Genomic DNA, 57,671 nt, shown 5'->3' with positions numbered 1-57,671 from the left:
AAATATTGGTCTTGTGAATAAAATTATAGGTTATTTAAATGAAGAGGTAGATGAAAACATAAACAAAGAATTGATCACCTTTGTGAAAGATCGAAAAGGTCATGATAGACGTTATGCTATTGATCCAACGAAGATTGAAAAAGAGCTTCAATGGAAACCGAAGTATCATTTCGAAACTGGAATTATAAAAACAATTGATTGGTATTTAGATAACTCTGAATGGCTTAATAATATTTTAGATGATGAATATAAAAAATACTATCAAAAAAATTATGGGAAATTAAATTAATATATCATTTAGCAGCCCTATTCAGCAGTTTGGATGGGGAATTTTACTTTTTTAATGATGGGAAATGCAAATGAGATGGGGTTATGATGATTAAATATGGATATTAAAAAACTATTTAAAAGAATATTTAAGTCAACTATAGATAAACATAAAGTAGAAATTCAAATAAAAGAAAATACTCTCTTTTTTTCTGTTAATAATTTAGGATTTTTTCCTGCTGACAAGTATATTATCCTGAAAAATAGAGATACTGGTAGATTTTTGAAAAGTAAAATTAAAAATAGAATAGCTATTTTTAATCTGAAGGATATAGCTGAATTTGGTGCACATGATACTTTTGATGTATATATTAGTCTTAGAATACACAGTAAATATATAAGGAAAAGAACCCCTTTTAGTATGGGTAATCAAGGTCTTAAAACATATTCGGAAGATTTGAATTTAAAAGCTAAAAGTTTTAAGACAAAAAATGGTTATTTATCTTTCGATTTCAAAAAGAATAGTTTTTCACAGAATATAAACACTTTAAAAAGTGTCGGTTCAAATTTCTATATCGAAGGTGAAGTAACTCAATTTTCAAATGATTATCAAGTAAATCAATTAGAACTAATAGCTGTAAGAAGAGATAATAAAAAATCATTCGGTTACTCAATTAATTTTTCACATGAAGGGAATAAGTATAATTTTAAACAAATTATTATGATAGATAAATTAAAACAAGATTTAGACCTCAATAGTAGGTGGGATTTGTTTTTACAAATCAGAGATAATAATCGGAGAATTTGTTATAAAGAGCTAATAGATATGACAGGCTATACTGATTTTTCAAAAGAAGAAGATAGATATTTATTAGAAAATGACTTCAAAGATAAGTATAAACTCATTGTTTATGTAACTATGGGAAAGGAAAGTTTGGCATTTTGGTTTACCGATAATGAGCAATATTTGAAAACTTACAATATCGCTAGAGGAAAAACGGTTTTTAATAATGTTTGTGAGCAACAGCCATTGAATCAAAAAATGGTATTCTTTGAGAGCTTTTTAGGGAAGAGTTATTCAGGAAATCCCAAATATATTTATGAATACTTGATAGAAAATGGATATGATAAAGAGTATCAGTTTGTGTGGTCCTATCAAGGAGAATCTGAGATACCAGGAAATCCTATTATAGTAAATAGAGAAGAAGAAGATTATTATAGGTATCTGGCTCTCTCTAAGTACTGGGTTAGTAACATTATTTTTCCTGTCCATCGAAAGAGGGAAGGTAATGTGTATATCCAGACATGGCATGGAACACCCTTAAAACGATTGGGATACGATATAGAAGTAGATGGGCCAGAAAAAATGGCTAGAGAAAATTTTTATTTAGAATCTCGTAATTGGGACTACTTATTAGCAGCAAACGAATACTCTAAAGATATCTTCCAGCGGGCTTTTAAATTCGAGAAAGAAATACTATTAAATGGTTATCCATCTAATGATATTTTTTATAAGAATAATAAGCAAGAAAGAATTGAATCGATCAAAACAAGATTAAACATCCCAAAAAATAAACAAGTAATATTGTATGCACCAACATGGAGAGACAATGAATTGAGCGGATCTTGGAATCATTCTTTTGAATTGAAATTCGATTTAGAACAGTTCCAAAGAGAATTTGGTGATGATTATATACTAATCTTACGTATGCATCATTTAATCTCTGATAATTTAGTTCTTAGTTCAAGTAAACATTCATCAATTTTTGATTTATCTAAATATGATGATATTCAAGAGTTGTATTTAATTTCGGATATTTTGATTACTGATTATTCTTCTGTATTTTTTGAATATGCAAATAGTAAAAAGCCAATTTTGTTCTATGCATATGATTATCAACTTTATAAAGAAGAAATTAGAGGTTTTTACTTAGATATGTACAAGGAATTACCTGGTCCTGTGTTAGAGGATCAGCAACAGTTGTTCGATGCTATAAGAAATATTCATCACATTAAAGACGAATACAGCGAAAAATATAATGAATTTTACCAAAAATACTGCGATCTTGAAAAGGGAGATTCAGCCAAATTAGTTAGCGAAACTGTGTTTGGAAATCAATAATTGGAGGTAACAATGAAAAATGTATTAGTGTTCCCATGTGGTTCAGAGATTGGTTTAGAAATTCACAATTCACTTAAGTTTTCTAAGGATTTTGAGCTGATAGGTGCTTCCAGTGTCTCTGACCATGGTAAATATGTATATAAAAATTATATAGAGAATGTCCCGGAAATACATGATGAAGACTTTATTGACAAATTGAATCATTTAATAGATGAAAATAAAATTGATTTTATTATACCAGCTCATGATAGTGTTGTGTTGAAATTAGCACAAAATCAAAAACGCATAAATGCAATAGTTGTAACATCTGATCAATTGACATGTGAGGTTGCTAGATCTAAAAAGAAAACATATGAATTTTTTAAAAAGCAGCCTTTTGTACCAAAAATGTACAAAACAATAGAGGAAGTTGAATTTTTCCCTGTCTTTTTAAAGCCTGATGTTGGACAAGGATCAAAAGGAATAGCTCTTGCAAGAGATAAAAAAGAGTTAGAATTCTATAAAAATAACAATTCTGATTTATTAATACTAGAATATCTTCCAGGTAAAGAATACACGATAGATTGCTTTACGAATAAAAATGGAGAACTTAAATACGCTGGCAGACGAGAAAGAAAACGAATTAAGAGTGGTATAAGCGTGAATTCCGCTACGTTGCAAATGGATGAGCAGACAAAACAAATTGCTGATGAGATTAACAAACATCTTCAATTTAGAGGAGCGTGGTTTTTTCAAATTAAAGAAGATGTGAACGGAGATTACAAATTGTTAGAAGTGGCTCCACGTATTGCAGGAACCATGGCTCTATATCGTAATAAAGGTGTTAATTTCCCATTACTTAGTTTATATGACCGGATGGATTTTAATATAAAAATAGAAGATAACGGTGTGAATCTCGAGGTAGATCGAGCACTAATCAACCGTTTTACTATTGCTTACTCTTATCAAAGAGTGTATGTAGATTTTGATGATACGATAACGTATAAAGACAAAGTTAATCCACTTTTAATGTTATTTTTATATCAATGCTTCAATAGTAATAAAGAAATTATTTTAATTACAAAGCATATTCATAATATCAAAGAAACTCTAGAAAAACTTCGAATTAATGCGAACCTTTTTAATCGTATCATTCATTTAGAAAAAGAAGATATAAAATCAAAATATATAGATAACCAAACACCGTCTATATTTATTGATGATTCTTTTAGTGAAAGAGATCAAATTAAAGCTGCTGGCATTCCAGTATTTGATGTAGATTCAATAGAATCTTTAATTGATTGGAGAAGTTAGATGGGAGAACAACTTAAATTTCCAAAACCAATACATGTTACAAAACCAAAGCTTCCTAAATTTGAGGAGTATACTGATAAAATAAAAGATATTTGGGAGAATAACTGGTTAACAAATGACGGTCCTTTACATGAAGAATTTAAAACTAATCTTAAAGATTACTTAGGAGCTTCAGAAGTTGAACTATTCACTAATGGTCATTTAGCTTTAGAACTAGCCCTGAAAACATTAGAAGTAAAAGGGGAAATTATTACTACTCCTTTTACTTTTGCTTCTACGATTCACGCAATAAAAAATACTGGTTTCCGACCAGTTTTTTGTGATATTGAATCAAATACATTTAACATTGATGTTAAACAAATTGAACAGCTCATTACAGAAAAAACAAGAGCAATTGTTGCGGTACATGTGTTTGGGAATCCTTGTGATGTAGTTGAATTAGATAGAATCTCAAGAGATTATGGGATACCTCTTATTTATGATGCTGCACATGCATTCGGAGTAAAGGTGGATGGAAACTATATTGGAGAATATGGTGATGTTTCTATGTTTAGTATGCATGCCACAAAAGTTTTCCATTCTATAGAAGGTGGAGTACTGTGTTATAAACGAAAAGACTTAACTAAACTACTCAAAGCTTTAAAGAATTTTGGTATTACTTCTAGTGAAACAGTTGATTACATTGGGATTAATGCAAAAATGAATGAATTTCAAGCTGCTATGGGTTTGGTTAATCTTAAAGAAATTGATCAAGATATCTTAAAGAGAAAAGAAGTTTATCATCTTTATGAAAAACATCTTTCTGAAATACCAGGAATTAACTTAGTTCGAATTAATAGAAATGTCCAGCATAACTATTCTTATTTTCCAATTTTATTAGAAAATTTAAATATGAGAGACTACTTAAATGAAGTATTAAAAGAATACAACTTATTTACTAGAAAATATTTCTATCCACTATGTAATGATTTTGGATGTTACTCATTTAATTCAAATGAAACACCAGTAGCAGTATATGTGAGTGATCGTATTTTGGCATTACCAATGTATTCTGAATTAACCTCTGATGAAGTAAAGCAAATTTGTACCATTATTAAAATTGTTTTAGAGGATTATCATGTTCAAGACAATAATAGAATGACGAATGAAGTGGGTGAGCTATCGAATGAGCCAGTATAAACTAAGTGTAGTAGTGTTGGTTTATAATACAGAAAACTATTTGAAGGAGTGTCTTGACTCACTAGTCAATCAATCGATGCCTGACTTGCAGATTATCGCAGTGAATGATGAAAGTCCCGATAATAGTGGGGAAATTTTAAATGAATATGAAAAGAAATACCCTAATATAACGGTAATTCATCAAAAAAATAGTGGTGGAGCCAATGCAGGAAATCATGGATTAAAATATGCAACTGGGGAATTCATAACTTTGATGGATTCAGACGATATATTGCCACTAGATGCGTATGAAAAGTTATATTTAGAAGCCAAAAGAAGTGAAGCAGATATTGTAATAGGCAGGCCTAATATATTAATAAATGGTGTTCAAAAAGAAATTATCTATAAAAAAGAGAGAGAAGTATGGCAATCAAACAGATTAATTGAACATGTGAAGGATTACCCTGACATTTTTTATGATGGTTTCTATTGGAATAAAATTTTCCGTAGAGATTTGATCTTTGAACACCAATGTTTTATGCCCCCAGGTATGCTATATGCTGATCGGCCGATGGTTCATAAGGCATTCCTATATGCAAATAAGATAGCTATTATCACAGATGTTGTGTATCTTTGGAGAAAAAGAGGAGAAGAAGCAACTCAGAAATCAATAACCCAACTAAACGGAGATTTGCGTAATTTCCAAGATCGAATAGAATCTCTTGCATATCAAATAAACTATTTTGAAGCTTATGGAGATAAGGAGCTTGAAAATGAGTTTTTAAAAAGAAATATTGAACGATTATTCTTTCCTATTAAAAATATCGTATTAGACAAAAAATTTAGACATGTTTTTTATAAAGAAATTAAGCCTATTTTACAAAAAGTTGACCATATTTTTAATAATGATTTGGGGATTACAAGTAACCTTTATATTTACTTTATTTTGAATGATTTGCATGAAGAATTGATTTATTATTTGGCTGGAAATCCAAAAGGAAACGTAATAAAAGATAATGGGAAATTCTACTGGTCTCTTCCCTTTTTTAGAAATAAAACACTTAACATACCAGATGAATTATTTGAGATAAAAGTGTTAAAAGAAGAATTTATAAAAATAAACAAAATAGGCATTGAAGATGGAAAGGTCATATTCAAAGGTATAGATATTCCAAAGTCATTCGATGGCGCAAGTGTTTATATTTCATTTGAATCTAGGCATAAATTAACCGAAAAGACTGTAATTAGTGCGTTTTTAGATCATACAGGTAAATTAAACGCAGCACTTTCATTGAAAGATTTTAATCAAGTTGCAACTTACGATATTTACATTATTGTAAAAATAGATAATAAGGAAGATAAATTCAGAATCTCTAACAAAATGTCTAGTAACAAACTCAATAACCTTAAAGATTCAAATTTCAACCTATTTTACACAAGTAACGGAAAGTTATCTATTGAGAATATTGATCTGAAGATAGAACAGTTGATTTTAAATGAAGTTGGTATTTTTATATTAACAGAACAGCCAATCATAGAATCAGATGCATTTTATTTGAAGAATCGAATAACACAAGAAAAGATCTTCATGGAAAGGGTCTCAAGCACGGAGTTCAAGATTAAGTGGGAACATTTTTTTGAAAGTTTTAAAATATATGATTTATTTTATTGTTCTCAGGAGCGTCATTTTAGAATGAGAAAAAGTTTATTTACAGAAAAATTAAATCAAATGTATAGATTAGAGACTTTTCAGATAGAGTTTTACGAAACGGATAAAGGAAATATTTCTTTAAAAAGTTCGACTTTCTTAACTCGTTTATTGTCAAAGCTCAAGAGATGAATCTAGCTAGGGGGCAGTAACTGCCTCCTTTTTTAATTTCTTGACTATACCCATTTTGGCGACAAGTGAAATATTTCTCAACATCTGTTACAATTATGAGCGGTGCTTTTAAAAAAAGTAATTCCAAAAACTTATATCTAAGGAAGATTCGAATGAACGCAATGTTGACGATACTAAAGGAGCAAATTAGCTCATTTCCGCTGATTATGCGGCTTGCTGTTTATGAAACTAAATCAAAATATCAGATGAATTATTTAGGTGTTTTATGGCAGTTTTTAAATCCATTGATTCAAATGCTGGCTTACTGGTTTGTTTTTGGTCTGGGAATCCGCGGAGGACAGCCCATTGTTATTGGGGGAATGGAAGTTCCTTTTATCATTTGGATGCTTGCGGGATTAATCCCTTGGTTCTTCATTAGTCCAACGATTCTTGATGGATCAAACAGTGTGTTTAAACGCATTAATATGGTATCGAAAATGAACTTTCCGATTAGTGCGCTGCCGTCTGTAGTGATTATGTCCAACTTGTTCAGTTACTTTGTCATGATGGGAGTCTATCTGATTGTGCTGATTTCCTATGGCATATACCCTGATGCGCACTGGCTGCAATATATATACTATCTTATTTGTATGATCGCGTTTATGTTTTCGTTTAGTTTGTTTAATTCCACGATTAGCGTACTCGTGAGGGACTATCAATTTCTTTTACAATCCGTGACACGTTTGCTTTTCTTTTTGCTGCCGATTTTTTGGAATATCTCAGAGAAGCTCACTGGAGACAAAGGATGGATCGGGGATATACTAAAATTGAATCCTCTTTTCTACATTATTGATGGTTTTAGAAATAGCTTGTTAAAGGGAGAATGGTTCTTCCATGATGTGAAATATACGCTTTATTTTTGGCTGATCACGCTACTTCTTTTAACAGTCGGTTCATTGCTTCATATGAAATTTAGGGATAAATTTGTCGATTTTCTTTAAAAAGTAAGGAGATTATACGATGAAACTAAAGGTTTCGTTTCGAAACGTATCCAAGCAATATGTCTTATATAAAAAGCAGTCGGACAAGATCAAAGGACTGTTTTTACCCAATAAAAATGAAAAAGGTTTCTTTGCTGTTCGTGATGTATCCTTTGATGTATATGAAGGTGAGACAATTGGTTTTGTAGGGATCAACGGATCTGGAAAATCGACAATGTCAAACCTTCTAGCAAAAATTATTCCACCCACAAGTGGTGAAATTGATATGGATGGCCAGCCTTCGTTAATTGCCATTGCGGCAGGGCTGAACAATCAGTTGAGCGGGAAAGACAACATTCGTCTTAAGTGCTTGATGATGGGGCTAACGAATAAAGAGATAGATGAGCTTTATGAAAAAATCGTAGAGTTTGCGGATATCGGTGATTTTATTGATCAACCCGTGAAGAGCTATTCAAGCGGGATGAAATCACGTCTTGGCTTCGCCATTTCAGCGCATATCGATCCAGATATCTTGATTATTGATGAAGCGTTGTCTGTTGGTGACCAAACCTTCTATCAAAAATGCGTGGATCGTATCACAGAATTCAAAGAACAAGGGAAGACAATCTTTTTTGTCAGCCATTCCATTAGTCAAATTCAAAAAATCTGTGATCGAGTCGCTTGGATGCATTATGGTGAGCTTCGTATGTTTGATGATACGAAGAAAGTTGTAAAAGAGTATAAGGAGTTTGTTGACTGGTTTAACAAGCTTTCCAAAAAAGAGAAACAAAAATACCAAATGGAACACAAAGAAGGTAGAAAAGGCGTACAAAAGATGGAAAAAGTGACTCGTTATAAAGAAAGTGGGAAACGACGTTCATTTTTTGGGCCAGCCTTTCAAGTGACGATAATAGCTGTTTTAACCATTTTACTTGCCTTATCGATGTTTTCAGATCGGCCGCTTCGTACACTGGCCACGTTTGGTGCAATTCCGTCTAATAAGACAGAAGCACCTCAATCAAAGAACCCGCTAACGAAGGGGGCTCCTGATATGAAAAAGGTGGATCAACAGACGATTGTTACAGCAGATCCACTTACGGTGTACAAAGATCAAGCTATGAAAAAGAAGGCAGATGTCACTTTGCCATTTGGTCAAGAGGTACAAGCAGTCGCTGAAAATAAACAAACCGTTCAAATCAAAACAGCATCAGAGACGTATTTTGTCAAACCTGATGGGCTTCAACATGCTGAGGAATTAAAGGCTTTATCCATTGGACCTGGACAGTTCAACTCGTATGTATCGCCCGCATCTGCTGGCTCGTATGAGTATTTACTTTCTTTCCTTGGAAAAGAAGAATCTGTGTTGAAGCAAAAAATGCAAACGCTGAGCTCGATCAAAAGTGAACAAGGTGCTACTATTGAGCGGCTGACCACTGAGAAAACCGATTATGTGATTGAAAATGGACAGGCGAATACGTTGGTATTCCGTGAGGTCATGCCAATCTCGCCATCTACACTTGGTCTCACAGAACAGAACGTTTGGTTGAATGAGAAACAAACGAAATTCGCAGTGAAGGGCGAAAAGAACTTGTTTATCATTGATAATGAACAGCATACACTGACGATCTCAGTGATCAAATAAAAAGCTGCCGATTTCGGCAGCTTTTTTTAATTCACTTCTTCTTTTTCGAGAAGCTGTTTCATAAATGGAATGAGTTTCTTTTTCAGATCCTCATCTTGAAGGGCAAATTCAAGCGTTGTCTCGATGAAGCCTTGCTTCTCACCGACATCGTATCGTTTTCCTTCAAAATCATAGGCGAATACTCGCTGGATGTCATTCAGCTTCTGGATGGCATCTGTCAGCTGAATTTCCCCACCTGCACCAATCTCTTGCTGTTCGAGGTACATGAAGATCTCTGGCGTGAAAATGTAGCGTCCTAAAATGGCTAGATTCGATGGTGCTGTTCCTTGCGGCGGCTTTTCAACAAAGTTTTTCACTTGGTAACGGCGTCCTTCTTGTGTAAGAGGATCGATAATCCCGTAGCGATGCGTATCGTGATCTGCTACTTGCTGAACACCAATGACAGATGATAGAGTTTTTTCGTATTCATCCATCAGCTGGCGGAGCCCAGGTGTTTCGGCTTGAACAATGTCATCACCTAATAAAACAGCAAAAGGCTCATCACCGATAAAGTTTCTTGCACACCAAACAGCATGACCAAGACCTTTTGGTTCTTTTTGACGAATGTAGTGGATATCAGCAATGTTAGAAGATTTCCTTACTTTTTCTAACAGCTCCTTTTTCCCTTTTTCCTCTAGGTTACGCTCAAGTTCTGGAGCAAAATCAAAATGATCTTCAATTGCTCTTTTTCCTTTTCCAGTGACGATAATAATGTCTTCGATTCCTGATTCAACAGCTTCTTCAATAATATATTGAATGGTTGGTTTATCAACGATTGGGAGCATCTCTTTAGGCATGGCTTTTGTTGCAGGGAGGAAACGTGTCCCGAGACCTGCAGCTGGTATAATGGCTTTCCGTACTTTTTTCAATGTATTTTGCACCGTCCTTAAATACTGATGTGAAAATTAAGAGAATACCACTAAATTCTACCTTACTTTTAAAAGTAAGCAAATAATTTTATGATGTTTAAAGTAATTTTAATAGAAAAAAGTAAATATAAACAGTCAGTTCTGTGAAAATTTTATTAATTTTAGAATGGTTAGTTTATCATTCGAAGAGATCTTTAGTACAATAAAAACAATATGTATTGATGAAAAGAGGCATAAAAGTGAAAAAACTAAATGTAATGACTATTTTCGGTACTAGACCTGAAGCGATCAAAATGGCACCACTTGTCCTTGAATTAAATAAACATCCACAGATAAATTCAATTGTTACTGTGACAGCCCAACACAGAGAAATGCTTGATCAAGTTCTTGAGGCTTTTTCAATTACGCCAGATCATGATTTAAACATCATGAAACAGCGCCAGACATTATCTGAAATTACATCAAATGCACTGTTAAAGCTAGATCAATTATTCCAAGAAGAAAAACCTGATATTGTCCTGGTCCATGGGGATACAACAACGACCTTTGCAGGAAGCTTGGCAGCATTTTATCACCAAATTTCAGTCGGTCACGTCGAAGCAGGATTGAGAACACACAATAAATATTCGCCGTTCCCAGAGGAATTGAATCGTCAAATGACAGGTACTATTGCCGATATTCATTTCTCTCCTACAGAGGAAGCGAAGCAGAATCTTTTAATTGAAAATAAAAAAGAAGAGACCATTTTTGTGACAGGTAATACAGCAATTGACGCCCTGCAAACAACAGTTACTGAGCATTATCAGCACCCTATTTTAGAAAGAATAGGAACGGATAAAATGGTCTTGTTAACGGCACATCGCAGAGAGAATCTCGGCCAGCCAATGAAAAACATGTTTAGAGCTATTAGACGTGTTGTAGAAGAATTTGAAGATGTTCAGGTTGTTTATCCTGTTCATTTAAACCCTGCCGTACGTGATGCGGCTCAGACAGAATTTAGCGGTCTAGACCGTGTACACTTAATTGAACCGCTTGAAGTCGTTGATTTCCATAACTTTGCTGCCGCTTCACATTTTATTTTAACGGATTCTGGCGGTGTACAAGAAGAGGCACCTTCTCTAGGGAAGCCAGTATTAGTGCTCCGTGATACAACAGAACGTCCAGAAGGCGTGAAAGCTGGTACACTTAAGCTTGCAGGTACGGATGAAGAGACCATTTACAAGATGGCAAAAGAGCTGCTAGTAGATCAGAAGGAATATGACAGCATGTCGAAGGCGTCTAATCCTTATGGTGACGGACAAGCATCGAAACGAATTGTCCAAGAGCTTCTTCATCGATTTGGATTAAGTGAAGAAAAACCTGTCCCATTCAAATCATAAAAAAGAAGACTACAGTTATGTAGTCTTTTCAGATTGTTGACAAAGGGCTAAAATGATCTTGATTTTAGCCCTTTGTCTTCTTTTTTACTGCTCCAAACTGTCCTTCAATTCCTTCTTCACTTTAGCCAGACTGCTATCATCAAGCTGATAATAATAGATATTATTGATGCGAGCTCCCGTTCCTTTCAGCTCGTGCTGCTTCACATGCTGTCTTGCGTCACGGTAGTCATTCATCATCGTCCACATATCATCAAATGACATGTTGGTCTTCATATTGTTTTCCACGACTTTGAACATATCGCCGAACTTTGTAATAGATGAGATGTTTGCCCCTTTAGCAATGATCCCTTCAATGACTTGGCGCTGCCTTTGTTGACGTCCGAAGTCACCCTTTGGATCTTGCTTTCTCATTCTTGTGTAGGCAAGGGCTTGATCGCCATTTAAATTAATTTCTCCTGTGCCAAATGAGTGGCCATCATAGCTGAAAGCAAATGTGCTGTTCACTGTAATGCCGCCAAGTGTATCGACAACATCCTTAAAGCTTTCCATATTGACTTTCACGAAGTAATCAACAGGTACATCAAGCAATTCCTCTACAGTATCAGCTGCCATTTGTGTGCCGCCGAATGCATAGGAGTGGTTGATTTTATCCATTGTGCCTTTTCCGACAATTTTCGTATACGTATCACGTGGGATACTCACCATCTCAGTCGTTTTGGTTTTTGGGTTAACGGTCATGTATATTAATGTATCCGCACGGCCTCGGTCATTTTTTCTTTCATCAACGCCCATGACTAAAATAGAAATCGGGTCTTTCTTATTTAAATCGACATCTTTGTCACGCTTATCTGACTTCTTTAAATTCTCCTGAATGCCTGCCACGGTTGATGCTGCTGTATTCCAAAGATGATATGCATATCCGCCAGTTGCTAATACGAATAAGCCAATAATCGATAAAATAATCCAAAGAACCTTTTTCTTCTTTCGTTTTCTTTCAGCTCTCATAATGTCCCTCACCTTTTCTATGATTCTTCCATGATTATAGGTTTACGAATCTTGATAAACAAGTTATTTTTTTACTCTGAACCTAGATATAGACGTTGTAACAAAAAAAAGGTTTCAAAAAACCTTAAATTTACCTTAAAATATTAAGTTATAAGACGATACAAAGACATGAGGTGAAAAAAATGAAGAAAATCGTCGTTTTACCGTTCTTAATACTACTACTTGGTATCGTGCTCACTGCATGTGGAACGGCTGAGCAGTCCTCGGGAGAAAACAAGACAAGCAGTTCAACTCCTCAGGTGCTGGAAGAAAAAGCTGAATTTATTGGTATGGCTGATGCACATACAGTCGAAGTGAAAAAAGTGAATACGACCTTAAACTATGAATTTACGGATAATTTTAAAGATGTGTTAAATGAATTCAATCCAGGAGATAAAGTAGAAATCTCTTACTTTATTAATGACAGTGGTCAAAAGGAAATTCAAGAAATCAAAAAAGTACAATAGAGAGTCGGTGGGATCATCAAATTGAAAAAATTAAGTCTAACATTTACAACGTTCATCTTACTTTTGCTTGTATTTATGCCAAATGATGCAGCAGCGGCAAGCTCAATTTCTGTTAAATTATCAAACTATGTTGGGAATAAAAACAACTTTAACATATCATCATCCGGCTTATACAAAGTAACTGGTACAAATGTATCTTCCGTCGCTCGATATGATGGTAAGAACCGTTATGAGGTAGCCAATAGTATCGCTTCAGCAGGTTGGAAAAATCCATCTACCATTGTCATTGTAAATCGTGACGCATTTGCAGATGCTATTTCCGCTACACCATTAGCTTATAAACTGAATGCACCTATTTTATATACGAATGCTGAACAATTAACAAAGACCACTGAAAAGCAAATTAAAAAAATGAATCCTGATAATATTCTCATTATCGGTGGAACAACAAGTGTTTCTTCAGCAACTGAGAAAGCATTAAAGAAATACGGAAAGATCAAAAGAATCAGTGGTAAATCACGTTATGCTGTTTCACAAAACATTGCAAAAGAGATGGGGAACTATAGTGAAGCTATAGTGGCAACAGGAAGCATTTTTACTGACAGTGCTTCAGTAACTCCATATGCTGCAAGAAACGGCTACCCTATTCTGTTAACGAAGAAAGACAGTTTACCCACTTACAAACTCCCGAAAAAAGTTGTGATTATTGGTGGAGAAAAGAGTGTTAGCAAAAAAGTTGAATCTCAAATTAAAAAAACGTCCACTGTGAAAAGAATAGGTGGAGCTAATAGATATGAGGTCTCTGCAAATATTGTAACTGGGTTAAACATGAATGCTAATAAGCTATATTTAGCAAACGGTTCTATTTTCACAGATGCAATTACATTTTCACTTTTAGCAGCAAAGAACAACAGCCCTATGGTACTTGTAAAAGAAAATAGTTTAACATCACCAGTGACATCAGTTGTCAAAAAACAGGGGACGTACTCGTTCCAATTGTCTGGTGGAGTAAAATCCATTTCAGCAAGTCTACAATCTAAATTATCAAAAGAATTTTATTTGAAGAATAATAAGGATTATCAATTGAATGTTTCTAACGGAAAAATTTCAATCAAAGGCATTAAGACATTTGGATCTTCAGTAAGAGTTGTTCCAGAGAAATATTCAACTACAAATGTCATTCGAGTTGCTGGGAAAGCATACTTGGGGAACATGAATTTTGCTGTAGAATCAGGCTATATTCGACCAACAAATGAAAACATCCCTTTTGAAGATTATCTTAAAGGGGTTGTGCCGAATGAAATGCCAGCAAGCTGGCATGTTGAGGCATTGAAAGCACAGGCTGTTGCAGCACGTACATATTCTGTAAGCAGTATAGGGAAGGTTGTGCCAGATACAACAGCGTTCCAAGTATATGGCGGTTATAACTGGTCTACAAACTCTACAAAAGCTGTAGATGCTACAAAAGGCAAGGTACTAAAATATAATAATCAATTGATTTCTGCAACCTATTATTCTAGTAATGGGGGCTACACCGAGGCTAGTGAAGAAGTGTGGTCAAGTGCATTTCCTTACCTAGTCGCAAAAGCAGATACAAAAGATCCAAAGAATGCTTGGACACTTAAACTATCAAAAACTCAATTGAGTACATCACTTAGTGCGTCATCTCCAGCATCTTGGTGGAGTAAGACAGCAGAAACAAATGCAAGTCAGTTGAATGGCTTGAAGAACTGGATTCTAAAAAATAAAGAAACATCAGCTTCAGATATTAAGATTGCTAATATTTCTAGTGTCACCTTTTCTGGGAAAACAAAAGGGCAGAGAGCAAAAACAGCCTCTTTGAAAGTTAGCTATCACTTAAAAAATAAAACAGGTTCCTACAGTATGAATAAATCAGCAACACTTAGTTTTAAAATGACTGAATTTAGATCAATACTTGGTGCCACTAATTTAAAAAGCACATACGCTTCAGTCAAGAACAACACCAATGATTTCACTATCACAGGAAAAGGATATGGACATGGAGTTGGAATGAGTCAATATGGAGCGAAAATGAGAGCTGAGTCAGGAAGCTCATACTCAAGTATTTTGTCATTCTATTACCCTGGTGCAAAATTAACAACGAATTAAAACATCAAAGGAGGTTATAAATGTGCGCTCTATCTTAAAAGTTGTATTTTTAAGTGTAGTAACCATGTGTTTGTTTCTTCCATCTGCACTTGCTGACAATTCAGTCACAAGAATTGATGGGAAAAACCGTTATGCTGTTGCGGTGAATGCGGCGAAAAAAAGTTGGACAACATCAAGTACAGTTGTTCTTGTAGGGAAAGATGCATATGCGGATGCATTAAGTGCAGTTCCTTTTGCATATCAAAAAAATGCACCTGTTCTTTTTACAAACAGTACTAGTTTATCTACAGATACGAAAAAAGGCCTTCAAAGTCTAAAAACAAAGAATGTGATTATTCTTGGTGGCACAAAAAGTGTCTCTGGAAAGGTAACAACTCAGCTTAAATCGATGGGGATTTCTGTGAAACGTATTAGTGGTAAGAACCGCTATGACTTAGCAGCAAATATCGCAAAACAAATGAAAAGCTCTAGTACGGCTGTTGTAGCCAATGGCTTTGCTTATGCAGATGCCGTTGCCATTGCACCTTATGCTGCAAAACAAGGCTATCCAATCTTATTAACAAATGATAAAGGTTTACGTTCGGAAACTTCAGCGGTCATGAAAAGCCGAGGAGTTAAAAATACCATTGTCATTGGTGGGGAGTCTAGCGTAAATAAATCAGCTTATGCTCAGTTGCCTTCACCTGGAAGAATTGGTGGAGCAAATCGTTATGAAGTCGCAGCAAATATTGTGAAGAAATACAATATGAGTACGAGCACTACGTATATTAGTAATGGTTTTGCCTATGCGGATGCCGCTTCAGGAGCTAGTATTGCTGCTAAGCAAGGTAAAGCTTTTATTTTCACAAATGAAAAAACATTACCAAAAGCAACTAGACAAATAATTGGTTCGAAGAAGATCACTTCATTTAGTATTCTAGGTGGTACATCCACTGTGACGAATACTGTGGTTTCCCAATTGAAAAACCCTGTCGTCGGGAAAAAAGTATTCATCGATCCAGGTCATGGTGCACATGATTCAGGAGCAGTAGGCTACGGGTTATATGAAAAGAACTTGAATTTAGATGTAGCGAAACGTTTAAATACGAAATTAAACAATGCTGGTGCACTTACAACGATGTCAAGAACATCAGATACATTTGATAGTCTCCAAACACGAGTGAGCAAAGGTGCGTCGGCAAATGCAGATATCTTCATCAGTGTCCATGCGAACTCAAATGATAACAGCAGTGCAAACGGAACAGAAACGTATTATGATAAAACATATGCGTCTGCAAACAGCTTGAAGCTTGCGCAAAACATTCAGCCGAAAATGGTCAGTGCACTTGGTACAAGAGACCGTGGTGTGAAAACAGCTGGATTCTACGTGATTAAATATTCTAAAATGCCGAGTGTTCTTTTAGAAACTGGTTTTGTGTCAAGTCCAGTCGATTCAAATATCTTGAAATCAGCTACGTATAAAGATCGTTTAGCGTCAGGCATTTCAAGCGGTGTGTCAGGTTACTTTAGATAAGAAAATACAAAGATGAGGGGTGCCTCAGATACTCCTCTTAGGCTGCTCGAGAACGTCTCTCGGCAGCCTTTTTTCAAAAGTCTATGAAGTAATCGAGTCGCCGATGATGTGTCAAGTTAAAAATACATTTCATTTCTAGTTATCTTTGTTATAATTGAAATATAAAAGGTGATGGTTTACGCATGAATCTTCAAGCGACAGCCAATCGACAAATCATGAAGAGGTGACAATTTTGAAAAAATTAATCACAATGCCGTTTCTAGTATTGCTTCTAGGTGTCTTACTCACAGCGTGCGGCACAACAAATCAATCAAACGACAACAATAAGGATGACAGCAAAAAGGAAACAACCGAAGCAGCTGATCAAAAGAAAGAAAATGCTTCAGAGGAAAAGGAAAAAACAGAAGATCAATCATCAAATGAAAAAGCAGATGATCAAAGCAAAGAAACAGTTGCTCAAAAAGAAGAGCAATCTGGTCAATCTGATGAAGACGCAAAAGACAGCTCAAGTAAAGAAATCACAAAAGAAGAACCAGCTAAAGAACAATCAAAAACTGATTCTAAAACAAAGAAAGAATCAACAACAAATAAGCAAAATGAAGTCACCAAAGAAGGCACATATGTCGGCTTGGCTGATGGACATACCATTGCTGTGAACATTGATGGCAAAGAAGTCGCTATTCAATTCGGAAATACGTTTTCTAAACAAGTGAACAGCTTAAAAGAAGAATCCAAAGTGAAAGTCACTTATACAAAAGATGCAAACGGAACCCTTCGATTAAAAACCATCGAATCTGTTAAAGCAAAATAAAGAAAAGACCGGAGACCCGCAGAATTGCGGGTCTTTTTTACGTTGAAAAGGGTATAACTTGATATAAGTGCACATTCTTAACACAGTTTTACAAGACTTAACAGCGCATTTACATTTGCTTAATGTTGCTCTGCTAAACTGACTTTCATAGAACATCTCTTTACACAACAACTACTTTGAATGGTGAGGTGCAGGTCAGTGAGTGCAGAGAAAGCGATGAATCTTTATAGAGAATATGAAGTGAGACGAAACCACTCTTTTGCCTTAACAGAACATATGGTTCGTTATTTATTTGCAAAACGTTTCATAGATTTAATGTTCTCGTTCATCGGATTGATGTTGAGTACGCCAATCATTTTGCTGTTTGCTCTTTTGATTAAGCTGGAAACACCGGGACCAGCCTTTTATATGCAGGAGAGGGTCGGGAAAGATGGTGTTTACTTTAAATTATGGAAGCTCAGATCGATGAGAATCGATGCTGAAAGCGGAGGAGCGAAATGGGCACAAAAAAATGATCCACGTATCACCAAAGTGGGAGCCTTCATTCGTAAAACAAGAATCGATGAACTTCCGCAATTTATCAATGTGTTAAAAGGAGAAATGAGTATCGTAGGTCCGCGGCCAGAAAGACCGATGTTTACCGCAGAATTTAACCGGACGATTCCAGGTTTTACGAAAAGATTAACGGTCAAGCCGGGACTGACAGGTCTTGCTCAAGTAAATGGAGGATATGAAATGAGTCCAAGTGAAAAATTAACACATGACTTACATTATATTCAAAACTTGACATTTTCTCTCGACACGAAGATTATGGTAAAAACGTTAAAAGTCATCATGACGGGTGACGGAGCCAGATAAGTAAAGTAGGGAAGAGAAATGGCAAGTATGAAAAAACGAATGCTAGGCGGGGCGAAATGGACAAGCTTGTCCGCATTCATCATTACGATCATCCAAATCGCACAGTTCGCCTTTTTAGGGAATGTGATGTCACTGAAAGAGTTTGGACTCGTTGGTATGATCACAACTGTCACAATATTTACGCAGATTTTACTTGATCTAGGGATCGGGGCAGCGATCATCCAAAAAGAACAAACAACAGAACGGCAATTATCTACATTATATTGGATCAATTTACTCACTGGAGTTGTCTTATTCTGTTTACTCATTCTAGTTAGCCCAATGATTGCCGCTTTTTATAACCGACCAGAGCTGGAGGGGTTGCTGAAACTATTATCGATCATGTTTCTGATTGCTCCTATTGGCCAGCAATACCAATACATGATGCAAAAGGACCTAGCTTTTAAAACACTAAGTGCCATTGAAGCCGTTGCGACCATGATATCGCTGATTGTTTTACTCGCATTGGCCTTCTTCATCAATCCGATTGTAGCCTATGTCGTTTCTCAAGTGCTGCTGCAATCAGGAAAAGGGCTTATGTATGCCGCAGCTTATTGGAAGAAGTGGCGCCCAGCACCTGTTTTTGCATTAGGAGAAGTGAAAGAGTTTTTCTCATTCGGTGCTTTCCAGCTCGCATCCAGACTAGTCAATCGAGCAGGATCGAATATAGACATGATTTTAATCGGCCGGTTTCTTGGAGCAGAAGCGTTAGGTATTTATAGCTTGGCGTATCAAATTGTGACGATTCCCGTGCTGAAGATCAATCCGATTGTGACGAGAGTGGCTTTCCCTGTTTTTGCAAAAAGCCAGCGTGATCACTCCATGCTGCGAGAGGGCTTCCTCAGTATGACGAATATGCTCGCATTGATTAGCTTTCCGCTATTAGTCGGTCTTGTTGCTGTATCAGATAGCTTTATAGAAGTAGTGTTTGGAGAGAAATGGCTCGTAGCTGTTCCGGTTCTTAATATATTGTGCATTGTTGGCCTTCTGCGTGTGCTGATGAATCCAAACGGGTCCATACTTCTTGCAAAGGGGAGAGCGGACTTAGCCTTTTATTGGGATATGGGAATGCTTCTTGTGTATGGAACCGCCTTATATGTAGGTGTCAGCACAGGCAGTCTGCTCACAGTAGCTTGGGTTTACTCAGGTGTCAGCCTGCTCAACTTCATTGTTGGCAGATGGCTCATGGCTTATGTCATTCAGCTAGATATGAAGGTGTATTTAAAATCACTTGGCAAACCTGCTGTTATGACGCTATTGATGGCCGCCTGTGCGGTAGCCCTGCATCAAGGGATGAAGCTGACATCAGCGGATATTTTACTTCAATTAGGACTGACGATTTGTGTCAGTGCTGCATTGTACGGCTTGCTGCTCATCAAAATGTATCCGCAGGTGGCAGGCAAATTAATGAGAAGAGGTCGTTCGTCATGAAGGTGCTATGGCTGACAAGTGTATATCCTAGTGAAAAACATCCAAGTGAAGGTGTATTCCATGAAACGCAAGTACAGGAGCTGCTCAAACAAGGAATACAAGTGACCGTCATCTGTCCCAACCCAGTTAATCCACCGATTTTGCGGATGCTGAAGGCGTCCTATCGGCAGAAAAAGGATCTGCCCGAACAGGAAATGAGAAACGGAGTGACCGTATACAGGCCGCCCTATACAGCACTCCCCGGACAGCTGAAATGGGCACAGCCGAGTAAACGAATAGCGGCTTCTGTTCTCGGCGCTATGCAGCGTTATCAGCTGTCACCAGATTTTATCCATGCGCACTTTGCAATGCCATCTGGCGGAGCAGCGGCTGTGATTCAGCAAAAAACGAAAATTCCTTATCTTTTGACCTTACATGGCAGTGATGTGAACGTGTATCCGAGCTATAGTAAAGGGGCATATGCAGCCTTTGAAACGGCGGTGAAACAGGCATCGGCAGTTCTGACGGTGAGTGAAGAGCTTGCTAAAAAGACAAATGACATGACGAAAGTAGAAGCGCAATGCCTCCCGCTCGGTATTCCGCTCCAGTCATTTTCTAAAACGGAAGAAGATCAACAAGTCATCAGGGAAAAGTTAGGCTTACCCCTTCACGACAAGCTCGTTGTCTTCGTCGGCCGATTAGTCAAAGAGAAAGGTTTGCTTGAATTAGTTGAAGCTATCAGTGGCATGGATGGTGTGAAAGCAGTTTTTGTTGGAAAAGGCCCCCTTGCAAAAGAGCTCACAGAACGGGCTGGAGCATCCATTATACTCCCAGGGCAGGTGCCGAATGATCAGGTGAAAGACTATTTAATGGCAACCGATCTGTTTACGCTTCCGTCCTATAGTGAAGGAATGCCAACCGTCGTTCTGGAGGCGCTCGCTTTAAAAGTACCTGTCATTGCGACAAGAGTCGGTGGTCTTCCAACCTTATTTTCTAGCTATCAACACCTGCTCGTTGATCCGCATTCGGCAAATCAGTTAAAAGAGGCCATTCACGCCTACCTTTATGAAAACAGGTGGAATGAGCAAGTAAAAAGCGATCTACATCAAATCGTTCATACAGAATATTCATCAGAAAATAATGCGAAGCAGCTCATACAGCAATATGAAAAGGTGCTTCATCAATCAAGATCCATCGTTTAAACAAGATGAAATGTGCAAAGAATGATAGATAGATAAACAGCTTGGAACGGACAATATGCTTTTACTGAGAGGATGAAAAATGTTGAAGAAAATTGCTGTGATTGGAACAGGGTATGTCGGGTTAGTATCGGGTACTTGTTTTGCTGATATCGGAAATCGTGTCATCTGCTGTGACATTGATGAATCAAAAATCAACAGCTTAAAAAGTGGTGTCGTTCCCATTTATGAACCGGGTTTAAAGGAATTGATTGAAAAGAATACCGAAGAAGGAAGACTGTTTTTTACAACCAATATTCCTGCTGCTATCAGGGAATCAGACATTATCTATATTGCTGTAGGGACTCCGATGACAGCACAGGGAGAAGCAGATTTAACGTACGTGAAAGCTGTCGCTCAAACAATTGGTGAACATTTAAATGGCTACAAAATCATCGTCAATAAAAGCACAGTGCCCGTTGGAACAGGCCGGCTCGTTCAAGCCATTGTCGAAAAAGCATCGCGCAGTAAGTATCCTTTTGATGTCGTATCCAATCCAGAATTTCTCAGAGAAGGCTCTGCCATCAAAGATACGATGAATATGGAGCGGGTGGTTATAGGGTCTACAAGTTCTCATGCATCGGAAATCATTAAGACGTTACATGAACCGTTTCAAACAGTAGTGGTTGAAACCAACCTAGAAAGTGCAGAAATGATTAAATACGCAGCAAATGCGATGCTTGCAACCAAAATTTCTTTTATCAATGATATTGCCAATATTTGCGATCGAGTGGGTGCAGATGTTGAGAAAGTATCAGAAGGCGTTGGTCTAGATAGCCGAATTGGACAGAAGTTTTTAAAAGCCGGAGTTGGTTTTGGAGGTTCCTGCTTCCCGAAGGATACCAAGGCACTATTAAAAATAGCTGAAACAGTAGGTTATCGTTTTAAGTTAATTGAATCTGTTGTCGAAACAAATACACATCAACGAGCGTATCTCGTGAAGAAATTGATGGATGTCTATGGTGACATCAAGGGAAAAACGATCTCTGTATTAGGATTGGCATTTAAACCTAATACAAATGATTTAAGATCCTCTCCTGCTCTTGATATTATTCCAATGTTGCAAGATCTAGGAGCTTATGTAAAAGCGTATGACCCAATTGCTCACTTAGAAGCGAAGAAGATCCTTGGAAACCAAACGATATTCAGTGACAACCTATATCAAACTATAGAGCATTCAGATGCATGTTTCATCTTGACTGAATGGGAAGAAGTATTAAAAATGGATATGGAGAAAGTCAGAAGACTACTTCAACGTCCAGTGATCATTGATGGACGTAATATATTTGAACCAGAACAAATGAGAAAAAACGGCTTTATTTATCATTCGATCGGTCGTCCTCATGTACAGGATGTTAAGATGTTATTAGAAGCTTGATTTTTAGGAGGAACTTGGATGAAGAAAGTATTGGTTACTGGAGGTAGTGGATTTATAGGTTCACATACTGTTGAAGAATTAATAAACAAAGAATATGAAGTCATCGTGCTTGATAACTTTTCAACAGGTAGGAAGGAAAATATTGCACATTTATCTGTTCCGTGTATTGAAGAGGATGTAACAAAACCAGAAGTGGTTGAAATTATTAAAAAAATCGCACCAGACTATATCATTCATCTTGCTGCACAAGTAAGTGTCGCAGTATCGGTCAATGATTATATATATGATCAAGAAGTGAATATTAAAGGATCTCTGCATGTGATCAAAGCGGCTTCAGAGGCTGGTGTCAAGAAAGTGGTATTTGCCTCATCAGCCGCTGTCTATGGAGATCCTGTGTATCTGCCAGTAGACACCGCTCACCAGTTAAAGCCTGGTTCGCCGTATGGTTTATCAAAACTCACAGTAGAGCGGTACTTAGAAATGGCAAAAACATTGTATGATGTGGACTACTGTATTCTTCGGTATAGCAATGTTTATGGTCCGCGACAAGACGCACTTGGCGAAGGCGGCGTTGTCTCGATTTTCTCTGATAAGTTTGCAAAGGATGAGGCTCCTTTCATTTTTGGAGACGGGGAACAAACAAGAGATTTCATCTATGTAGGTGATCTAGCAGCAGCGAATGTTGCGGCTTTAACAGCTCAATCAAACGTTTGTTTAAATATTTCATGTGGGGATTCGATCACTGTGAATGAGCTGTTTCAAACGATGAAGCGAGTGACGGGGTCGCATCTTGAACCAATTTACAAGGCGCAGCGTGCAGGGGATATTGTGCATAGTACATTGTCAAATGAGGAAACGAAACAAGTCTTATCATGGGAGCCTGTTGTGAGTTTACAGGAAGGTTTGGCTCGTACCATTTCCTACTATGAACAGGAAGTCAAGGCTTAATCCCTCAAATCGGATGGGTTGCTTAGGAGGATAATGGGTATGAGTGTGAAACAAACAGCATGGCAAATCATGATTGGATGTATTTTGTTTGCAGCAGGGATTGGGCTTGTACAAATGACATCCACCCAGCCCGTTGGGTTAAAGAAAATGGTGGCTGTTCCGGTAATACTTCTGATCCTGGCTGCTGCTCTCGTGTTGATGAAGTTGTACATGAATGGTGAGCAAATCTTCATGTCAGCCATCTATCTTTTGATTACATTGACCTTTCTCAACAACGCTTTTTTTTCTATTAGTGCTGGATTCTTTAGCCTTTTTCTCTACCGTATCATGCTCATCGCCGCCTTTGTTTTATTCATATGGCGGATGAGAGAAAAGGGGACGTACATATCTCAGTGGCAACAGATTCGAGTCAAAGGTATTCTTGGTTTTTTCGCTGCATGGTTTCTTTACGGACTCATCTCACTGCTTTGGGCGCATTCAGTCACAGACGGCCTGAAATATATGTCCCTTCTTGCAATGGGAATGGGATTTGTCTTTCTAGTCGTCATGTATATTCAGCGAATGGACCAAGTGGTGATCTTTTATAGCATTTGGCTCGTGATGACTGTGTTTGTGATGGGGATTGGGTTCTATAATCACTTTACATTGAACCATTTACCGAATACCTCATTATATCTAGGGCCAGCATATAAACAGCACTATCCTACATCTGTCTTTTTTAATCAGAATGACTTTGCAACGTTTTTATCGATTAGTTTCTTCTTATATCTAGCGTGCATGCGTCAAATGAAAAACGGTTATATCAAAGCGTTTGGATTACTAGGTGCAATCGCCGCGCTGTATCTCATTTTGTTAACCGAATCCCGCGCCAGTTTGCTTGGCATATTTGCAGGAGTGGCGATCTATGTGTGGCTACTGCTCCCGCGTGTTCTCAAAAAGTGGTCAATCATTGCCGCAAGCGGACTTGTCGTCATTGGTATCGCTGTCTTTTCAGCCAAGATTTATTCGACTTTTTATGACTTGTTTCTCGCTTCTCAGATCGCTCATTCTTTTAGTGAACCACTCCCGTCTAACATCGCGAGAGCGAATTTGATGAAAAATGCTTGGCACTTCTTTACGAATTCATACGGATTCGGGGTTGGAGCGGGGAATGTGTCTTACTATTTAGCTCACTTTTCGATCTTTGATACAGACCACGTCGTAGAAGTGCACAATTGGCTGCTGGAATTGATGACGAACTTTGGATTTGCAGTCATGCTGGGCTATATCTCACTATACGCCTATCTCATGTTCACACTTTACAAGCAATACAAATGGGCTGACACAAAATCAGCAAAAATGATCATTGAGGGGTTGTTTGCAGCCATGCTGAGCTTTCTCGTTTCAAGTATCAGTCCTAGCTCCATCTCGAATTTATATTTTCACTGGGTATTTTTAGGACTGGTGATCGCAGCGGTGAATATGTTGAAAAACAAACAACGACTCAAGCTATGGTAAACCGTGTGTGATGCTTTGTATGTATGGCTACACTAGTGAAAGAGCAAATAAGTCAATGTTGGGAGAATGAACATGTCTGGTTTCATATCTAGGATAGGGAAACGAATCAAAAAGTACATCGTATGGCTCATACTGCTGCCTATCGTATTAGGTGCCTTTGGTTTCTTTTTTGCTAAAGGATCTACGCAGCAGTCTAGTTACACAGCTGCTGTTACCCTCACTCTCGGTAAATATGATGACGGAGTGTATAACAATATGGCAGAAGTGACATCTCTATTAAAAAGCGATGCCTTTCTAAATGAAGCACTCAGTGATGTGAAAGAAGAAGAAAGACAGGATGTGAAAACCCGTCTCATCCTTACCAATCAATCAGATACACAATTACAGTTGTCGTTCACAGATGCCGATAAGGAACGTGCTTTGGCTGTCGTGAAGCAGGTGTCAGATACATTTCTCAAGCAAGATAAAGCATTATTTACAAAAAGGCAGCAGGTTATTGAAAGTAGATTAGCTGCACTTCAAGACGAATCGGTCAGCAATGATTCAAAAGTTGATAAAGAACGATTCTTATATGAATTGGAGTCTACAAAGCTTGGAATGAAGCAGGCAAAGATTGTCGATCCTGCCCAAGTACTTGATGAGGGCAATAAAGGCATGTCAGCCAAAAAACGGGCACTGCTTGGGCTTGTCATTGGCTTTAGCATCTCGCTCATGTTTGTCGTCTTACCCGAAGTGTTCAAAGAATCTTAATAATGAACTGGAGATGAGTCTTAGGTGAACAATCAACCGTTAGTATCCATCATTACACCTGCGTATAATGCGGAACGTTATTTAACGGATACAGTTCATTCCGTCCTTGCCCAAACCTATTCCAATTGGGAACTGATCATTGCAGATGATTGTTCTACAGATGGAACTAGAAAGCTATTAGGGGATTTAAGTCAAACGGACGACAGAATCAACGTCATTTATTTAGAGGAAAATGGGGGAGCTGCCATTGCTAGAAACGCAGCCATCAAACAGGCAAAAGGACGCTTTATCGCTTTTCTAGACAGCGATGATATGTGGAAAGAGACGAAGCTCGAAAAACAGGTAGACTTCATGCTGACAAATGATTATGCCTTTACATTTACGGCATATGACATCATTGCAGAAAACGGAGAACCATTAGAAAAAACCGTCACTGCGCCAGCGAGATTGGACTATAATGAAGCCCTGAAAAACACCATTATCGGCTGTTTAACGGTCATGCTTGATCTTGAAAAGGTAGGACATGTGGAAATGCCAAACATTCGCACAAGACAGGATTTAGCTACATGGCTGTCTATATTAAAAAGAGGGTTTACAGCCTATGGTATGAGTGAACCGCTCAGTGAATATCGCATCGTTGGGAACTCCATTTCTAGTAACAAGTGGAAAGCAGCGAAAAAAACGTGGTTTGTCTACAGAGAAATTGAGCAGCTTCATTTTGTCAAAGCGTCCTGGTGTTTTATGCACTATGCGACAAATGCTGTGAAGAAGCGCCTATAAACAGAAGGGAAAAAAGGTGATAAAGGTGAAAGCAGACTCGATCATACATGTTGTCGTAGCGACGGGAGAATGGGGACAGGACGGACTAAGGTACAGACGGCATCGGCTGGCCGAATTTCTAGCATCTGATCCAGAAACAAAAGAAGTCATCTGGGTATGCCCGTCATCATCTCGTCATACAGCTCCCTTTCAGCCCATAACCGATCGAATGAAGCAATTGACCATTCCTGATGTGCTCAAGAGCAAATTATTTCGCTTTGGTCGATATCAAGACATGTTCTATATTCATAAATTATCCCCTCTTCTTGAACATTTGCGGCAGGAGGAAAAGAAGGGGATTGCCGTTTGTTTATGGTATACGTTTCCGGGCTTTCCGCTCTTATCTTCTTTATTTGAATGGAAACATATTGTCTATGATTGCAGTGACCTGTGGGGAGAGCCGATAAGCGGCAATCATAACATCCTTTCTTATATGAGGCAGCGTGTCATTGTTAAAGCAGAAAATCGAATTATTAAATACGCACACAGCATTACATGCTCTTCTCAATATTTACACGATCAAATCAAAAAACGTCTGATGGGAGAACCGAAAGATGTGTTTACAGTGGAAAATGGTGTCGAGTACGATGTGTTTGCGAAAAGCAATCTTCCGTGTAAAGAAGATGTGCTGGAAGGAAGAGAAGGAACCGTGCTCGGTTTTATCGGAGGAATCAAACCAAAACTCGATTTTGACATGATGGCTGAAGCTGCTCGCATGCGGCCTGATTGGACATTTTTATTTGTCGGTCCGGATGGAACGAATGGAGATCCATCTTTTCAGCATGCGCTTAAACTGCCTAATGTGATTTGGACAGGAGCTGTTGCAGCAGAAGAAGTGCCTGCTTATATGAAGCTGATTGATGTAGGGATGATGCCATACAAACAATCCCCTTATAATCAAGCGGTGTTCCCACTCAAGCTTTATGAATTTTTAGCTGCTGGAATACCGGTTGTCGGTTTAAATCTCCCTTCAACGGAAAGGCTAAAAGAGAAGAATGTGTATGAATATTTAGTGGGCGATGATCCTGCGCTCTTCATAGAAGCCTGCCTAAAAGTGATCAGCAAAAAAGACGACACGGCTTTTAGACACCTAAGACAAAGCCGAGCGAAGAAAAAAGATTGGCACGCGCTGTTCACAAACATGGTGGAACTAACGAATATTAAAGAAAACGCATAATTCATTCAGGATTGTGCGTTTTTATTTGTTTCATCACTAGGGAGGTTGTGATCATCCTCTATTCAATTGTATAATGGAAAGAGCGGCCAATATACAAAATACAGATTTCAATTTAGAAGGAGACTGACCTATGGATTACGAACGCGCCTTATTAGCGTTTTTTGTCTCTCTGGCTACAGTTTTAATTGTGACACCAATCGTCAAGAAGTTTGCAATTAAGATTGGTGCAGTGGACCAGCCGAATAAACGAAAAGTTCATGATAAAGTAATGCCTCGAATGGGTGGTTTGGCAATTTTTATTGGAGTAGCGGCTGGAGCATTAGCAGGCGGGCTGTTTCTACATAATAAAATTACAGCAATTTCAGTTGGTGCCGTACTCATCGTCATTTTAGGTATATTTGATGATAAATATAATTTAAGTGCAAGATTTAAATTTCTCGTACAAGTCCTTGTTGCTTGTTTGATTGTGAGCACGGGCTTAAAAATGGACTTCTTCTCTGTTCCTTTTTTAACAGATCGAATTGAGTTAGGCTGGATGGCATATCCCCTCACCGTGCTATGGATTGTCGGTATTACAAATGCCATCAATTTAATTGACGGCCTTGATGGACTAGCTGCCGGTATATCTGTCATCGGTTTATCAACGATTGCAGTGATGGCATTTTCTGCTGATAAGATTCTGATTCTTTCTTTATCTCTTGTCGTCATTGGCAGTACGATCGGCTTTCTCTTTTACAACTTTCATCCGGCGAAGATTTTTATGGGAGATACCGGTTCGCTATTTTTAGGCTATATGATCTCGGTGCTGTCACTTTTAGGCTTATACAAAAGTGTCACTTTGTTTAGTGTTGTTGTTCCTGTGATCATTCTAGGTGTTCCTATATTTGATACGACCTTTGCGATCATTAGGCGTATATTAAACAAACAGCCGATTTCATCACCGGACAAATCTCATATTCATCATAGACTAATGGCCTTCGGCTTGTCCCATCGCATGGCTGTCATCGTGATTTACATGATTGGGTTAGTCTTTAGCTTAAGTGCGATTTTGCTGACAAGCGCGACCATTTGGTTATCGCTCATCATTATTTTTTTACTGGTGATGTTTATGCAAGTGATTGCGGAAGTTACGGGTTTGGTCAACGAAGAGTTCAAACCATTTACGAAATTTTATAAACGAATGGTCAAAAGACAATAAAAAACAGCCCGTTCCTAGGAACTGGGCTGTTTTTATTATTGGCCTGATGTGTTGGTCGAAGGGTTAGTTATATCACTTGACCCTGTTTCGCCAGAGGATGGATTCGTTTGTGAATCTGTTTCTGTCGAAGATTCAGTAGGAAGCTTTAAATGCGTCCTTAATTCATTTTGTACGTTGGCTAGATTGGTTTGATCTGGCTCAAAGTAATACGTTCGATTTGGTCCTAAATAAAGATCCGACCCTTTAATAGAAAGTGTTTCTGTGTCGTCTCCCTTAAACCCGCTGTAGATCTGCTGAAGGGCTAGACCTTCTGTGATACGGAAGTTGGTCGTAATATGATCACTGACTTCTTTCGCAATATTATCGACGTTCGCGATGTTATTCGCCTTCGACATTTGATCAATCATTGCACGTAAAATTTGTTTCTGACGATCATTACGTCCAAAATCACCGCGTGGATCTTGTTTTCTCATCCGTGCATAGGCAAGTGCTTCTTCCCCGTTTAAATGCATATTTCCTTTTTTGAAATAAATCTTTTTCGATTTTTTTACATCACTTTTTTCATTGAAGTCAAATGGAACATCGATATCAATTCCACCAACTTCATCAATGACATCCTTGAATCCGTCAAAATCAACGGTCGCATATTTATCAATCGGAATATTCAAGAATTGTTCGACAGTTTCGATCGTCTCGTCTTTACCGCCTTTAGCAAATGCCGCATTAATCTTGACTTTATTACCTGTCGTGTCACTTGCAAGCTGTACGCGTGTGTCACGAGGAATGCTAACCATTTTCATCGTTTTGTCTTGAGGATTAATGGTTGCGACAATAAGTGAATCTGAACGGCCATGATCACCATCTGTAGCATAATCCTCAATTCCGACAAATAGTACAGAGAAGGGTTTCTTTTTAATATCAATGACCGCATCACGAAGCTTCGATTTCTCGCCGCGATCTAGTTCATCATATGTTTTGTCAGCGGCTTGAAGTGTATTGACTATTTTATAGACTGCAAATCCACCCATACAGATGAAAAGAAGCAAAAATAAGACCAGGATACGTTTAAAAATTTTCTTCTTCTTACTCTTTTTCTTTCGTACACGCACTTTTACTCGTTGTGCCATTCATCTGTCTCCTTTATCGGACCAATGTCCTTTTCTAAATAAATCAGTTCGCCTTCTTTTGTAACACTCTTTCCATTTGTCAGCTCAGTCATCCATTCAATGAACTGCTCTGTTTGTGTTTCTTCTACATACGTCTCAAAAATAACATCTTCTGCATAATGAATTTCTTTTAGCTGAAAAGATGAGGCTCTAAGCTCATTCTCTACCTTTCCAAGCCATGTATAATCTATTGTTGTGTGCATCGTACGCATTAAACAGCGCTCTACCATCCCAACATGGTTGATGGCTTCTGATACAGATTTTCCGTAGGCACGAATCAATCCACCGGCGCCTAGCTTAATACCGCCGAAATAACGAGTGACTACTACAACTGTATCTTTCAGCTTCCGTTTTTTTAACACTTCAAGCATGGGCACACCCGCTGTACCACTTGGTTCACCATCATCATTCGCTTTTTGAATCAGGTCATGTTCTCCAATGAGATAGGCAGAACAATTATGTGTGGCATTCCAATGTTGTTTTTTAATGGATTGTATAAATGCTTGTGCTTCTTCTTCTGAGACAGCACGCTGTATATGACAAATAAAACGTGATTTTTCAATGACGATCTCATGCTCGCCACGACTTTTTACTGTAAGATAGCGATTCAGCAAAAGACATACCCTCCTGAAAAGCAAATTGTAAGAATAGAGAAAATTTGCATTGGTTTTAGAATTTTACAGCGTATTTTGTTATGATGATAGGGGTAGAAAAAGGGTCGTCAAAAAAACTTCATGATTTATACGCATTCTTTCATTATAATTCGACATAAAATGCAGATCAATGACATTTATAATAAAAAAAGATGACATCACTGTTACGGGAGGGAAAAGCCATGACAACACCTAAAATGGATCCGAAATTATTGGATTCAATCATCATGAAAATGCTAAGTACAGTTGATGGCAGCAAGGACGAAGTATTTAGGATAGGCGAACAGTCCCGTCAACAATATGAAAGCCTTGTAGAAGAGCTGAAGCAAATCAAGCAGCAAGTAAACGAAGTAATTGATTTTGGGGATAAACTAGAAGTCCATACGAGACATGCTAGAAATCGCTTATCTGAGGTCAGCAGAAACTTCAACAAATTTAGCGAAGAAGAAATACGCGAGGCCTACGAAAAAGCACATAATCTGCAAGTGGAACTCACCATGATCCAGCAGCGCGAAAAGCAGCTGAGAGAAAGAAGAGATGATCTAGAAAGACGATTGTTAAGCCTACAAGACGTCATTGAACGCTCTGAAACGCTTGTGAGCCAGATCACAGTTGTTCTTAACTATCTCAATCAGGACTTACGCCAAGTTGGCGTGTTACTTGAAGATGCTCAAGCAAAACAAGATTTTGGACTGAGAATTATTGAAGCCCAAGAAGAAGAACGTAAAAGGGTATCCCGTGAAATTCATGATGGTCCGGCCCAAATGCTGGCAAACGTGATGATGCGTTCCGAATTAATTGAACGGATTTTTAGAGACCGTGGAACAGAAGAAGGCTTTAAAGAAATTAGAAGTCTCAGACAGAATGTGCGAAATGCTCTGTACGAAGTGAGAAGAATCATTTATGATTTAAGACCAATGGCTTTAGATGATTTGGGTCTCATTCCGACGCTAAGAAAATATTTAAACACAATCGAAGAGTATGATGGAAAAACCAAGATTACGTTCCAATGCCTAGGAGATACAGAAAGCGAAAGAATTGCTTCTCAATTTGAAGTGGCACTGTTTAGACTAGCCCAAGAAGCTGTCACAAATTCACTAAAGCATTCCGACGCTGAAGAAATCTCTGTGAAAGTAGAAGTGACGAAAGACTTTGTCACGTTAATTATCAAAGATGATGGAAAAGGTTTTGATATGAAAGATGTGAAAACAAATAAAAATAAATCCTTCGGTTTACTTGGCATGAAAGAACGCGTAGACTTACTGGAAGGTAAAATGACCATTGACTCAAAAATAGGTCTAGGGACATTCATCATGATTCGCGTGCCATTAACATTGCAAAATAAAATTGTAAAATAGAGACAAAAGACATATTGACCATAAAGTTCAGGTGTAGAACAATAAACATGGGGAGGCGTAGCTTGTGACTAAAGTAAATATTGTAATTATTGATGATCACCAATTATTCCGTGAAGGTGTCAAACGGATTTTAGATTTTGAACCTACTTTTGAAGTAGTTGCAGAAGGAGACGACGGTGACGAAGCTGCACGTATCGTAGAACACTATCATCCAGATGTTGTCATTATGGACATTAATATGCCGAATGTTAATGGTGTAGAGGCTACAAAGCAGCTAGTTGAGCTTTATCCCGAATCAAAAGTCATTATTCTATCTATTCATGACGACGAAAACTATGTGACACATGCATTGAAAACAGGAGCAAGAGGCTATCTGTTAAAAGAAATGGATGCAGACACGCTCATTGAAGCAGTGAAAGTCGTAGCTGACGGAGGATCTTATTTACATCCGAAAGTTACTCATAACTTAGTAAATGAATTCCGACGCCTAGCGACTAGTGGCGTTTCAGCACATCCGCAGCATGAAGTATATCCTGAAATTCGCAGACCACTTCATATCTTAACGAGACGTGAGTGCGAAGTACTTCAAATGTTAGCTGACGGAAAGAGCAATAGAGGAATTGGTGAGTCGCTCTTTATTAGTGAGAAGACAGTCAAAAACCACGTGAGTAACATTTTACAAAAAATGAATGTAAACGACCGTACACAAGCTGTTGTTGTAGCAATTAAGAACGGCTGGGTAGAAATGAGATAATGTTCCGGACAAGTACTCCTTTTTCGCCTGTTCTTGGTTTTCTCACATGTTAATTGGAGAGAAATGATAGGTAGATAAGGAGTATTTTTCGGATATAACGGGCTTGCCTATTGATTAGGCAGGCTTTTTTGATTACTATTATAAATCTAATGAAACACAATGATCATTCTTTGAAAATAAAAAAGAGCAACTTAACGGATAAGGAAGGTATTTAAGAATGAAAATAGCCGTTGTAACAGACAGTACTGCTTATATACCACAAGAGCTACGTGATAAACATCATATTCATATGATCCCTCTTAATGTCATTTTTGGCAACGAATCATACCGTGAAGAAATAGAAATGGATTGGAAGATTTATTATGAAGAAGTCAAAAAGCATAAAGAACTTCCAACCACCTCTCAGCCTGCTTTCGGTGAACTAATAGAATTATATGAAAAGCTAAGTGAAACATATGATGCCGTGATTAGTATTCACCTTTCTAGCGGAATTAGTGGAACATATAATAGTGCAGCCTCAGCAAATGACCTAGTTGACGGAATTGACATTTATCCGTTTGATACAGAAACTAGCTGTATGGCGCAAGGTTTTTATGTGATAGAAGCTGCTGAAAAAATTCAAGCTGGTGCTTCTCCACAAGAAGTGTTAGCCCATCTCAACTACCTGAAAGAGAATCAGAAAGCTTATTTTATGGTAGACGATTTAACTCATTTACAAAGAGGCGGAAGATTAAATGGTGCTCAGGCTTTCATTGGGAGCCTCTTAAAGGTAAAGCCTATACTGCATTTTGACAACAAGCTAATTGTCCCTTTTGAGAAGATTCGCACACGTAAAAAAGCTATTTCACGTATGTTTGAATTATTTGACGAAGATGCATCTCGTGGTGTCCCGATGAGAGCAACACTGATACATGGTAATAGAGAAGAAGAAGTAGACGAATTAATTGCGCACTTATCAGAAAAATATCCTCATGTTGAATTTTATAAAAGCTATTTTGGTGCCGTAATTGGCACTCATCTAGGCGAAGGCTCTTTAGCTCTTGGCTGGGTGATTAGATAAATCTTAAAAATCTCTTTTCTCTTAGAAAAGGGGTTTTATTTTTCTTTTTTAGCTGTTGGACGAAAGGTTATAGCTTTGCGCATAATAGGCAAACATCAATTGAAAGGTGTTTGTTGAAATTGAACATGGACAAAGCAATGAAACTCGGGGAGCAACTGCAGTCACGCCACCTGCTTACCGCTGAAACAAGATGCTTACAGTCTGAGTTAGATTGGCTGGAGGAGAAAGGGTTAGTTATCCGAAGGACTGCTATTGAGAGGAAAGCAAATGGTCTTATTTGTTGCAGATGTGGTGTTTCAAAAAATCAATACTTTGCCCACTCTCCATGTGACAAGTGTCAAAAAGATTGTGTGTACTGTAGATCATGCATCATGATGGGGAAAACATCGGAATGTGAATTTCTATATGAATGGACGGGTCCACCCATAGAAGGAACCGCTCACACGGAATTAACATGGCGGGGAAACCTGTCTAAAGGACAAAAAAGAGCATCAGAAAAATTGATCGAAGCGATAAAACACAAATCTGATTTACTTATCTGGGCAGTTTGCGGGGCAGGGAAAACAGAAGTTCTTTTTCACGGAATAGAATATGCCTTACATCAAGGAATGAGGGTATGCATTGCGACACCTAGAACTGATGTGGTCCTTGAACTAGAGCCTCGGCTTAAAAAAGCATTTCACGGACTGAAAATAGCTGCTCTTTATGGAGGAAGTCTTCAAAGGTTCCAAATAGCACCGCTAGTAATCGCTACAACTCATCAGTTGATGAGATATAAACATGCATTTGATGTGCTCGTTATAGATGAAGTTGATGCCTTTCCTTATTCAATGGATGAACGACTCCACTTTGCTGTTTTAAAGGCAATGAGAAAAAAAGGTGTTAGGGTTTATTTAAGTGCGACGCCATCTAAGAAAATGATAAGAGATGTATCTCGTGGACAACTAGAAGCCATAAAAATTCCTCTTCGCTTTCACCAACAACTTTTACCTGTCCCATCCTTTCAATGGATTGGACACTGGAAGAAGAAATTAAAAAAGAACCAGCTTCCACCTATAGTAATGAATTGGATGCAGAACCATATTGCAAAGAAGAGAAGGGTTTTACTTTTTGTTCCTTCTATTTCTACTATGAAGAAGGTAACGAAGGTTCTTAGAAAACACCACTTAAATGTAGAAGGGGTGTCTGCTGATGATCCAGATAGGAAACAAAAGGTCCAGCAATTCAGAGATGACAAATACGATGTATTAGTTACAACCACAATTCTTGAAAGAGGCGTAACCATTCCAAATGTGCAAGTGGGGGTGCTAGGTGCAGAATCTACTATCTTTACAGAAAGTGCACTTGTTCAGATTTCTGGTAGAGCAGGTAGACATCCCGATTTTTTTAAAGGAGATGTTTTCTTTTTTCATTTTGGTTTAACGAGAAGTATGAAACAAGCAAAGAATCATATTGTAAAAATGAATGATACAGCTGAAAAAGAGTTCTCAGAAAAATAATGTAGGTGCAACTAAATTTCATGGTACATTTATATTCACAATACACAAATGGCAGGAGAGACAAATATGCTACTCAATGCAAAAGAAACACTACTCAAGGAAATCCTCTATCAATATCTAAACCAATTAAACATGATTTGTCACTGTGAAAAGTGTATAGAAGATGTATTAGCGATCTCACTGAATCAAGTGAAGCCTCAGTATATAACAGATATCAATAAAATATCTTACAGTAAATCTGAGATGGTGGACAAACAGAAGAATACAGCCATGCTGGTCATTCTCACAGAAGCCGCTTCAAAGGTCTCCGCATTTCCACGGTGCGAAAACCGTCTGCCGATAAATAAGGATAACAATTGATCTGCCTGATTTGTGAGGGACATGTTGTCACTCCTTTTACATGGAAATCATTACTTCTATTAAATGATGATCGTCTATGTATAGCATGTAAGCATCACTTAGAAAAAATTAAACGTCCGATTTGTCCAGCTTGTGGGAGAGCGCAGTCGAATGATCAATTATGTCAAGACTGTTCCTGGTGGAAAGAACGCCCTGATTCTACTACAGTACTTGTGAAAAATAGGTCTGTCTATGCTTACAACGATTTGATGAAAGATGTCCTTTCCCGCTTTAAATTCCGAGGTGATACAGCTTTAGCTGAGCTTTTTAAACAAGATGCCCAAGCAGTATTTAAGCGCTCCTTTTCAATGAAAGAACCTGTGCTCATCCCAATTCCTTTAAGTAAAGAAAGACAAAAGGAAAGAGGGTTTAATCAGTCCGTCATACTTGCTTCCTTGATTGGTCAGCCGATCCTTCAGCCGCTTATGAAAATACACCAAAGCAAACAGTCCAAGAAAAAGAAAAATGAACGTTTAGATCAAAAAGGAATGTTTCAAATCAAGCAGACAGATGCGATCATTCAAAGGGATATTATCTTGATTGACGACATTTATACAACGGGGGCTACTATTTATGATGCTGCGAGAATTTTAAAAGAAGCGGGTGCCAAAAGTGTTTCCTCTTTTACGTTAATCCGTAGTTAAAATTCAGGATAATTAACCGATAATAAGAAGAGAATATAACGTAAGGGGTTTTGGTTATGAATCAATTGGCAAACTGCCCACAATGTAATCAGCTGTTTTTAAAAACGACCATCCAAACGGTTTGTAACAAATGCTTCGAAGAAGAAGAACGTTCTTTTGATATCGTTTATAAATTTTTGCGAAAGCAAAGTAATAGACAATCAACTATTGCTGAAATAGTAGATGCAACAGAAGTTGATGAAGAATTAATCTTGAAATTTATCCGCTTGAAAAGACTTCAAATTAGCCAATTTCCGAATATCAACTATCCTTGTGAAAGATGTGGCCAACCGATCAGGAAAAACAAGCTGTGCAGCCAATGTGAACAGGACATTCAGTCGCAAATAAGTCAAATGAACCAAGAAGAAGAGCGTAAAAGGGAGATTGAATCTAGGAAAAAAGACACCTATTATGCCATTAATCCTAAAAACGATTGATTCCCTAAACTAAGTTGCAGTTTGGTCGATAAAATGGATAGAATCAAGACAGACTGTAACGGAAAGCGAGAGGAATCCCGTGAAAATTAATCGATATGGAACACAACCAGTAAATCCTTACAAGAAAACATATGAGAAACAAACGTTGCAATCAAATCAAGCAAAATCAACTGATAAAGTCGAAATTTCTAAAAAGGCAATCGAAATGCAAAAGGTGCCGAATATCATGAAAGAACGCCAAGATAAAATAGATCAAATTAAAAAAAGCATTGAAGCCGGAACATATCAAGTAGATACAAAAGGTATTGCTGATAAAATGCTCAATTTTTATAAACAACAATAACAAAAGGGAGTAGCGTGAATGTCAGTTAAAATAATCATTGAAGAGCTGCATCGTCTCTATGGATTGCATGAACAGCTTTTGAAGCTGTCAAAGGATAAAACAGAAATGCTGAAAAGCAATGAGATTGATGCTCTTTCAGAGGTTTTGAATTTAGAACAAAAATATATTCAGGCCATTTCTCAATTAGAAGAAAAACGAATTGAAGCGACAGTTCAATTTTTACAAAATGATGAAACACCAACTATCACCGCGTGTATCGAAAAGGCTGAAGGTTCGGATCAAGAAGAGCTCATTTCGTTATATGACAAATTAAATGACATCATGGTGGAACTGAAAGATGTAAATGAACTGAACAAACAGCTCATTCAGCAATCGCTTCAATTTATTTCACTGACATTCGATCTCGTTAACCCTAATAAAGAAAATATGAATTACGGACAAAATGGTCTTGAGAGTTCAAAGCCTAAACAGCAGAGGGCTTTGTTTGATTCAAAGGCGTAAACAAGGAGGATACCAATGGGTTCTACATTCATGGGTCTAGAAACGGCAAAAAGAGGAATTACAGCCCAGCGCGCAGGGCTTTATGTCACATCAAACAACGTCTCCAATGCAAATACAGATGGCTACTCAAGACAAAGAGTTACCTTTAAAGCAGAGAATCCTTATCCAGTCATTTCAGTTTATGATGGAAAGACGTATGGCCAAATGGGGACAGGAGTTCAAGTTGGAACCGTTGAAAGAATTCGAGACAGCTTTTTAGATCTGCAATTTAGAGATCATAACAATAATTTGTCTTACTACTCAGCAAAATCTGACGCCCTTTCGCAAATGGAGGGAGTTATGAATGATTTGACGGATGAAGGCTTAAACAGAGCCTTTGATAACCTTTGGAAATCATTACAGGTCCTATCCGAAACAAAAAATGCCGACACCGCTTCTGCGCGTACAGTTGTTAAAACAAGTGCACAGGCTTTAGTAGATCAATTCCGTCTACTTAATTCTTCTTTAACAACGATACAAAAGAATTTAAAAACAGAACTCGATTCAACAGCTAAAAATGTGAACACGATTTTATCTCAAATAGATGAAGTGAATAAACAGATTGCAGCAGTTGAGCCAAACGGATATCTTCCAAATGATCTTTATGATACCCGTGATGCGTTAGTAGATCAATTATCTTCATTTGTTGATATTAAAGTGAGCTACAATCCATCTGGCGGGAATGCACTCAAAATTGCTGAAGGAACTGTCAACATCGATATTATTGGTGCAAATGGACAATCTGCTGGAACGATTTTGAATGGAATTACGAACGAAAAATCTGAACTGCAAATCTCCTATGATAATACAACGGGACTTGTTAACTCACTTCAATTCGGAACAACAACCATTGCAGCAGATCAGCTTCAAGTGAATGGTAAAGTAAAAGCACTTGTTGAGGCTTATGGCTACATGTCAAATGGTACTGAAAAAGGTATGTATCCAGAAATGCTTGCAGAGCTGGATGAAGTAGCACAAGTATTTATGGATACATTTAACGATGTGCATAAGCAGGGGTACACGTTAAATGGCACAAGCGGACAAGACTTTTTTGATATTGAGAATAACAATGAATTAAATAAAGGATTAGCTGCTCGTATTAAAGTGAGTGATGTCATTTTAGCATCAACAGATAATATCGCAGCATCTCTCAATCAAACGCAAGGTGACGGTTCGAATGCTACGAAATTAGCAAATATACAAGACCTGAAGTTACCAATCGGTGGCAATACAACAACGATCCAGGATTACTACCAAAATGTCATTGCTGAGATGGGGATTCAAGGGAAAAAGAACATGACGCTAGAAAGCAGTTCAGCTGCTCTTGTCAATTCAGCCAATGAACGTAGAATGTCGACGAGTGCTGTTTCCATTGATGAAGAAATGACGAATATGATCCAATTTCAGCATGCATATAATGCAGCTGCGAGAGTTGTGACATTACAAGATGAAATATTGGATAAAGTAATAAACGGCATGGGTGTCGTAGGAAGGTAGGTATAACTGATGCGAGTCACACAAGGTATGATTTCTCAAAACTCACTTCGTAATATTAGTAAAAGTTATGAAAAACTTTCTAAAATAAATGAGCAGGCACAAACAGGGAGACGTTTCACAAAAACGTCTGATGATCCTGTTGCAGCAGTAAAAAGCCTTCAATATAGTACTGCCATGTTTCGAAATGAACAATATCAGAATAACTTAAATGAAGCACAAAACTGGATTGATACATCTGAAACAAGTGTCACTGAAATCATTGATATTATGTCAAATGTTCGAGATAAAGTGCTTGATGCAGCTAATGGTACAAAGCAGCCAGAAGATTTAGCAGCTATCGGAGTGGAAATTGGTCAGATGAAGAAACAAATCATTGATGCGATGAACACTCAGATGTTAGGTAAGTTCGTATTTAATGGAACAAATACAAATGTTAAACCAGTTGTCGAAAACGCAGATGGTACGTTTACGTTTAACTTTGAAAACTATACAGATGCAAATTCCGTTAAGTCGAACATTTCAGATGGTATCACTTTAAATGTGAACTCAAATCCAATTTCAGCGTTTGGTGGACAGTCTGCCAGCGGCCAAAATGTCATTGAAATGCTGACGGATTTAGAAAACTCATTGAAAAATGGAACGTTCGCAAATTCTGATGATGCGTTAGGAAGCATCGATCAGTTTAAAGAAGTGATGAGTGCTGAGCGCTCGGACTTAGGAGCGCGTTCAAATCGTGTTGACTTAGTAGGCAGCCGTTTGACTTCACAATTCCAAGTGCTCAAAGATGCTAAGTCTAATAATGAAGATGTTGAAAGTGAAAAAGCAATTCTTGATCTTCTTCAACAAGAAACTGTGAATAGAGCAGCTTTAGCAACGACGGCTAAAGTCATTCAGCCATCCCTTGTCGATTTCTTAAGATAATAAAAAGCATCCGTTGGGTGCTTTTTTGCATCATGGAGGTGTACCTAAATGCAAATCCCTAGATTGTTAATGCAACAAACCTATGCAAAGCTGCAAATGTCGACAACTCCATCTCGTCAAGAAGTAGAGCAGCCTAGAGCGGACCTTGAAATTCAGCAGCCCAAAGCTGTTATGAATATCAAAAGGACACCGTCAAAATTAACTATAGACCAAACCGAGGCATTTGCCGATATGGATATCAAGTCAATTTTTAGGCGTTCAGAAGAATGGGCAGCCGAGGGGAAACGTGCTGTTGGAGAGGGAATGGGCCGAAGGGCGGAAGAAGGTAGTGAACTCATCAAGATCGAGAATGGTGGGAATGCAATTGCCGAGTTTGCTAAAATCAATGGCGCTCCTCCAGCCAAACAATTCACCATTGGTGTGATCCCTTCATTCTTTAGTGTGAAAATTCACTATCAGCCATCTGAGCTTCAAATTGATGTGGAGCCTCAAAAAGCTATCATAGAGGCAACGCCTCATAAACCAATCGTTAACTACCAGCCAGGTAAGGTCAATATTGATATGTTACAATACCCAGATTTAAAAATAGAAGTTGACGAAACGGGCCAAAATGGTGATAAGGTATAGTTAAGAAAAATGAAAAAGGTCGTGAATTATGATCATTCAAACAAAATACCATGGTGAAGTGAAAATCAAAGAGGAGCAAATGATCAACTTCTCTAATGGAATACCAGGATTTCTGGATCAAAAACAGTTTGTCATTTTACCTTTATCAGAAGAGTCACCATTTTTAGTTCTTCAATCATTGAAAAACGCAGAGTTAGGCTTTATTGTCAGCAGTCCGTTCTTATTCTTCAACCAATATGAATTCGATCTAGACGAGACGGTCGTAGAGATTTTGGAAGTAGAAGATGCGAATGATGTGGAAGTCATGGTGATCTTAACAATGGAATCATCTATTGAAAAAACGACAGCCAATTTAAGAGCGCCTATTATCGTGAACCGGAAAAACATGAAAGCCAAACAGGTGATTTTGCATGATTCAGCTTATCATACAAAACATTTGTTAGAGGTGGCATCCTCATGTTAGTTCTCTCGCGTAAATTAAACCAGTCGATTCAAATTGGCGATGATATTGAAGTCAAGATTATTTCAATCGAAGGCGATCAAGTGAAAATAGGGATTGAAGCTCCTAAGCACATTGATATTCACAGGAAAGAAGTGTACCTGTCTATTCAAGAAGAAAACAATCGTGCTGCGAGTTTATCCGTAGATCTCCTCTCTCAATTATCCTCACAAAAAAAGTGAGGATTTTTTTATCTGATTCAGCTGTCCTTCTCCGTGTGAAAGCGTTTTGATATGGGTGTTTAAGATCTATATGAAACTTTAACAAATCTGTCCATCTATATTTAATTTGAAAATTCCAAGCCGATATAAAAGATAGATTAAAGCACAGGAGCTGAATAACTATGTCTGTTGGTAAGTTGACGTCGCTAGAGCCAATTATCGATGCATTTCAAACCCGTGTTTCTAATAACCAGAATGACAATGTAAACCCTGACTCACAAGCAAATGGCAAGGTCGTTTCAAAAGAAGAAATTGAAAAAACGCTTCATGGAGCAAACAAACTGATTGAACCCACTCAATTTCATCTGCAATTTGAATTACATGAAAAACTCAATGAATATTATGTCAAAGTCGTAGATAACCAAACAGAAGAAGTCATTAGAGAGATTCCTTCCAAGGAATGGCTTGATTTCTATGCGGCAATGACAGAGATAGTCGGTTTATTTGTAGATAAAAGGATGTAAATGAAGGGAGAACATAAACAATGGTTAACCGAATTACTGGATTTTCAAATGTCTTTGACATTGACGAAATCGTATCAAAACTCATGAAAACAGAACAAGCACCACTTGATAAAATGACACGCCAAAAACAAACACTTGAATGGCAAAGAGACAGCTATCGTGAGGTTACCTCAAAAGTCAAAGAATTAGATGATTTAATTTACAAATTAGAATTAGGTCGTCCAAGCACATATGGCGCCAAAAAAGTGACAAGCTCAAATGAATCTGCAGTCACAGCAACTGGATCAACAAATGCTGCCTCCGGTTCAATCAATGTTACCCAACTAGCGACAGCTTCTGTCTTCAAATCGTCTGGTACTTCTGGTTTTACACCTGCAAATGGCACTTTTACATTCGAGGTGACAACACCAGATTCGACGAAACCGAAAACGGTGACAATCAATACTGCTGATACCGATACCATTGATGACATCGTGAAAAAGCTGAACAACTCACAATTAGGTGTGACAGCTTACAAAGGACAAATCTTTGACGGATCTAACTATGTCGATACGGTCGCTCTCACTTCACGGACAACAGGTGAAGGTGTCAGCATTAAAGCAACTGATGGTAATTCAGCTTCATTCTTTACTCAATTAGGCTTCCAAGTGGATGGAGATAACAAATTAGTTGCGACCACTCAAGGGCAAAAAGCACAATACGAGATTAATGGTCTGAAAATGGAAAATAACAATAATACATTTGAGCAAGCTGGTATTACGTACGAACTTAAAGGGACAACCGATAAGCCTGTCAGTTTAAACGTTTCAACAGATGTCGATACAATCTTTGATAAAATTAAACAATTTGTTGATAAATACAATGAGCTTGTTGAGCAGGTCAATGGCAAAGTTAATGAAAAAAGAAATAGAGACTATCATCCTTTAACAGCAGAAGAGAAAAAAGCAATGTCTGACAAAGAAGTGGAGCTATGGGAAACGACAGCGAAGTCTGGCTTACTGAGAAGTGATTCCATTTTACGAGGTGGTGCCTCTAAAATAAGAAGTGATTTTTATGCTGAGATTACAACAAGTGATGCAAATAAAATTCATATCACACAAATCGGAATTACCACTTCAAATAAATATAAAGATGGCGGTAAGCTTGAAATTGATGAAGAAAAATTAAGAAAAGCCATTGAAGCAGACCCGCAGAATGTCAGTCAAATGTTTATCTCGGGTAAATTAAATGTCGATTCAAAAGATAAAGACAAAGCGCAGCAGCAATATAATGAACAAGGAATTATTTATCGTGTTCAAAATTCCTTAACAGCCTTTACGAAAAGTATTCAAAAAAAGGCTGGAAGCACGACAATGCAATTAAAGGAATACGTACTTGGTAAGGACCTTGATTCTTTAACAAAAAGAATGGATACATTTCAAGATCGTTTGAAAATGGTGGAAACCCGCTACTACAAAAAGTTTAGCGCCATGGATAGCGCGATTCAAAAGCTAAACAACCAATCTGGCTATCTTTCTCAACTGCTTGGACAATAATTGGAGGTTTATAACATATGGCAATTCAGAACCCTTATGCCGCCTATCAGAAAAATTCTATTGAGACTGCAACACCTGCTGAGTTGACGCTTATGCTTTATGAAGGCTGCTTAAAGTTCATAAGACTCGCGAAGTATGCCATTCAAAAAGAGGATGCAGAAACGAGAAATGTGAACCTGAAAAAGGCTCAAAACATCATTCAAGAATTAAATGTCACCTTAAATCGTTCTTATGACGTATCAAAGAGTATGGCAAGTATGTATGATTACATTTATCGCAGACTGATTGAAGCTAATCTTCAAAATGACGAAGAGATGTTGAATGAAGTAGAGCAATACGTAACGGATTTCCGTGATGCGTGGAAGGAAGTTATTCAAAACGATCGAAAAGGGCGCCACCACTCTATCGGGGGATCTCTATGAGTATTGTGGACCAGCTGCATGACCAAACATTAAAAATGGCAGCCGAAATAACGGCAAATCCGCAAAGTGATACCTTGGTTGAAGACTTTGATGCCTTTTTAATTGAGAGAGACGAATTAATGAGAGATATTCAGCATGAGCTGACCGATCAAGAAAAAGAAAAAATCAAAGAAATTATCCAAACGGATCAACAGATGGCGAAGCAATTAACGGTGATCCAAAATGGGATCAAAGCAGATATTCAAGCCATTCAAAAAAAGAAAACGAAACAGCTGAATTATCAAAATCCATACCAGCCTATGACGAGTGACGGCGTATATTACGATAAACGGAAATAATTAGGTGAGACCTGTGGCGTATCGTTCAGATGACTATATTTTATTAACCACATATTATGAACTTCTATTTACGATAGAAGAGAGTCTAAAATATTTAGATGAAATTGAGAAGGATTTTGCTAAAACTGAAGGGGATCGGATCTTTAATGATCTGATCCATGCCTTCTTTCATTTAGACACAACACATCCCCTTCTGCTTTCAATTATAGAAAATGAGCACTTTGCCAAAACGATTCGTTCATTTGATCAAATTTTTTTAAGTTTTGATATACTAGCTTTCTATACATTCCCTTCAATACACTTCCAATCATTCCTTAAATCATATTTTATACCTGAATATAGAAAGTGGATGGATGAAATACATGCCTGTATGAGGCCGTATGTCATTCATTAATTTTTGTTCAATTCAGACTGTCGGAGGAAATTATGAGACTAAAAAATCAATTTTTGTTAGGGCTTATTGTCATATGTGTATTGTTTGTCAGTATTTTAGGTTTCTCGAGCTTTATTTATTACCAAACAGATCAATCCTATAAGACGCTTCTTAGCAAAGAAGTAAAGCTTTATCAAACCTCATTAGAATTAGAGGCACTTTTGCAAAAACAGGAAGCACAAATTAAAACTTATGTTGTCATGAGAGACAGGGAAATATCGCAAAAAATTGAAGAAACCTATGTTGATATCAATAAAACAACAGGGGATGCTTTAAAACTTAGTACAGTCAAAAAGGCAAAACAATTATTAACAAAAATATCTCAAAAGAATGAACTCTACTATGAATCCACAAAAAGGTTATTTATCTCATTAAATACTAATAATCAAAAAGAATTCAACACACGCCTCAATCAAGAATTACAACCTATCGAACAAGAAATACATACCTTTACAAAAGAATTTGCTCAAACGCAGTTGAAGCAACGGGACCAAAAAATCAAACAGCTCAACCAAGACAGTAATCAATTACTATTCACTCTCATTCTAGTTAGTGGAGTCATTATTGTTGGCTTTTTGTTGATTGGGACAAGATTCGTTTATCGTATGACAAAGCCAATTGTGTCTGTCACAAATGCTGCGAGAAGGATGGCAGATGGTGACCTTACACTTGAAGAGATTGAAGTGACCTCTAAAAATGAGATTGGTCAACTTGGTACCGCTTTTAATCAAATGACAAAGCATTTGCGTCAGCTCATTTTACAGGTACAACATGGATCAAGACAATTAGCTGATTCTGCTGCCCAGTTTGAGGAAACGATTCATCAAACCATATCAGCTAGCGAGCAGACATCTAGTTCGATTGAACAGGTCAGCGAAGCTTCACGTGAACAATCAGACGCGGTCGGAAAAGTAGCTTCTGCGATTCAAGAAGTCTCTACTGGTATGCAAAATGCAGCTGAACACACATCCGATGTTTCGGGTCACTCAATTTCAGTGACTGAAAAGGCTGAAGAGGGTGCAGCACTTATTCAACAATTCGTAAAGCAAATGAGCTCTATCAAAGCGTCTGTGAACGAGCACCATTCTACAATGGCTCATGTACAAGCCCAATTTACTGGCATTGAAGATTTGTTAGGTCATATTCATGCTATTGCTGATCAAACGAATTTGCTTGCTTTAAATGCTGCTATTGAAGCGGCAAGAGCGGGAGAACATGGGAGAGGGTTTGCGGTAGTAGCAGATGAAGTGAGAAAACTGGCGGAAGAATCTAGTCAGCTAACAGATCAAATTAGTCAATTGCTCGCGAACGTGAACAAAGATACTGAAAAATCATCACATTCGATGACAAAGGTTGAGCAGGATGTAGCAGAAGGTGTGAAAGTATCGCAATTGTCAGAACAGAGTTTTCATGAAATCCTAGAATCTATTCGTGATATTTCGATGAAAGCAGAGGAACTTTCAGCCACTGCAGAGGAGATTTCAGCTAGTACAGAGGAAATATCTCAGACGGTTGGGGTCATTGAAGAAGGAGCCAAACGCAATTCAGAAGAGACGGAGTACATGTCTGCGGCTGTTGAAGAGTCATTGGCAGCAAATGAAGAAATGAAAGCAGCAGCGGAAGACCTAAAAACTTTATCTCAATCGCTGAAAACATCAATATCAACTTTCACCATTTAAATGTGCGCTGGTCTTTTTCAAGATTGAGGTGAATATATATTCATCACCTATCAAGCAACAGTTGAAGCACCGCAAAATTCGACAAATTTCAAGAAATATTCACATTTTTTTTACGTTTGAGCAGGAGAAAAGGAGGGAAAAGTAGAAATAGGTTTACATATCCTTAATTTTAAAGGAGGCGTTCTTTACATGAATTACAATGTCAGAGGAGAAAACATCGACGTAACACCTGCACTAAGAGATCATGTCGAGAAAAAAATTGGAAAGCTGGAGCGTTATTTTGAGACAGACGTAGATGCTTCAGTCAACGTGAACTTGAAGTTTTACAATGATCAAGAATCTAAAGTTGAGGTTACCATTCCAATGACTGATCTAGCACTTCGAGCTGAGGTGCATAATGAAGATATGTACAATGCAGTAGACCTAGCAGCCAGTAAATTAGAACGTCAAATTCGAAAGCACAAAACAAAAGTAAACCGTAAATTCCGCGAGCAAGGTGCCAAAAAGCACTTATTTGCTGGAGGAAATGGGACGGCTGATGTAGCTGTTCAGGATGACGAAGAAATTGATGAAACAGAAATCGTCAGACAAAAACGTTTCAATTTAAAACCGATGGATAGCGAAGAGGCCATTCTTCAAATGAACATGTTAGGTCATAGTTTCTTCGTCTTCACTAATGCTGAGACAAATTTGACCAATGTGGTCTATCGCCGAAATGATGGGAAATATGGACTCATTGAGCCAAACGCTTAATCTGATCTAAAAATAACCTAAAAAAAGTAAACCCGTTCCCTCCATGAGGGGCGGGTTTTTTGTTCGAAATCATTGCAAATTCTTTGGAAATGAAGGAAGGTATGGTATGATAAATGCAGGTAAATATGGACCTGTCAATCTTTTGGACATGCCGAAAAATTGCATGAAATAGAGGAGCGTTATTATATGCTTGGAATCTTAAACAAAGTGTTTGATCCTACGAAACGTACGATCAGCAAATATGAAAAAAAAGCAAATGAAATTGAAGCTCTCGCTCAAGATTTCGAGAAATTATCTGACGAGGCTTTACGAAATAAAACGATCGAATTTAAAGAAAAACTTGAAAAAGGACAATCCGTGGATGACCTGTTGGTTGAAGCATTTGCAACGGTTCGCGAGGCATCACGCCGCGTGACAGGAATGTTCCCATTTAAGGTGCAGCTCATGGGGGGGATCGCGCTTCATGAAGGCAACATCTCTGAGATGAAAACAGGTGAAGGTAAAACGTTGACTTCAACAATGCCTGTTTATTTAAATGCTCTATCTGGAAAAGGCGTCCACATTGTGACAGTCAACGAATATTTGGCAAGCCGTGATGCAGAGGAAATGGGCAAGATTTTTGAATTTCTTGGCTTAACGGTAGGCTTAAACTTAAACAGCTTAGACAAAGATGAAAAAAGAGAAGCGTATGCCGCTGATATTACGTATTCAACAAACAATGAACTTGGCTTTGACTATTTACGAGATAACATGGTGCTTTACAAAGAGCAAATGGTCCAAAGACCGCTTCATTATGCCGTAATCGATGAGGTTGACTCCATCTTAATTGATGAAGCGAGAACACCGCTTATCATTTCTGGACAAGCTGCGAAATCTACAAAGCTTTATGTACAAGCGAATGCGTTTGTTCGTACATTAAAAATAGAAGATGATTTCACATATGATATTAAAACAAAAAGTGTACAGCTGACAGAAAGCGGAATGACGAAGGCGGAAAAAGCTTTCGGCATCGAGAACTTATTTGATGTCAAACATGTCGCACTGAACCATCACATCGCTCAGGCGCTAAAGGCACATGTTGCGATGCAAAAAGATGTGGATTATGTCGTTGAAGAAGGTCAAGTGGTTATTGTTGACTCGTTCACAGGACGTCTCATGAAAGGACGCCGTTATAGTGAAGGTCTGCATCAAGCCATTGAGGCAAAAGAAGGTCTCGAAGTGCAGAACGAAAGTATGACCCTTGCAACGATCACATTCCAGAACTACTTCCGTATGTATGAAAAGCTTTCTGGTATGACCGGTACAGCGAAAACGGAAGAAGAAGAATTCCGTAACATTTACAACATGCAGGTTGTGACAATCCCGACCAACCAACCAGTCGTTCGTGATGACAGACCTGATTTAATTTACCGCACAATGGAAGGTAAATTTAAAGCAGTGGCTGAAGATGTTGCGCAGCGCTATATGACAGGGCAACCAGTTCTTGTCGGAACAGTAGCGGTTGAGACGTCTGAGCTTATTTCTAAGCTGCTTAAAAATAAAGGGATTCCTCATCAAGTGTTAAATGCGAAAAACCATGAGCGTGAGGCACAAATTATTGAAGAGGCTGGTCAAAAGGGTGCCGTCACCATTGCGACCAACATGGCAGGACGTGGTACGGACATCAAGCTTGGCGAAGGCGTCAAAGAACTTGGCGGTCTAGCTGTCATTGGGACAGAGCGTCATGAATCACGTCGTATTGATAACCAGCTTCGTGGACGTTCTGGTCGTCAAGGAGACCCAGGGATTACCCAATTCTATCTCTCCATGGAAGATGAATTAATGCGCCGATTTGGTGCAGAGCGCACGATGGCAATGCTTGACCGCTTTGGTATGGATGACACTACGCCTATCCAAAGTAAAATGGTGTCTAAAGCCGTTGAATCATCTCAAAAACGTGTTGAGGGCAACAACTTTGATTCACGTAAACAGCTTCTGCAATATGACGATGTGCTTCGTCAGCAGCGTGAAGTGATTTACAAGCAGCGCTTTGAAGTTATTGATTCTGATAACTTAAAATCGATTGTGATCAATATGATTCAGTCTTCAATTGAGCGCGCTGTTGGTTCTTATACGCCGAAAGAAGAGCTTCCAGAAGAATGGAAACTAGATGGGCTTGTTGAATTAATCAACACGAACTATTTAGATGAAGGAGCCATTTCGGTTAAGGATATTTACGGTAAAGAAGCAGATGAAATCACCTCCTTCATTATGGATCGTATTAAAGAAAAATACGATGCAAAAGAAGAAACATATGGCGATGAACAAATGCGAGAATTTGAAAAAGTCATCGTTCTTCGTGCGGTGGATTCAAAGTGGATGGATCATATCGATGCAATGGATCAACTGCGTCAAGGGATTCATTTACGTGCGTATGCACAAACAAATCCGCTTCGTGAGTATCAAATGGAAGGATTTGCGATGTTTGAGCATATGGTCGCTTCAATCGAAGATGATGTAGCCAAATATGTCTTGAAATCAGAAATCCAAAACAACTTAGAGCGTGAAGAAGTCGTTCAAGGGCAAACAACAGCTCATCAGCCTCAAGAGGGTGATGAGGAGAAGACAGTGAAAAAGAAGCCGGTACGTAAAGTTGTAGACATTGGTCGAAACTCACCATGTCACTGCGGAAGCGGCAAGAAATATAAAAATTGTCATGGGAAGACAGAATAAGTAATGGAAAGAGGTGAAAACCTCTTTCTATTCATGTCAGCCCCCATACATCTATGAGGTGAAGGATATGGAATTAGTAGAAATTAGACAAGAGCTTGAAAATATGGCTAGCAGGCTAGCTGATTTTAGGGGGTCTCTTTGACCTCGAAACAAAAGAAGCCAAAATTGCAGAACTCGAAGCGACAATGTCAGAGGCTGATTTTTGGAATGATCAGCAAAAGGCTCAAGGCGTCATCAATGAAGCCAATGCACTAAAGGATAATGTGAATGCATACCATGAGCTCAGTGAATCTCATGAAGAGCTGCAAATGACACATGACCTATTAAAGGAAGATTATGACGAAGAGCTTCATGTAGAGCTTGAGAAAGAGCTTAAGAACTTAACCAAGCAATTTAACGAGTTTGAGTTGCAGCTTCTCTTAAGTGAACCATATGATAAAAACAATGCCATCCTTGAGCTTCACCCAGGTGCAGGCGGTACTGAATCACAGGACTGGGGTTCTATGCTTTTGAGAATGTATACTCGCTGGGCAGAGCGCAGGGGCTTTAAGGTTGAAACGCTTGATTATCTTCCTGGTGATGAAGCAGGAATTAAGTCTGTCACATTGCTCATCAAAGGGCATAACGCATACGGCTACTTAAAAGCAGAAAAAGGCGTCCATCGTCTGGTTCGTATTTCTCCTTTTGATTCATCTGGTCGTAGACATACTTCTTTCGTTTCCTGTGATGTCATGCCTGAGTTCAATGAAGAAATCGATATTGATATTCGAACAGAAGATATCAAAGTAGATACGTATCGTGCAAGCGGCGCTGGTGGACAGCACGTCAATACGACGGACTCTGCCGTTCGTATCACACATATTCCAACCAATGTCGTGGTGACATGCCAAACGGAAAGATCACAAATCAAAAACAGAGAACGTGCGATGAAAATGCTAAAATCGAAACTTTATCAAAGACGGATCGAAGAACAGCAGGCTGAGTTGGATGAAATTAGAGGAGAGCAGAAAGAAATTGGCTGGGGAAGCCAAATTCGCTCTTATGTATTCCATCCGTATTCTCTTGTAAAAGACCATCGTACCAATACGGAGATGGGAAATGTTCAAGCAGTCATGGATGGAGATTTAGATTCATTTATCGACGCATATTTACGTTCGAAATTATCATAAAAACTCGGCTTCTTGCCGGGTTTTTTTTATTGTGAGAAAATATAATGAATATAAAGGAATACATACGCCATACTGACTCTATATCCTTTGTATGATGAAATTAGCAAATAAAGGGGGAAATATTTTGGGATTAACAACATTACAAGAGACGTGGGATTTAGATGCCTTTTTTAAAGGAGGCAGTTCTTCACCAGCATTCAAAACATACTTGCAACACATTGAGCAGCTATTAGATGAATTACGACAAAAGGTCGATGCCTTTTCCAAAGAAGATACACACATTGAAAATAAGTTAACGTCTGTCCTTGACACGTATGAAACCACATATAAAAAACTGTCTCAAGCAGGTTCATTTGTATCCTGTCTTCAATCGCAAAATACAAAGGATATGAAGGCTGGTAGTCTTCGAGGTACGATTGCTAAGTTGGAAGCTGATTTAGGTACCATACTTGCGCTGTTTGATCAGGCGCTTGCTGCTATTTCTCCAAGCAAATGGGAAGATCTCATGAATTCAGAGGCCTTTTCAGATGTTCGCTACATATTAAATGAACGGAGAGACCGCGTGAAGGATCAATTGCCTGTTGAACAAGAAACATTGATTCAAAAGCTAGCTGTTGATGGCTATCATGCGTGGGATGATTTTTATTCTAGCTTGGTAAATAAAATTACGATTCCGTTTGAACAACATGGTGAAACGCAGATGATCTCTGTTGGCCAAGCGGAAAATGCAATGGATGATTCAGACCGTGAAGTCAGAAAGGCTGTTTACCATAACCTAGAGCATGCATGGACGCAGGATGAACATCTATTTGCAAGCACGCTCAATCATTTGGCAGGTTTTCGTTTGCAAGTATATGAAGCAAGAGGCTGGGATCATATTTTAAAAGAGCCGCTTGATATTTGCCGGATGAAACAAGAGACCCTTGATGCCATGTGGTCTGTGATAGATGAACATAAGCAACCATTTATTGATTACTTACATCGAAAGGCTGATATGCTAGGAGTGGATAAGCTAAGCTGGTTTGATGTTGGGGCTCCTATTGGTAGTGAGACCAAGATTTATCCGTATCAGGAAGCAGCGGCTTTTATTGTGAAACATTTCGCTGGGTTTGGAGCGGAGCTTGCTGCCTTTACAGAAAAGGCCTTTAATGAACGCTGGGTAGAAGCTGAGGATCGCCCGAACAAACGAGTAGGCGGTTTTTGTACAAATTTCCCTGACAGCGGAGAGTCGCGTATTTTTATGACCTTCTCAGGAAGTCCATCCAATGTGGCGACACTCGCGCATGAGCTTGGTCATTCTTTCCATCAGGAAGTGATGCAGGATGTTCGCATTCTGAATCGCAAATATGCGATGAATGTCGCTGAAACGGCGTCGACATTCGCAGAAATGATTGTGGCTGATGCTTCATTAAAAGAAGCGGCAAATGAAGAGGAACGTCTCAGTTTGTTAGAGGATAAGCTGCAGCGGAGTGTCGCATTTTTCATGAACATTCAATCTCGTTTCTTATTTGAACAGCGCTTTTATGAAGAGCGAAAACAAGGAGAAGTGCCGGCGGACCGTTTGAATGAGCTGATGGTAGCAGCGCAGAAAGAAGCCTTTGGCGACTCATTAGATGAATACCATCCTCATTTCTGGGCGTCTAAACTGCATTTCCATATCACGGGTGTTCCGTTTTATAATTTCCCATACACATTTGGCTACATGTTCTCACTAGGGATTTATGCAAAAGCCTTGGAGGCTGGTACTTCGTTTGAAGAAAAATACATTGCATTATTAAAGGATACAGCTTCAATGACAGTAGAAGATTTGGCCTTTAAGCACTTAGGTGTCGATCTTACCCAAAAAGATTTTTGGGAGGAAGCCATTAGCCTGGCTGTAGCAGATGCTGAAGAGTTTTTAGAAGCGACGAAAAAGTAAAAATGAAAAGCTCCCATTACGGGAGCTTTTTTGCTGGTGGTAGCCATTCAAGCATCGTCTGAATGATCTCCTTTTGCTGTGTAAGGGCTGGAATATTCGCTGGCTGATCACCTTTTTGTTTACCGTACATGCCAAACTGAGCATGGTTCCCGCCTTTTATTTCATGATAAATGGTTTGAGATGGCAAATTTGTTTTCGATTTCTTGATTTTCTCATGCGTCGCAAGTCCATCCTTTTCACCTGATATAGACAGGACGTTTAAGGACGATGATTTCAGATTATCTGATGCTGGATAAGACGCAAGGAAAAAAAGACCGTCGAGCTTGCTCAGGTTTTTTTCTGCAAACATAGCGGCAGCTGCCCCGCCAAGTGAATGTCCGCCAATATACCAGTGTTTGATCGTGTGATGATCTTTCATGATATCTTGTGCTTTATTTGTATGAAAAATCGCAAACGAAAAAGGCATGTCAGGGATAAAGACTGAATAGCCTTTTTTCATCAATTCATTCCCAATATAGGCGTACGAAAGTGGTTCTACCTTGGCTCCTGGATAGAGAATGATGCCCGTATCGCTTTTTGTTGATGCAAATGTATATACATCGTTTTTATGTTCTACTTGCTCGATGTTCACTTGCTTTTTTAATGCGGCAGATGGTCCGTATGTAAAGCGGCTCCATGTATAGAAAGCACCAAAAGCCAAAATGATCAGTGCAAGTAATGTAATGCCTATGATCTTCAGTATTTTCTTCATCGCATGTCCCTTCTTTCTCATGTACATATTAAATATACCATCATTTACTCATGTGCCAAACGGCAAGTACGCTGATCCGTTTGTGTGATAAAGTATTAATCCATTAGCACTGCATTTGGCTGTTATTTACATTCGTAATAGGAGGGCTTAAAATAGGTGTGCATTCAGAAGTAACGGAGGAAGAAAGACATGAAGCAGGGACATTCACAATTATGGATTGAAGCGAAAAATTACTTGTTCATTTTAATCGGATCAGCCATTGTGGCGATTGGATTTAACACGTTATTATTACCGAATCAGATTGCCGCAGGTGGTGTGAGCGGTATTAGTACGATTATGCAGTCATTCGGCTTTGAGGCGGCATATGTGCAGTGGGGACTCAATATTCCACTGTTTATCGCAGGTTTTTATTTATTAGGTGGTACATTTGGCGTGAAAACGCTCGTTGGCTCTATTTTCTTACCTTTGATGGTATTTGTTACAAGGCATATTGCACCTGTAACCCATGAAGCGCTCTTAGCAGCCATATTCGGTGGAGTAGTGATTGGGATAGGAATAGGGCTCGTATTCCTTGGAAACGGATCAACAGGTGGAACGGCGCTCGCTGCTAAAATCATCAATAAATATACTGGCCTCACGCTTGGCACTTGTTTAGCGATGATGGATGGCTTAATTGTTCTCGCTGCGATGACTGTTTTTGGGATTGAAGAGGGGCTGTACGCTGTCATTGGTGTGTTTATTTCAAGTAAAACGATTGATGTCGTACAGGCCGGCTTCAGTCATTCGAAAATGGCAATGATCATTACAGGGCATGAGGATGAAGTCAGACAGGCAGTATTTGATCAAATTGACCGTGGTGTCACAAAGATTTCAGCCGTCGGAGGATATACTGACCATGACCGTCCAATTCTTATGTGTGTCGTTGGGCAGTCACAATTCACAAAGTTGAAACAAGTGGTGAAAGCAATCGATGCATCAGCATTTGTCATCGTAATGGATGCAAAAGAGGTACTTGGTGAGGGTTTTAAAAGGGCGTAAACAAGGATATAATAGCGATGACCAAATGATTGTAAGGGAGGGAATAAGATGAAAAAAAGCGGATTAACGATGCTGTTTGCAGCGATGCTGCTTGTGCTGGCGGCTTGTGGAGGAAATTCAAGCAGCAGTGACAAAGAAGGCAGCAAGAGCACCTCAAACGTGAGCAGTGGTGAGGAAATTTATCAGCAAAACTGTATTGGCTGTCATGGGAAAGACCTATCTGGCGGAGGCGGACCAAGCCTGAAAGAAGTAGGGAAAAAATACAATGAAAGCCAAATTGCAGATATTGCACTCAATGGTAAAGGCTCTATGCCAAGCGGAATGGTAGATGAGAAGCAAGCGAAAGAAGTAGCTAAATGGCTTGCAGAGAAAAAATAAAACCTTTGTCTAATCGACAAGGTTTTTTTATTTTTATATGTAGAAAAAGACTTTTGAATAGTATGAAAACGCATTATATTAAATTTTATTTAAAAAATAAGGGTAAAAAGACATGTTTTTCGGTTTTGAATGTCCTTTTTACCTTTTAACTATAAGTTTTGAAATATAAATGTAATACCATTGCGTCGAATCATGACGTATAATTGGAGTTGTTGAAATTTAGACGATTCAATTTTTTCATCTTTTTGGATGAAAAGGACATAAATTGCTTGTACGTATCGAAGGGTATGTGCGTGACCATACATAACGTGTTTTGACGATGACTGTCAAAACATCATGATAAGCTGTTAGTCAGCAATAAGAAAAGATTAGGTGATTACATGATTGAAATGAAGGAAGTCTACAAGATCTATCCTAACGGTGTAAAGGCGATCAATGGAATCAATGTCTCTATTCACCCAGGAGAGTTTGTGTACGTTGTTGGTCCCAGTGGTGCTGGTAAATCCACATTCATCAAAATGATGTATCGTGAAGAGAAGCCAAGCAAAGGGAAAATCTTAATTAATAACAAAGATTTAGGCTCAATTAAGGAAAAAGAAATACCTTACTTAAGAAGAGAAATTGGCGTAGTGTTCCAAGATTTCAAACTACTTCCAACTCTCACAGTGTTTGAGAACGTGGCATTTGCTCTTGAAGTCATTGGGGAACAGCCTCAAATCATTAAGAAAAAGGTGCTGGATGTACTTGATTTGGTACAACTCAAGCACAAAGCACGACAATTTCCTGACCAGCTCTCTGGCGGTGAGCAGCAGCGTGTATCGATCGCTCGCTCGATCGTGAATAGTCCTGAGGTAGTCATTGCGGACGAGCCGACAGGAAACCTTGATCCAGACACATCTTGGGAAATCATGAAGACACTCGAAGAGATTAATAACCGAGGAACAACAGTCGTCATGGCAACACATAACAAAGAGATTGTAAACAGCATGAAGAAACGCGTCATCGCAATCGAAGATGGAATGATTGTGCGTGACGAAGCAAGAGGGGAGTACGGCATTTATGATTAAAACTCTCTCGCGGCATTTACGTGAGAGCTTCCGTTCACTTGGAAGAAACACGTGGATGACATTTGCATCAATTAGTGCGGTCACTGTCACATTGATTTTAGTTGGGGTTTTTCTTGTCATTATGCTCAACTTGAATAACATGGCATCGAACGCTGAGAAAGAAGTAGAAGTAAAAGTTCTGATCGATTTAACCGCGAATCAAAAGCAGCAGGATGAATTAAAAGCAGAAATTGAGAAGATTCCTGAAATCAGTGATGTGAAATACTCATCCAAGGATGATGAGCTCAAAGCACTGATTAAAAGCTTTGGTGAAAATGGACAATCCATGGGACTTGTTGATCAAGAAAACCCATTAAACGATGCGTTTATTGTGAAAACATCAGATCCACACGATACACCAAAAGTTGCTAAAAAATTAGAAAACCTAAAAGGTACGTATAAAGTAACCTACGGTAAAGAAGAAGTCAGCCGACTCTTTAATGTGGTCGGAGTGGCGCGAAATGTAGGGATTGCGCTCATCATTGGGCTTTTATTTACAGCCATGTTCTTGATCTCAAATACGATCAAAATTACGATTTTTGCTAGACGTAAAGAAATCGAGATTATGAAGCTTGTAGGTGCAACGAACTGGTTTATCCGCTGGCCGTTCTTTATTGAAGGATTACTGCTTGGTGTATTTGGTTCCATTATACCGATTGCACTTCTGCTTGGCACATATCAATATGCAGTGGGCTGGGTGGCACCGAGAGTACAAGGCTCATTTATTTCCATGCTTCCATATAACCCGTTTGTTTATCAAGTGTCACTGGTCCTTCTTTTGATCGGTGCAATCATTGGTGTATGGGGAAGTTTGACGTCCATCCGTAAATTCTTAAAAGTATAAATTTTATTTTTGGTGGCAGCACTCGAGAATTAGATAGAAGGTGTGACCGGTTGAACCGATTCATCCGGTCGACTCTTCATGTCGATAGTTGTCATAGGAGGGGAATATCGTTTTGAAAAGAAAGCTGATGATGGCTGGAATGGCAGCGTTTATTGGAACAACGTGGCTATATATTCCAGGGAACGAGAATCGTGCATTCGCATACGAAGACCTAGATCAAAAACGTCAACAAATCGAAGAGAAAACATCAAAGACTCAATCAACTTTGAAGAAAAAGAAATCAGAGCTGGCTAAGCTTGAAAAGAAAGAATCAAAGCTCAAAAAAGAAATTGAAAAGATTGACCACAAAGTAAGTGCAGCAACTGAAAAAGTTGCAGAAAAAGAAAAAGAAGTCAAACAAACGAAACAAGAGATCAAGAAACTAAAAAAAGACATTCAAGTCATCAATGATCGAATTGAAAAAAGAAAAGCTATTTTCAAAGATCGAATTCGTTCGATGCAAAAAAGCGGCGGTACGATCAACTATTTAGATGTGCTGCTGGGTGCTCGCAGCTTTAGTGATTTTGTCGGTCGTGTTGGAGCTGTCACAACCATTGTCGAAGCAGACAAAGACATGATTACAGAACATG

Annotated in this window: 56 protein-coding genes (2 of these 56 running past the window's edge); 51 read left to right on the top strand and 5 right to left on the bottom strand. The window is 38.4% G+C overall.

The window, feature by feature from the left end:
• From rfbB to tagH, 7 genes are all read left to right on the top strand, one after another.
• Positions 1-289, top strand: the final stretch of a protein-coding gene (gene rfbB, locus NKR21_RS18375) for a dTDP-glucose 4,6-dehydratase (RefSeq protein WP_012011458.1). It extends 773 nt beyond the left edge of the window; only the last 289 of its 1,062 coding nucleotides appear in the window; its start codon lies beyond the left edge, outside the window; it ends in the stop codon at positions 287-289.
• A 96-nt stretch (positions 290-385) separates the two neighbouring features.
• Entirely contained in the window at positions 386-2,389 is a 2,004-nt protein-coding gene (locus NKR21_RS18370) for a CDP-glycerol glycerophosphotransferase family protein (RefSeq protein WP_012011457.1), read from the top strand.
• Positions 2,390-2,401: 12 nt separating this feature from the next.
• Positions 2,402-3,682: an ATP-grasp domain-containing protein gene (locus tag NKR21_RS18365; protein WP_012011456.1), complete on the top strand. Its 1,281-nt coding sequence runs from the start codon at positions 2,402-2,404 to the stop codon at positions 3,680-3,682.
• On the top strand, positions 3,683-4,861 hold the full coding sequence (locus NKR21_RS18360) for a DegT/DnrJ/EryC1/StrS family aminotransferase (protein WP_144455438.1): 1,179 nt from the start codon (positions 3,683-3,685) through the stop codon (positions 4,859-4,861).
• On the top strand, positions 4,848-6,680 hold the full coding sequence (locus NKR21_RS18355) for a glycosyltransferase family 2 protein (RefSeq protein WP_012011454.1): 1,833 nt from the start codon (positions 4,848-4,850) through the stop codon (positions 6,678-6,680). The genes NKR21_RS18360 and NKR21_RS18355 overlap by 14 nt, the downstream gene beginning before the upstream one ends.
• 152 nt (positions 6,681-6,832) lie before the next feature.
• Entirely contained in the window at positions 6,833-7,660 is an 828-nt protein-coding gene (locus NKR21_RS18350; protein ID WP_012011453.1) for an ABC transporter permease, read from the top strand.
• Positions 7,661-7,679: 19 nt separating this feature from the next.
• Positions 7,680-9,281, top strand: a complete 1,602-nt coding sequence (gene tagH, locus NKR21_RS18345) for a teichoic acids export ABC transporter ATP-binding subunit TagH (protein WP_012011452.1) — start codon at positions 7,680-7,682, stop codon at positions 9,279-9,281.
• A gap of 26 nt (positions 9,282-9,307) precedes the next feature.
• On the opposite strand, the gene galU is transcribed toward tagH, so the two are convergent.
• Positions 9,308-10,189 (bottom strand): UTP--glucose-1-phosphate uridylyltransferase GalU, encoded by an 882-nt coding sequence (gene galU / locus NKR21_RS18340; RefSeq protein ID WP_012011451.1) that lies wholly within the window; start codon positions 10,187-10,189, stop codon positions 9,308-9,310.
• A 239-nt stretch (positions 10,190-10,428) separates the two neighbouring features.
• Here galU and wecB point away from each other — a divergent pair, with 239 nt between their 5' ends.
• Positions 10,429-11,568, top strand: a complete 1,140-nt coding sequence (gene wecB, locus NKR21_RS18335; RefSeq protein WP_012011450.1) for a non-hydrolyzing UDP-N-acetylglucosamine 2-epimerase — start codon at positions 10,429-10,431, stop codon at positions 11,566-11,568.
• Positions 11,569-11,652: 84 nt separating this feature from the next.
• Here wecB and tagU read toward each other — a convergent pair whose 3' ends face one another.
• Positions 11,653-12,573: a polyisoprenyl-teichoic acid--peptidoglycan teichoic acid transferase TagU gene (gene tagU / locus NKR21_RS18330; protein ID WP_144455440.1), complete on the bottom strand. Its 921-nt coding sequence runs from the start codon at positions 12,571-12,573 to the stop codon at positions 11,653-11,655.
• A gap of 182 nt (positions 12,574-12,755) precedes the next feature.
• Between tagU and NKR21_RS18325 the strand changes: the two genes are divergently transcribed.
• The 14 genes from NKR21_RS18325 (at position 12,756) to NKR21_RS18260 (ending at position 28,845) form a co-directional block, all read left to right on the top strand.
• A complete protein-coding gene (locus tag NKR21_RS18325) occupies positions 12,756-13,079 on the top strand; it encodes a lipoprotein (protein WP_012011448.1) in 324 nt (107 codons plus the stop codon).
• 21 nt (positions 13,080-13,100) lie between these two features.
• Positions 13,101-15,209, top strand: coding sequence for a SpoIID/LytB domain-containing protein (locus NKR21_RS18320; RefSeq protein WP_144455442.1), 2,109 nt, complete (start codon positions 13,101-13,103; stop codon positions 15,207-15,209).
• A 22-nt stretch (positions 15,210-15,231) separates the two neighbouring features.
• On the top strand, positions 15,232-16,722 hold the full coding sequence (locus NKR21_RS18315) for an N-acetylmuramoyl-L-alanine amidase (RefSeq protein WP_144455444.1): 1,491 nt from the start codon (positions 15,232-15,234) through the stop codon (positions 16,720-16,722).
• A 232-nt stretch (positions 16,723-16,954) separates the two neighbouring features.
• Positions 16,955-17,533, top strand: a complete 579-nt coding sequence (locus tag NKR21_RS18310) for a prolipoprotein diacylglyceryl transferase (RefSeq protein WP_119125453.1) — start codon at positions 16,955-16,957, stop codon at positions 17,531-17,533.
• Positions 17,534-17,731: 198 nt separating this feature from the next.
• Positions 17,732-18,391 (top strand): sugar transferase, encoded by a 660-nt coding sequence (locus NKR21_RS18305; protein ID WP_012011444.1) that lies wholly within the window; start codon positions 17,732-17,734, stop codon positions 18,389-18,391.
• Between the two features lie 18 nt (positions 18,392-18,409).
• Positions 18,410-19,861, top strand: a complete 1,452-nt coding sequence (gene tuaB / locus NKR21_RS18300) for a teichuronic acid biosynthesis protein TuaB (RefSeq protein WP_012011443.1) — start codon at positions 18,410-18,412, stop codon at positions 19,859-19,861.
• Complete coding sequence (tuaC, locus tag NKR21_RS18295) at positions 19,858-21,042, top strand: teichuronic acid biosynthesis protein TuaC (RefSeq protein WP_012011442.1); 1,185 nt, start codon at positions 19,858-19,860, stop codon at positions 21,040-21,042. The genes tuaB and tuaC overlap by 4 nt, the downstream gene beginning before the upstream one ends.
• 79 nt (positions 21,043-21,121) lie before the next feature.
• The gene (gene tuaD / locus NKR21_RS18290) at positions 21,122-22,456 is read left to right on the top strand and encodes a UDP-glucose 6-dehydrogenase TuaD (RefSeq protein WP_012011441.1); all 1,335 of its coding nucleotides are present in this window, start codon (positions 21,122-21,124) and stop codon (positions 22,454-22,456) included.
• Positions 22,457-22,474: 18 nt separating this feature from the next.
• Entirely contained in the window at positions 22,475-23,404 is a 930-nt protein-coding gene (locus NKR21_RS18285) for an NAD-dependent epimerase/dehydratase family protein (RefSeq protein ID WP_119125451.1), read from the top strand.
• A gap of 39 nt (positions 23,405-23,443) precedes the next feature.
• Positions 23,444-24,901 (top strand): teichuronic acid biosynthesis protein TuaE, encoded by a 1,458-nt coding sequence (gene tuaE / locus NKR21_RS18280; RefSeq protein WP_144455447.1) that lies wholly within the window; start codon positions 23,444-23,446, stop codon positions 24,899-24,901.
• A gap of 72 nt (positions 24,902-24,973) precedes the next feature.
• Entirely contained in the window at positions 24,974-25,651 is a 678-nt protein-coding gene (gene tuaF, locus NKR21_RS18275; protein WP_144455449.1) for a teichuronic acid biosynthesis protein TuaF, read from the top strand.
• Positions 25,652-25,675: 24 nt separating this feature from the next.
• Positions 25,676-26,431: a teichuronic acid biosynthesis protein TuaG gene (gene tuaG, locus NKR21_RS18270; protein WP_144455451.1), complete on the top strand. Its 756-nt coding sequence runs from the start codon at positions 25,676-25,678 to the stop codon at positions 26,429-26,431.
• 25 nt (positions 26,432-26,456) lie between these two features.
• Entirely contained in the window at positions 26,457-27,647 is a 1,191-nt protein-coding gene (gene tuaH / locus NKR21_RS18265) for a teichuronic acid biosynthesis protein TuaH (RefSeq protein WP_391509409.1), read from the top strand.
• 130 nt (positions 27,648-27,777) lie between these two features.
• The gene (locus tag NKR21_RS18260) at positions 27,778-28,845 is read left to right on the top strand and encodes a glycosyltransferase family 4 protein (RefSeq protein ID WP_003212692.1); all 1,068 of its coding nucleotides are present in this window, start codon (positions 27,778-27,780) and stop codon (positions 28,843-28,845) included.
• Positions 28,846-28,880: 35 nt separating this feature from the next.
• On the opposite strand, the gene NKR21_RS18255 is transcribed toward NKR21_RS18260, so the two are convergent.
• Both NKR21_RS18255 and NKR21_RS18250 read right to left on the bottom strand, forming a co-directional pair.
• Positions 28,881-29,972 carry an LCP family protein gene (locus NKR21_RS18255; RefSeq protein ID WP_119125450.1) on the bottom strand — a complete coding sequence of 364 codons (1,092 nt, stop codon included), beginning with the start codon at positions 29,970-29,972 and terminating at the stop codon, positions 28,881-28,883.
• Entirely contained in the window at positions 29,957-30,625 is a 669-nt protein-coding gene (locus NKR21_RS18250; protein ID WP_012011434.1) for a YigZ family protein, read from the bottom strand. Before NKR21_RS18250 ends, NKR21_RS18255 begins: the two co-directional genes overlap by 16 nt.
• A gap of 221 nt (positions 30,626-30,846) precedes the next feature.
• Here NKR21_RS18250 and degS point away from each other — a divergent pair, with 221 nt between their 5' ends.
• The 24 genes from degS to NKR21_RS18130 all read left to right on the top strand — a co-directional run bounded on the left by degS (position 30,847) and on the right by NKR21_RS18130 (position 52,925).
• A complete protein-coding gene (gene degS, locus NKR21_RS18245) occupies positions 30,847-32,022 on the top strand; it encodes a two-component sensor histidine kinase DegS (RefSeq protein WP_144455455.1) in 1,176 nt (391 codons plus the stop codon).
• A gap of 64 nt (positions 32,023-32,086) precedes the next feature.
• Positions 32,087-32,776 carry a two-component system response regulator DegU gene (degU, locus tag NKR21_RS18240; RefSeq protein WP_008348273.1) on the top strand — a complete coding sequence of 230 codons (690 nt, stop codon included), beginning with the start codon at positions 32,087-32,089 and terminating at the stop codon, positions 32,774-32,776.
• A 217-nt stretch (positions 32,777-32,993) separates the two neighbouring features.
• Entirely contained in the window at positions 32,994-33,836 is an 843-nt protein-coding gene (locus NKR21_RS18235; RefSeq protein WP_012011433.1) for a DegV family protein, read from the top strand.
• Between the two features lie 119 nt (positions 33,837-33,955).
• On the top strand, positions 33,956-35,335 hold the full coding sequence (locus NKR21_RS18230; RefSeq protein ID WP_012011432.1) for an ATP-dependent helicase ComFA: 1,380 nt from the start codon (positions 33,956-33,958) through the stop codon (positions 35,333-35,335).
• Positions 35,336-35,401: 66 nt separating this feature from the next.
• Positions 35,402-35,695 (top strand): late competence protein ComFB, encoded by a 294-nt coding sequence (comFB, locus tag NKR21_RS18225; protein WP_012011431.1) that lies wholly within the window; start codon positions 35,402-35,404, stop codon positions 35,693-35,695.
• Positions 35,692-36,378, top strand: a complete 687-nt coding sequence (locus NKR21_RS18220; protein ID WP_012011430.1) for an amidophosphoribosyltransferase — start codon at positions 35,692-35,694, stop codon at positions 36,376-36,378. The genes comFB and NKR21_RS18220 overlap by 4 nt, the downstream gene beginning before the upstream one ends.
• A 56-nt stretch (positions 36,379-36,434) precedes the next feature.
• Positions 36,435-36,854: a TIGR03826 family flagellar region protein gene (locus NKR21_RS18215; protein WP_012011429.1), complete on the top strand. Its 420-nt coding sequence runs from the start codon at positions 36,435-36,437 to the stop codon at positions 36,852-36,854.
• A 79-nt stretch (positions 36,855-36,933) separates the two neighbouring features.
• Positions 36,934-37,197, top strand: a complete 264-nt coding sequence (flgM, locus tag NKR21_RS18210) for a flagellar biosynthesis anti-sigma factor FlgM (protein ID WP_003213252.1) — start codon at positions 36,934-36,936, stop codon at positions 37,195-37,197.
• Between the two features lie 18 nt (positions 37,198-37,215).
• On the top strand, positions 37,216-37,698 hold the full coding sequence (locus NKR21_RS18205; protein WP_012011428.1) for a flagellar protein FlgN: 483 nt from the start codon (positions 37,216-37,218) through the stop codon (positions 37,696-37,698).
• 15 nt (positions 37,699-37,713) lie between these two features.
• Positions 37,714-39,234 carry a flagellar hook-associated protein FlgK gene (gene flgK, locus NKR21_RS18200; protein ID WP_012011427.1) on the top strand — a complete coding sequence of 507 codons (1,521 nt, stop codon included), beginning with the start codon at positions 37,714-37,716 and terminating at the stop codon, positions 39,232-39,234.
• A 9-nt stretch (positions 39,235-39,243) separates the two neighbouring features.
• Positions 39,244-40,155 carry a flagellar hook-associated protein FlgL gene (flgL, locus tag NKR21_RS18195; protein ID WP_012011426.1) on the top strand — a complete coding sequence of 304 codons (912 nt, stop codon included), beginning with the start codon at positions 39,244-39,246 and terminating at the stop codon, positions 40,153-40,155.
• A gap of 48 nt (positions 40,156-40,203) precedes the next feature.
• The gene (locus NKR21_RS18190) at positions 40,204-40,782 is read left to right on the top strand and encodes a DUF6470 family protein (RefSeq protein WP_012011425.1); all 579 of its coding nucleotides are present in this window, start codon (positions 40,204-40,206) and stop codon (positions 40,780-40,782) included.
• A 28-nt stretch (positions 40,783-40,810) separates the two neighbouring features.
• Positions 40,811-41,245 carry a flagellar assembly protein FliW gene (fliW, locus tag NKR21_RS18185; RefSeq protein WP_012011424.1) on the top strand — a complete coding sequence of 145 codons (435 nt, stop codon included), beginning with the start codon at positions 40,811-40,813 and terminating at the stop codon, positions 41,243-41,245.
• The gene (gene csrA, locus NKR21_RS18180) at positions 41,239-41,463 is read left to right on the top strand and encodes a carbon storage regulator CsrA (RefSeq protein ID WP_012011423.1); all 225 of its coding nucleotides are present in this window, start codon (positions 41,239-41,241) and stop codon (positions 41,461-41,463) included. The genes fliW and csrA overlap by 7 nt, the downstream gene beginning before the upstream one ends.
• Before the next feature lie 161 nt (positions 41,464-41,624).
• Complete coding sequence (gene flaG, locus NKR21_RS18175) at positions 41,625-41,966, top strand: flagellar protein FlaG (RefSeq protein ID WP_012011422.1); 342 nt, start codon at positions 41,625-41,627, stop codon at positions 41,964-41,966.
• A gap of 20 nt (positions 41,967-41,986) precedes the next feature.
• Complete coding sequence (locus NKR21_RS18170) at positions 41,987-43,501, top strand: flagellar hook-associated protein 2 (protein ID WP_012011421.1); 1,515 nt, start codon at positions 41,987-41,989, stop codon at positions 43,499-43,501.
• 17 nt (positions 43,502-43,518) lie between these two features.
• Positions 43,519-43,923, top strand: a complete 405-nt coding sequence (fliS, locus tag NKR21_RS18165; protein WP_088004418.1) for a flagellar export chaperone FliS — start codon at positions 43,519-43,521, stop codon at positions 43,921-43,923.
• On the top strand, positions 43,920-44,261 hold the full coding sequence (fliT, locus tag NKR21_RS18160; RefSeq protein WP_003212921.1) for a flagella biosynthesis regulatory protein FliT: 342 nt from the start codon (positions 43,920-43,922) through the stop codon (positions 44,259-44,261). Before fliS ends, fliT begins: the two co-directional genes overlap by 4 nt.
• A 13-nt stretch (positions 44,262-44,274) precedes the next feature.
• Positions 44,275-44,655: a DUF8042 domain-containing protein gene (locus NKR21_RS18155; RefSeq protein ID WP_012011419.1), complete on the top strand. Its 381-nt coding sequence runs from the start codon at positions 44,275-44,277 to the stop codon at positions 44,653-44,655.
• Positions 44,656-44,687: 32 nt separating this feature from the next.
• A complete protein-coding gene (locus NKR21_RS18150; protein ID WP_144455457.1) occupies positions 44,688-46,373 on the top strand; it encodes a methyl-accepting chemotaxis protein in 1,686 nt (561 codons plus the stop codon).
• A 189-nt stretch (positions 46,374-46,562) separates the two neighbouring features.
• Positions 46,563-47,126, top strand: coding sequence for a ribosome hibernation-promoting factor, HPF/YfiA family (gene hpf / locus NKR21_RS18145; protein ID WP_003213481.1), 564 nt, complete (start codon positions 46,563-46,565; stop codon positions 47,124-47,126).
• A gap of 186 nt (positions 47,127-47,312) precedes the next feature.
• Positions 47,313-49,838 (top strand): preprotein translocase subunit SecA, encoded by a 2,526-nt coding sequence (gene secA, locus NKR21_RS18140; RefSeq protein WP_012011417.1) that lies wholly within the window; start codon positions 47,313-47,315, stop codon positions 49,836-49,838.
• A gap of 67 nt (positions 49,839-49,905) precedes the next feature.
• Positions 49,906-51,007 (top strand): peptide chain release factor 2 gene (prfB, locus tag NKR21_RS18135; protein ID WP_119125447.1). Its coding sequence is split into 2 segments (ribosomal slippage): positions 49,906-49,977 and positions 49,979-51,007, totalling 1,101 coding nucleotides; the frame shifts between segments, so codons are not numbered across the junction.
• 124 nt (positions 51,008-51,131) lie between these two features.
• Complete coding sequence (locus NKR21_RS18130) at positions 51,132-52,925, top strand: M3 family oligoendopeptidase (RefSeq protein ID WP_119125446.1); 1,794 nt, start codon at positions 51,132-51,134, stop codon at positions 52,923-52,925.
• A gap of 16 nt (positions 52,926-52,941) precedes the next feature.
• On the opposite strand, the gene NKR21_RS18125 is transcribed toward NKR21_RS18130, so the two are convergent.
• A complete protein-coding gene (locus NKR21_RS18125; RefSeq protein WP_144455459.1) occupies positions 52,942-53,676 on the bottom strand; it encodes an alpha/beta fold hydrolase in 735 nt (244 codons plus the stop codon).
• Positions 53,677-53,865: 189 nt separating this feature from the next.
• Between NKR21_RS18125 and NKR21_RS18120 the strand changes: the two genes are divergently transcribed.
• The 5 genes from NKR21_RS18120 to NKR21_RS18100 form a co-directional block, all read left to right on the top strand.
• Positions 53,866-54,714, top strand: a complete 849-nt coding sequence (locus tag NKR21_RS18120; RefSeq protein WP_003212797.1) for a YitT family protein — start codon at positions 53,866-53,868, stop codon at positions 54,712-54,714.
• Positions 54,715-54,762: 48 nt separating this feature from the next.
• Positions 54,763-55,092, top strand: coding sequence for a cytochrome c551 (gene cccB / locus NKR21_RS18115; protein WP_144455461.1), 330 nt, complete (start codon positions 54,763-54,765; stop codon positions 55,090-55,092).
• Positions 55,093-55,472: 380 nt separating this feature from the next.
• Positions 55,473-56,159, top strand: a complete 687-nt coding sequence (ftsE, locus tag NKR21_RS18110; protein ID WP_012011410.1) for a cell division ATP-binding protein FtsE — start codon at positions 55,473-55,475, stop codon at positions 56,157-56,159.
• Positions 56,152-57,042: a permease-like cell division protein FtsX gene (ftsX, locus tag NKR21_RS18105; RefSeq protein WP_012011409.1), complete on the top strand. Its 891-nt coding sequence runs from the start codon at positions 56,152-56,154 to the stop codon at positions 57,040-57,042. The genes ftsE and ftsX overlap by 8 nt, the downstream gene beginning before the upstream one ends.
• Before the next feature lie 112 nt (positions 57,043-57,154).
• Positions 57,155-57,671, top strand: partial view of a murein hydrolase activator EnvC family protein gene (locus NKR21_RS18100; RefSeq protein WP_012011408.1) — the 5' end (the start) only. Its footprint extends 749 nt past the window's final position; only the first 517 of its 1,266 coding nucleotides appear in the window; its start codon is at positions 57,155-57,157; its stop codon lies off the right edge, out of view.

This window comes from Bacillus sp. 1735sda2 (assembly GCF_024159245.1).
Lineage (GTDB): Bacteria > Bacillota > Bacilli > Bacillales > Bacillaceae > Bacillus > Bacillus pumilus_O.
This window is presented reverse-complemented; position numbering and strand designations above follow the sequence as displayed.

Bases quoted from the DNA above. Each gene is read 5' to 3' on its own strand.
- NKR21_RS18370 (WP_012011457.1), top strand. From the start codon at position 386: ATGGATATTAAAAAACTATTTAAAAGAATATTTAAGTCAACTATAGAT.
- NKR21_RS18365 (WP_012011456.1), top strand. From the start codon at position 2,402: ATGAAAAATGTATTAGTGTTCCCATGTGGTTCAGAGATTGGTTTAGAA.
- NKR21_RS18360 (WP_144455438.1), top strand. From the start codon at position 3,683: ATGGGAGAACAACTTAAATTTCCAAAACCAATACATGTTACAAAACCA.
- NKR21_RS18355 (WP_012011454.1), top strand. From the start codon at position 4,848: ATGAGCCAGTATAAACTAAGTGTAGTAGTGTTGGTTTATAATACAGAA.
- NKR21_RS18350 (WP_012011453.1), top strand. From the start codon at position 6,833: ATGAACGCAATGTTGACGATACTAAAGGAGCAAATTAGCTCATTTCCG.
- tagH (WP_012011452.1), top strand. From the start codon at position 7,680: ATGAAACTAAAGGTTTCGTTTCGAAACGTATCCAAGCAATATGTCTTA.
- tagU (WP_144455440.1), bottom strand. From the start codon at position 12,573: ATGAGAGCTGAAAGAAAACGAAAGAAGAAAAAGGTTCTTTGGATTATT.
- NKR21_RS18325 (WP_012011448.1), top strand. From the start codon at position 12,756: ATGAAGAAAATCGTCGTTTTACCGTTCTTAATACTACTACTTGGTATC.
- tuaB (WP_012011443.1), top strand. From the start codon at position 18,410: ATGGCAAGTATGAAAAAACGAATGCTAGGCGGGGCGAAATGGACAAGC.
- tuaC (WP_012011442.1), top strand. From the start codon at position 19,858: ATGAAGGTGCTATGGCTGACAAGTGTATATCCTAGTGAAAAACATCCA.
- tuaD (WP_012011441.1), top strand. From the start codon at position 21,122: ATGTTGAAGAAAATTGCTGTGATTGGAACAGGGTATGTCGGGTTAGTA.
- NKR21_RS18285 (WP_119125451.1), top strand. From the start codon at position 22,475: ATGAAGAAAGTATTGGTTACTGGAGGTAGTGGATTTATAGGTTCACAT.
- tuaE (WP_144455447.1), top strand. From the start codon at position 23,444: ATGAGTGTGAAACAAACAGCATGGCAAATCATGATTGGATGTATTTTG.
- tuaF (WP_144455449.1), top strand. From the start codon at position 24,974: ATGTCTGGTTTCATATCTAGGATAGGGAAACGAATCAAAAAGTACATC.
- NKR21_RS18260 (WP_003212692.1), top strand. From the start codon at position 27,778: ATGGATTACGAACGCGCCTTATTAGCGTTTTTTGTCTCTCTGGCTACA.
- NKR21_RS18255 (WP_119125450.1), bottom strand. From the start codon at position 29,972: ATGGCACAACGAGTAAAAGTGCGTGTACGAAAGAAAAAGAGTAAGAAG.
- degS (WP_144455455.1), top strand. From the start codon at position 30,847: ATGACAACACCTAAAATGGATCCGAAATTATTGGATTCAATCATCATG.
- NKR21_RS18235 (WP_012011433.1), top strand. From the start codon at position 32,994: ATGAAAATAGCCGTTGTAACAGACAGTACTGCTTATATACCACAAGAG.
- comFB (WP_012011431.1), top strand. From the start codon at position 35,402: ATGCTACTCAATGCAAAAGAAACACTACTCAAGGAAATCCTCTATCAA.
- NKR21_RS18215 (WP_012011429.1), top strand. From the start codon at position 36,435: ATGAATCAATTGGCAAACTGCCCACAATGTAATCAGCTGTTTTTAAAA.
- NKR21_RS18205 (WP_012011428.1), top strand. From the start codon at position 37,216: ATGTCAGTTAAAATAATCATTGAAGAGCTGCATCGTCTCTATGGATTG.
- flgK (WP_012011427.1), top strand. From the start codon at position 37,714: ATGGGTTCTACATTCATGGGTCTAGAAACGGCAAAAAGAGGAATTACA.
- flgL (WP_012011426.1), top strand. From the start codon at position 39,244: ATGCGAGTCACACAAGGTATGATTTCTCAAAACTCACTTCGTAATATT.
- NKR21_RS18190 (WP_012011425.1), top strand. From the start codon at position 40,204: ATGCAAATCCCTAGATTGTTAATGCAACAAACCTATGCAAAGCTGCAA.
- fliW (WP_012011424.1), top strand. From the start codon at position 40,811: ATGATCATTCAAACAAAATACCATGGTGAAGTGAAAATCAAAGAGGAG.
- csrA (WP_012011423.1), top strand. From the start codon at position 41,239: ATGTTAGTTCTCTCGCGTAAATTAAACCAGTCGATTCAAATTGGCGAT.
- flaG (WP_012011422.1), top strand. From the start codon at position 41,625: ATGTCTGTTGGTAAGTTGACGTCGCTAGAGCCAATTATCGATGCATTT.
- NKR21_RS18170 (WP_012011421.1), top strand. From the start codon at position 41,987: ATGGTTAACCGAATTACTGGATTTTCAAATGTCTTTGACATTGACGAA.
- fliS (WP_088004418.1), top strand. From the start codon at position 43,519: ATGGCAATTCAGAACCCTTATGCCGCCTATCAGAAAAATTCTATTGAG.
- fliT (WP_003212921.1), top strand. From the start codon at position 43,920: ATGAGTATTGTGGACCAGCTGCATGACCAAACATTAAAAATGGCAGCC.
- NKR21_RS18150 (WP_144455457.1), top strand. From the start codon at position 44,688: ATGAGACTAAAAAATCAATTTTTGTTAGGGCTTATTGTCATATGTGTA.
- hpf (WP_003213481.1), top strand. From the start codon at position 46,563: ATGAATTACAATGTCAGAGGAGAAAACATCGACGTAACACCTGCACTA.
- secA (WP_012011417.1), top strand. From the start codon at position 47,313: ATGCTTGGAATCTTAAACAAAGTGTTTGATCCTACGAAACGTACGATC.
- NKR21_RS18125 (WP_144455459.1), bottom strand. From the start codon at position 53,676: ATGAAGAAAATACTGAAGATCATAGGCATTACATTACTTGCACTGATC.
- NKR21_RS18120 (WP_003212797.1), top strand. From the start codon at position 53,866: ATGAAGCAGGGACATTCACAATTATGGATTGAAGCGAAAAATTACTTG.
- cccB (WP_144455461.1), top strand. From the start codon at position 54,763: ATGAAAAAAAGCGGATTAACGATGCTGTTTGCAGCGATGCTGCTTGTG.
- ftsE (WP_012011410.1), top strand. From the start codon at position 55,473: ATGATTGAAATGAAGGAAGTCTACAAGATCTATCCTAACGGTGTAAAG.
- ftsX (WP_012011409.1), top strand. From the start codon at position 56,152: ATGATTAAAACTCTCTCGCGGCATTTACGTGAGAGCTTCCGTTCACTT.